Here is a 57,040-nt window from a genome sequence, read left to right on the forward strand (position 1 = left end):
TATCGGCCAGACTGAAGTGATCGCCGGCCACGTAGGCGCCGGTGTCGGCCAGGCGCTGCTCCAGCACCGCCATGAATTTCGCCCAGGCCGCGAGCGAGGCCTGGACCTGCGCAGGTTCGGCGGGGTGCGGCGCACCGCGCACCAGCGCCAGGAAGGCGTAGCGCCAGGCGCCATTGAGATCCGACGCCTGCCAGTCCAGCCATTGATCGACCCGCGCCCGCGCCTTGGCCTCGACCGGATACAACGTGCCGTCGCCGTAACGATTGGCGAGGTAACGCAGAATGCTGTTGGATTCCCACAGGACGAAATCGTCGTCCAGCAACACCGGCACCATGCCATTGGGATTGAGTGCGGCGCTCGCCGAGCCGGATCTCACTGGCGCCGACATCACGGACGGCGTGCCGACGTCCTGCTGACGGAACGGCAACGCGAGTTCGCTGCACGCCCAGTGGACCTTGCGGACGTTGATGGACGTACGGTTACCGAGGACGGTCAGCATGCGCAAGGCTCAAAAAGCAGGGCGACCTGGGGTCGACGCAGCATGGTGACGATGGCCACGCAGCGCAAGCCGGTCATCGCCTCCCACCCGGGGCCGGGCAGATCGCCAACCAGGCGCGCACGCCGGCGGCATCGAACGGCCAGTCCAGCTCGCGCCCATCGGCGTCACGCAGCACCGGCACGCGCACGCCGTAGCGCGCCTCCAGCGCCGCGTCGTCGTCGATGAACACGCTCTCCGGCTCGCCCACGCGCGCCTGCGCCAGCACCTGCAGGGCCTGGTCGCACAGATGGCAGTCGTCGCGCTGGAACAGGGTCAGGGACATGCTCGCGTCCAATGCTGCGCTGCGGACCTGTGCCGCGCGCCGGAAGCATAGAATAGACGGTCTTTCGCCCACCCCCTCGGCACGCGCATGGCTGTCAGCACCTTCGACCTGTTCAAGATCGGCATCGGGCCGAGTTCCTCGCACACCGTGGGGCCGATGCGCGCCGCCGAGCGCTTCGTGCACCGCTGGCTGTTCGACCAGGGCCGTCTGCAGGACGTGGTGCGGGTGCGGGCCGAAGTGTTCGGCTCGCTGGCCCTGACCGGGCGCGGCCATGGCACCGACAAGGCGGTGCTGCTGGGCCTGGAAGGCCAGCGCCCGAACCTGATCGATCCGGACATCATCCCCGGCGCGCTGGAGCGCATCCGCGGCAGCAAGCGCATCAACCTGCTCGGCCAGCACGAGATCGCCTTCGACGAGAAACGCGACCTGGCGATGAACAAGCGGCAGAAGCTGCCGTACCACACCAACGGCATGCGCTTCACCGCCTACGCCGCCAACGACGAAGTCATCGCCACGCGCGACTACTACTCGGTCGGCGGCGGCTTCGTGGTCAACCAGGACGATGCCGCGGACGATCGCATCGTCGCCGACGAGACGCCGCTGCCCTACCCGTTCAAGAGCGGCGACGAACTGCTGGCGCAGGCCGCGCGCAGCGGCCTGAGCATCGCCGCACTGATGTTCGAGAACGAGAAGTGCTGGCGCAGAGAGGACGAGATCCGTGCCGGCCTGCGCGAGATCTGGGGCGCGATGCAGGCCTGCGTGACGCGCGGCATCCGCGAGGAAGGCACTCTGCCCGGCGGCCTGCACGTGTCGCGGCGCGCGCCGACGCTGTACCGCGAGCTGTCGTCCAAACCGGAAGCGGCGATGCGCGATCCGCTGACCACGCTGGACTGGGTCAACCTGTACGCGCTGGCGGTCAACGAAGAGAACGCCGCCGGCGGGCGTGTGGTCACCGCGCCCACCAACGGCGCGGCCGGGATCATTCCGGCGGTGCTGCACTACTTCGACCGGTTCTGCCCCGGCGCCGACGAACAGCGCGTATTCGACTTCCTGCTCACCGCCGCGGCGATCGGCATCCTCTACAAGGAGAACGCCTCGATCTCCGGCGCCGAGGTCGGCTGCCAGGGCGAGGTCGGCGTGGCCTGCTCGATGGCCGCCGGCGGCCTGGTCGCCGCGCTCGGCGGCAAGCCGGGACAGATCGAGAACGCCGCCGAGATCGGCATGGAGCATAACCTCGGCCTGACCTGCGACCCGATCGGCGGCCTGGTGCAGATCCCCTGCATCGAGCGCAACGCGATGGGTGCGGTCAAGGCGATCAACGCCAGCCGCATGGCCATGCGCGGCGACGGCAAGCACAAGGTGTCGCTGGACAAGGTGATTCGTACCATGCGCGACACCGGCCGCGACATGCAGGACAAGTACAAGGAAACCAGTCGCGGCGGGCTGGCGGTGAACGTGATCGAGTGCTGAGCCGCCACCATGGACGCTGGCCCACGCGCTCGCCAGCGTCCCCGCCGCTGCGCGGATAAAGATCGGCGCGGCGGTGCCGCTAACGACAGAGACGTCGGCCGATCCGGCATTGGCATGCTCTTGCGTTTTCCACACGCCTCCTGGCGCCTGCTGGCGCTACAGCTGGCCATGCTCTCGACAGCGTGGAGCGCGTGTGTGCCGCAGGCGCGGGCATTGCAGCCGGACAAGCAGTTCAATCACTACGAGCGCGAAGGCTGGGGCCTGGACCAGGGCCTGCCGCAGCTGAGCGTGCAGGCGTTCGCGCAGGACCATCAAGGCTACCTGTGGATCGGCACGATGGGCGGGCTGACCCGCTTCGACGGCGTGCGCATGACCTCGTTCAACGAGGGCGCGCCGGCGCACCTGCCCGGCAACCTGATCAAGGCGCTGCACGTGGATGCCGCCGGCACGCTGTGGATCGGCACCTACCGCGGCCTGTCGCGCTACCGCGACGGACGCTTCGCCACGCTGCTGCCGCAGGATCCACAGGCGCCTCTGCTCAACATCGAGGCGATCGCCACCGACGCGCGCGGCACCGTGCTGGTCGCAGCGCAGGATGGCGTGTACGCGGTACAGGGCGATCGCCTGCACCTGCGCCACCGCATCGCCGGCGGTGCCTCAGCGCTGTTGCCGAACGCCGATGCGCTGTGGGTGGGCACACGCGGCGCGGTGCTGCGTTTCGTTGCGGGCCAGGACGCGCCGGTGGCGCTGGCACTGCCGCAGGAGGCCGGCGCGGCGCCGGTGCAGCACCTGCTGGAAGGGCAGGGCACGCTCTGGGCCGGCACCCGCGACGGCCTGCTGTCGCGTCGCGACGGACGCTGGCAATGGCTGCCCGATGCCGCCGGCCTGAGCCGGCGCGCGGTGCTGGCCTTGTTCGAGGACAGCGACCGCAACCTGTGGGTGGGACTGCCCGGTGCGCTGCTGCGCGTGCGCGATGGCGCCATCGTCGAACGCAATCCGGAAAGCAAGCCGAACATCGGCGTCAACGCGATCTTCGAGGACCGCGAGCGCAACCTGTGGCTGGGCAGCAGCTGGAACGGCGCGACCCGGCTGTGGAACGGCTGGACGCGCCGCTACAGCACCCACGAAGGGCTGGACGACGCGCTGGTGTGGACGCTGGCGCGCGACCCGGATGGATCGCTGTGGGTCGGCACCGACAGCGGCCTGTCGCAGTTGCGCGATGGCCGCTACCAGCAGCGCCTGAGTCTGGCGCAGCTGCATAACGAAGCGCCCTATACCTTGCTGGCCGAACCCGGGCAGCTGTGGATCGGCACCCGTCATGGCGCCGCCCTGTACCGCGACGGCCGGCTCAGTCAGCCGGCCTGGCTGGCACCGCTGCGCGACCTGCAGATCAGCGGCATCGCCCGCGATCGCGCGCAGCGGCTGTGGTTCGCCAGCGACGACGGCCTGTTCCGCAGCGACGGCACTGGGCTGCAGCGCTACGGTACGGCAGAAGGCCTGCGCGATCCGCGCGTGCGCCTGGTCCACGAGACCCGCGACGGGCGCCTGCTGGTCGGCACGCAGTCGGGGCTGTACGCACTGCGCGGCGAGCGCCTGGTCGCGCTGGCCCCGCCGGGCTCGGCGCTGGCCAGCGCCGACGTCACCGCGATCCACGAACTGCCCGGCGGGCAATGGCTGGTCGGCACCCTCAACGAGCAGTTGTGGTTGTTCGACGGCACGCGCTGGTCTGCGTTCGGCGAGCAGGACGGGTTGCCGGTGAACGCGGCCTTCTTCATCGCCGACGACGGCCGCGGCGCGATCTGGGTGGCCGGCCTGCGCGGGGTCTATCGTGTGCGCCTGACCGACCTGCAGCGCCACGCGGCGTCGCCGCAGGCGCCGCTGAACGCCGAACTGATGCTCACCGAGCGCGCGCAGCGCCATGGCGGCGTGCAAGGCATGTGCTGCAACGGCGCCGGCAACGGCAAGGGCTTCATCGAGCACGGTGCGCTGTGGCTGCCCAGCCGCGACGGCGTGGTCGCACTGGACACCGCCGGCATCGTCAAGAACCCCGTGGCGCCGCAGCCGGTGGTGGAGCGGGTCCGCGCGCTGGGCCAGTGGCTGACACCGCAGGCGTTGCACGCGCCGCTGCCGCAGGCCGCGCGCGATCTCGATTTCGAGTTCACCGCCGCCTCGTTCCAGGCGCCGCAGAACGTCGAACTGCGCTACCGGCTGCTCGGCTACGACCGCAACTGGCGCACCCTCGACGACATCCGCCAGCGCGCGGTCAGCTACACCAACCTGCCTGGCGGCGACTACGTGTTCGAGGTCACCGGCAGCAACAACGCCGGCGTCTGGGCGGCAGCGCCGGCGCGGCTGCCGCTGCGGATCCAGCTGCGCTTCCAGGAAACGCCGTACTACCGGCTGCTGCTGGCACTGGGCGCATTCGCCCTGCTGCTGTGCGCCGTCGGCCTGGCGCGGCTGCACAACCGGCGCCAGCGCGACATCCTGGAACGCCAGGTGCGCGAACGCACCCAGGCGCTGCAGGCGGCCAACCAGCGCCTGCAGGAGGCCAGCTTCACCGACGAGCTGACCCAGTTGCGCAACCGCCGCTACCTGTCGCTGCACATTCCCAGCGACATCGCCCTGTACCGGCGCATGGCCGCCAACGACGAGGACATGCTGTCCTCGGGCATGCTGTTCGCGCTGATCGACATCGACCATTTCAAGTCGATCAACGACAGCGGCGGGCACCATACCGGCGACGCGGTGCTGCAGCAGATGGCGCAGTTGCTGGTGCGGCTGACCCGCGAGAGCGACTACGTGGTGCGCTGGGGCGGAGAGGAGTTCCTGCTGGTGCTGCGCTCGGCGCCGCGCGAGAACCTCACCATGGCCGCCGAACGGCTGTGCCGCTCGGTCGCCGCCCACCCGTTCGTGTTCGACCACGGCCGCCAGGGCCGGGTCACCTGCTCGATCGGCCTGGCCGAATTCCCGTTCGTGCACGATCCCGACAACCTGCTTGGCTGGGAACAACTGCTGGTGCTGGCCGACCGCGCGCTGTACCAGGCCAAGGCCAAGGGCCGCAACGGCTGGGCCGCGTACCGGCCGGTGCTGGGCGCACAGGCCGAACAGGTGTTGGCGGCGCTGCAGGAACCGCTCGCGCAGATGCAGCGCCACGCCTGCCTGACCCTGGTGCACAACGGCGGCAGCCTGCCGCCGACGTGATGCGTTGACGCCTCGCAAGCGCAGCCCGGGCTAAGGTCGTGGTCCATCACGCCTGCCATCCCGTTGCCATGCGCCACTGCCTGCTGCTCGCCGCCCTCGCCCTGTCGCCGCTCGCATCCGCCGCGGGCACCGATGCACCGCCGCGCTACGGCGCGCAACTGGAAGGCTTCGCCTATCCCTACCCGGTGCACTGGTACCGCTTCGATTCGCAGCGCCAGCCGCTGCAGATGGCGTACATGGACGTGGCCCCGACCGGCACGCCGAACGGCCGCACCGTGGTGCTGCTGCACGGCAAGAACTTCTGTGCGGCGACCTGGGAATCGACGATCGCCGCGCTGGTGGCGCAAGGCTACCGCGTGCTGGCGCCGGACCAGATCGGCTTCTGCAAGTCGAGCAAGCCGCAGGCCTACCAGTTCAGCTTCGCGCAACTGGCGGCCAATACCCACGCATTGCTGCAGCAGGCCGGGGTGACCCGCGCTGCCATCGTCGGCCATTCGATGGGCGGCATGCTCGCCGCGCACTACGCGCTGCAATACCCGCAGGACGTGAGCCAGTTGCTGCTGGTGAATCCGATCGGGCTGGAGGACTGGAAAGCCGCGGGCGTGCCCTGGCGCAGCGTCGATGCCTGGTACGCCAAGGAGCGCAAGACCGACGCGGCCTCGATCAAGCAGTACCAGCAGAGCGTCTACTACGGCGGACAGTGGAAGCCCGAGTACGACCGCTGGGTGAGTATGCAGGCCGGCCTGTATGCCGGCCCCGGCGGGGACCGCGTGGCCTGGAACCAGGCGCTGACCTCGGACATGGTGTTCAACCAGCCGGTGGTGCAGCGCTTCCCGCAACTGCGCGTGCCGACCACGCTGTTCATCGGCCAGCGCGACCGTACCGCGATCGGCAAGGACTTGGCGCCGCCAACGCTGGCGGCCACGCTGGGCGACTACCCGGCCCTGGGCAAGCGCGCGGCCGCGGCGATTCCCGGCGCACGCCTGGTCGCCTTCGACGATCTGGGCCATTCGCCGCAGGTGGAAGCGCCACAACGTTTCAACGCGGCCTTGCTCGAGGCGCTGGCCACCGCGCCCTGAGCGCCGACAAGGCACCGCTTATCAGTACGCCGCCCCACCGTAGGGGCGGCTCAGCCGCGACGTGACCGATCGCCGCGACGCTCCGGCGGCGACAGCAGGCAGCGCGCGCTACGTAACGTGCTCGGCAGCGCAGCGTGTCAGGCCACCCGCGCTCCTGCGCACTGATTCGCGACCATTGCGCCGCAGCATCGGGCGCTTTCATGAAAACGTTGTCATCGCCGCAATCCTGGATCTGTCTCGCATTCGACGGAATTGTCGGTTGACAACGTTGTCTCCTGACGCGAACCCTGCGCCTGCCCGGCCTGTGCACAGCGCCAAGCGATGTCGGCGCCACGCATTCCCACGCCCCGGGTGATCGGATCCAAGGAGAACCAGACAGCGGCACCGACCGCCGCTCCTCAGTCGCGTCACCTATCGCATCGGAGGCGTCACCATGCACACGAAATCCGCTGGATCGTGGTTACTGTTCTGTTGTCTCGTCCTGGCCAGCCTCGTGCCCGGCCAGACCTGGGCCGCCGCGTGCAGCGGCGTCGCCGCCTGGAATCCGGCCACCATCTACGCCGCCGGCGACACCCTGACCTACGCCGGCCACCTGTACCGCGCCAACGGTCCGATCTGGAACACCGCGCCGACCTACTGCACCAGCTGCGGTTGGTATCAGGATCTGGGCAGCTGCGATGGCAGTTCGACCAACCAGCCACCGAGCGTGGCGCTGACTGCACCCACCGCCGGCACCCGCTTCGTGGTCGGCAACACCATCACCCTGCAGGCCTCGGCCAGCGATCCGGACGGCAGCGTGGTGCGCGTCGAATTCTTCCGAGGCGGCACCTCGCTGGGCAGCGTGAGCGGCGCGCCCTACACGCTGGCCTGGAACGGCGCGGCAGCCGGGAACTACAGCCTCACCGCCGCGGCCACCGACAACACCGGCACCCGCACCACCTCGGCCGCGGTCGCGATCAGCGTCGCGGCGCCGTCGACCGACACCACGGCACCGAGCGTGCCCACCGGCTTGACCGCCGCCACGCGCGCCAGCAACGCCATCACCCTGACCTGGAACGCCGCCTCCGACAACGCCGGCGGCAGCGGTCTGGCCGGCTACGACATCCTCCGCAACGGCAATCGCGTGGGCACCTCCAGCACCACCGGCCATACCGATTCGGCACTGACCGCCGACACCGCGTACGCCTACGCGGTCCGCGCCCGCGACAACGCCGGCAACGTCTCGGCCAGCAGCGCCACGCTGAGCGTGCGCACCCTGCCCGCCAGCGCCGGCGGCGGCAAGCGCGTGATCGGCTACTTCACCCAGTGGGGCATCTACGGACGCAACTACCAGGTGCGCGACATCCAGGCCAGCGGCGCGGCCGGCTACCTGACCCACATCAACTACGCCTTCGGCAACGTCCGCAACAACCGCTGCGAGGTCGGCGTGACCCAGCCGTCCGACAGCAGCACCGGCGCCGGCGGCGACGCCTTCGCCGACTACACCAAGGCGTTCTCCGCCGCGCAGAGCGTGGACGGCGTGGGCGACACCTGGGACCAGCCGCTGCGCGGCAACTGGAACCAGTTGAAGAAGCTCAAGGCTGCGCACCCGGGCCTGAAGGTGCTGATCTCGCTAGGCGGCTGGACCTGGTCGCGCGGCTTCTCCAGCGCCGCGCGCGCCGAGAACCGCCAGGCCTTCGTCGCCTCCTGCATCGACGCCTACATTCGCGGCAACCTGCCGATCACCGATGGCGCCGGCGGCAGCGCGGCGGCGGCCGGCGTGTTCGACGGCATCGACATCGACTGGGAGTATCCGGTTGCCTGTGGCATCGCCTGCGGCAGCGCCGAGGACCGGCAGAACTTCACCGCGCTGCTGGCCGAGTTCCGCCGCCAGCTCGACCAGGTACAGCCGGGACTGCTGCTGACCGTGGCGGTCGGCGCCGGCATCGACAAGATCCGTGTCACCGACCCGAACCTGTACGCGCCCTACCTGGACTACCTCAACGTGATGACCTACGACTTCCACGGCGCCTGGGACCCGCAGACCAACCATCACTCCGCGCTGTTCGAGTCGCCGGCCGATCCGTCCAGCGGCGACCAGCGCTACTACAACAGCAACGACGCCATCCAGGCCTTCCTCGACCGTGGCGTGCCGGCCGCCAAGCTCAATCTCGGCATCGGCTTCTACGGGCGCGGCTGGACCAACGTGCCCAACGTCAACCACGGCCTGTACCAGAGCGGCAGCGCCGCAGCGGGCACCTACGAAGCCGGCATCGAGGACTACAAGGTGCTGCGCGGCCGCGCCGGTACCGACTATGTCGACGCGCAGGCGCACGCGCACTGGAAGTACGACGGCAGCAGCTTCTGGAGCTACGACAACCCGGCGCTGGTCACCGAGAAGATGAACTACGTCAAAGCTCAGGGCCTGGGCGGCGCGTTCTTCTGGGAATTCAGTGGCGACTACCAGGGCGAGTTGCTGAAGACCATGGGCCAGGGGCTGCAATGAGCTGAAGCGCTGGCCGTCGGCATCCGCCAAGCCCAATCGCGACGCCCGCAACGGATGCGGGCGTCGCGTGCATCGCTCAACGCACCGCGATCCGCAGCACGTCGTCGAGCAAGGCCGCCGCGGTGACGTCGGCACCCGCGCCCGGCCCCTGGATCAGCAGCGGCTGCTGCAGATAGCGATCGCTGTGGATGGCGACGCGGTTGTCGGTGCCGGCACCGCTGGCCAGCGGATGCGTCAGCGGCAGCGCGCGCAGGCCCACCGAGGCGCCGTGCGCATCGAAGCGGCCGACGAAACGCAGGCAGGCACCGTCGGCCTGCGCCTGCGCCAGGCGCGCCGCCAGCGGCGCGTCCAGTTGTTCCAACGCGGCATCCAACTGCGCCAGCGGCACGGCGGCCAGCGCGGCCGGCACCAGCGACGCCACCTGCACCTGCTCGGCGCGCAAGGGCAGGCCGGCGGCGCGGGCCAGGATCAGCAGCTTGCGGCGCACGTCCTCGCCGGACAGGTCCTCGCGCGGATCGGGTTCGGTGTAGCCGGCGGCCGCGGCCTCGCGCACGCACTCGGAGAAGGCGCGGCGGCCGTCGTAACGATGCAGCAACCAGGCCAAGGAGCCGGACAGCACGCCTTCCACCGCGTGGATATGGTCGCCACCGGCGACCAGCGCGCGCAGGCTGCTCAGCAACGGCAATCCCGCGCCGACCGTGGCGCTGTCGCCGTAATGGGTGCTGGCGGCATGCCGCGCGGCATGGATCTGTTCGGCCCGCGCCAGCGCGGCGCCCTGGCCGAGCTTGTTGGCGGTGACCACGTGCACGCCTCGGCGCAGCCACTCGGCATGGCGCTGCGCGACCGCCTCGCTGGCGGTGGCATCGACCACGATGTCGCCCTGGCCCAGGTCGTCCGGCAGCGTCACCGCCTGCGTTCCGCGCGCGGCGGCATTGGCCGCGGCCAGCGCCTGCGCCGGCGTCAGCGCGCAGTCGGCGACGGTGCGCGAATTGGCCAGCCAGGCGAAGGCCGGCAGGCCCGGGCGGCGCTGCTGCAGCGCCTGGTAGCGCGCGACGAAGGCGCGGCCCACGGTGCCGGTGCCGAGCAGGCCCAGCCGTGGGGTCGCCACGGCGGGCGCCGCACGCAGCGACGCCGACGGTGCATCGGCCAGGCCGCTGCTCACGCGTCCACCCGTTTACGCGCCAGCGCCTCGCCGGCGCGCTGCGCGCGCTGCAGGCCGGCCTGCAGATCGGCGACCAGGTCCGCGCTGGACTCGATGCCCACCGACAGGCGCAGCAGACCATCGGAAATCCCGGCCTTGGCGCGCGCCTCGGCGGTCATCGCCGCATGGGTCATGGTCGCCGGGTGCGCGATCAGACTCTCCACGCCGCCCAGCGATTCGGCCAGGGTGAAGTAGCGCAGACCGTCGACGAAGGCGCGCACCTCGGCCTCGCCGCCGGCCAGTTCGAAACTGATCATCGCGCCGAAGCCGCGCTGCTGCCGCGCCGCCACCGCATGGCCCGGATGCGAGGCCAGGCCGGGGTAGTACACCTGGCGCACCGCCGCGTGCGTGGTCAGCAACTCCACCACCGCCTGCGCGTTTTCCTGGTGCGCACGCAGGCGCGCATCCAGCGTGCGCAGGCCGCGCAGGGTCAGGAACGCATCGAACGGCGAGCCGGTCAGGCCCAGCGCATTGGCCCACCACACCAGTTGCTGGTGCAGCTCGGCATCGGCGGCGATCACCGCACCGCCGACGACGTCGCTGTGGCCATTGACGTACTTGGTGGTGGAGTGGATCACCAGGTCGGCGCCGAAGGCGATCGGGGTCTGCAGCGCCGGCGACAGGAAGGTGTTGTCGACCACCGCCAGCGCGCCGGCCTTGTGCGCGGCATCGATGACGAAGCGCAGGTCGGTGATGCGCAGCAGCGGGTTGGACGGGGTCTCGATCAGCACCAGCTTCGGCGCCTGCGCCAGCGCATCGGCCAGCGAACGCGGATCGGTCAGGTCGGCGGTGATCAGCTCGAAGTGGCCCTTCTTGGCCAGCGCGTTGAACAGCCGCCAGCTGCCGCCGTACGCGTCGTGCGGCACCACCAGCTTGTCGCCGGGCTGCAGCAACGCGTTGAGCACCAGGTTGATCGCGCCCATGCCGGTGGCGGTGATCACGCCGCCGGCGCCGCCTTCCAGTTCCGCCAGCGCTTCGCCGAGCAGGTCGCGGGTCGGGTTGCCGCTGCGGGTGTAGTCGTACTGGCGCTTGTTGCCGAAGCCGTCGAAGCTGAAGTTCGACGACAGCACGATCGGCGGAGTCACCGCGCCGTAGGCGGTATCGCGGTCGATGCCGGCGCGAACCGCGGCGGTGGCGGCACTACAGGGCAGATCGGTGTCGTGGGCAGTGCTCATGCGGCAACTCCGGTGGGGCGAAGGGCGGTGGCGAGAATCGCGTCGATGCGATCGGTTTCTTTCAGGAAGGCGTCGTGGCCGTAGGGCGAACGCAGCACGCGCAGGCTGCCGCGCGGGCCCAGGCCTTCGACGAGGGTCACCAGGTCCGACAGCGGCACCAGGCGGTCGCCTTCGACCGCCACCACCACCGTGGGCACGGCGACGGCGGCCGGATCGATGCGGTGCAGGTCGATGGATTCGGACAGGCGCAGGTAGGCGTTGACCTGGGTGCGCGCCACGTACTGCGCGCCGGCGGCGTCCAGATAGTCTTCGGCGGCGACGCGGACGCGGCCGTTGATCACTTCCGGCGCCGCGTCGAAGCGCTCGCCGAACTCCTCTGGGGTGCGGTAGCTGAGCATCGCGAACTGCCGCGCCAGCGACAGCCCGTGGCTCTCGGCGCACTGCAGTTGGCCCAACGCCACGGCGCGGCGCTGCAGCGCGCGCCAGGCCGCCGCATACGGATGCGCGCGATGCGCCCCGCTGACCGCGATCAGCTTCTGCAGGCGCTGCGGATGCCGCACCGCCAGCTGCAGGCCGACCAGCGCGCCGTAGGAGTAGCCGACGAAGCCGTGCAGTTGCGCGATGTCCAGCGCGTCCAGCAGCGCGGCGATGGCATCGGCCTGGTCGGCGCTGTCGATCGGCGCGTCCAGGCTGCCGTCGGCGCCGACGAAGTCGAACGCCAGCAGCCGCCGCTGGGTCGGGTCCAGCGCCCGTCCCGGTCCGACCAGGCCTTCGGCCCAGCCCTTCTCGGAAAAGCTGGCGTTGGCGGCAAGGTGGCGGTGCGCGGAGATGCCACCGGCAACGAACACCACCGGCGCGGCGGCCGGGCCGCTCAGTTCGTAGCGCAGGCGCAGCAACTGCACGCCGGCGTGGCGCAACGGCAACGCGACCGCGATCTCGCCGCGCATCGCGTGCACGCCGTCGGCCGGCGCGGCAACGCGGTCGTGGGACGGAGTGGCGGAGGTGGGGCGATCAGGCGAGTTCACGAGGCGCATGGCGGTATCCAGGGAGGAACGGCCATCGAGCTTCGCGGAGCTCGCGTTCGCCATGCAGAGGGCATGGATCGAACCATCTTTCGGCGGACGCGGTGGTCCCCGCAGGATTTGGCACCTACACGGGCGCTTGCGCGTCCGCTGGCTGCCCCGGCATCAAAGGGCCTGTCCCTCCGCCGGTCTCGATGGTGGAGCCACGATGCCAGCGATTTTCGGCAATGTCAATCTCTTTATTCGGATGAAGCGATATGATTTTTCGATCCCTGGCCTCGGCCATACTCCGCCTCCCCCATCGAAGCTTCCGTCCGTGCGCCGACGCCGTCCCCGCCGCTGGCTTGCCGTGGTTCTATCGCTGGCCGCGGCCACCGTTGCGTCCGCGCAACCGCTGCTGCGCTGGAATGCCCCGCGGCCGGGGCCGCAACCGCCCCCGGCATGGCTGGAGGTGCAGACCCGCGACAGCGGCCTGCGCGAGGTCACGCTGGGCAATCCGCTCGGTGGCCCGGTACAGATCCGCCTGCTGGGCGACAGCGCCGGCTTCACCGCCGTGCCCGCGCTGCCGCTGATGGTGGAGCTGGCCGCCAGCGAACGCCGCGTGGTCGCGCGCCTGTATCCGCCCGGCGACCTGGCCGAGGCCAGCGGCGATGGGGCCCGATTGCGCATCGAGGCAGTCCCCGGTTCGCCGCGCGCGCATGCCGACGCGGTGCTGTACGCCCTGCCCTTCGCCGATCGCCCGGTGCGCATCGACCAGGGCTTCGGCGGTGCGTTCAGCCATCACGATCCGGCCAACGCCTATGCGCTGGATTTCGCCCTGCCCGAAGGCACGCCGGTGCTGGCCGCGCGCGAGGGCGTGGTGATGGAGGTGCGCGACGACTTCCGCGAATCCGGCACCGACCGGCGCCTGGGCCAGGCCGCCAACCTGGTGCGGGTGCTGCACGCCGACGGCAGCATGGCGATCTACGCACACCTGGTCGCCGGCGGCGTGCAGGTGCGGGTCGGCCAGGCGGTCCGGCGCGGCGAGCGTCTCGGCCTGTCCGGCAACACCGGCCTGAGCAGCGGCCCGCACCTGCATTTCGCCGTCCAGCTCAACCGCGGCCTGCGCCTGGAATCGGTGCCGTTCCGGATGGCCGGCCCGCTGGGCGAACTGCGCTTCGCCCACCCCACCCCACCCTGAGCGTGCCGCCTACCGTTCGTCGGCAAACGCCTTGACAGGCGCCAAGTGTATTGATGTATTAATACACATGGATGCAACCGACCTCCACGTCCAACCCAGCGCCCCCGAGCCGATCTACCGGCAGATCGTCGAGCAGATCCGCCGCCTGGTCGCCGCCGGGCAACTGCGCCCGGGCGACGGCCTGCCCTCGGTGCGCGAGGTTGCCGCCGCCCACGCGGTGAATCCGATGACGGTCTCGCGCGCCTACAGCCAGCTCGAGGCCGAAGGCGTGCTGGAACGCCTGCGCGGCCGTGGCATGGCCATCGCCGCGACCGCCGCCGCACCGCAGCGGCAACGGCAGCGCCTGGAGCTGATCGAACCGCGCCTGCAGGAACTGGTCCGGCATTGCCGGGAACTGGGCCTGCCGTCGCCTCCCGTGATCGAACGTCTTGAACAGTTGTTTGGAGAACCTGGCGATGAGTAGCGTGGTGATGCAGAGCGCAATCCAGACCGACCTGGACATGGACCTGCCGCTGGCGGCGCATGACCTGCACCTGGCCTTCGGCACCAGCGAGATTCTGCAGGGCGTGGACCTGCAGGTGGCGCGCGGCGAGGTGGTCGGGCTGATCGGCCGCAACGGCGCCGGCAAGAGCACCCTGCTGGCCTGCCTGCTCGGCCTGCTGCAGCCGCAACGTGGTCAGGCGCGGGTGTTCGGCGGCCCGGCGCTGCGCCTGGACGATGCGCGCAAGGCGCAGTTGGGCTTCGTGCCGCAGCAGCCGCAGGCGTTCGGCTGGATGCGCGTGGAGGAACTGCTCGCCTTCGCCGCGCAGCTCTATCCGCACTGGGACGCGCAGCGCGCGGAGACGCTGCTGCGCCGCTGGGAACTGGACCGCCGCCAGAGCATCGGCAAACTCTCGCCCGGCCAGGCCCAGCGCCTGGCCCTGGTGCGCGCACTGGCCGCACGGCCGGCGTTGCTGGTGCTGGACGAACCGGCCTCGGCGCTGGACCCGGTCGCGCGTCGCGACCTGATGCGCGAGATCGTCACCGAAACCTGCGACGCCGGCACCACCGTGCTGTTCTCCAGCCACATCGTCAGCGACCTGGAACGCGTGGCTTCGCGCGTGGCCTTCCTCAACCAGGGCCGGCTGCTGCTCGACCAGCCGCTGGACGACCTCAAGGACAGCGTGTTGCGACTCACGCTGCCGCCGGCCGCCGCCGCGCTGCTCGGCGACGCCGTGCTGCGCGGCGAACTCGCACGGCGCCGCAGCCCCGACGGCGGCACCGCCGTGCTGCTGCACGCCAGCGAACCGCCTTCCGCCCTGCTCGGCGTGCCCGGTCTGCGCATCGACCGGCTCGGCCTGGAGGACCTGTTCATCGAGGTGGCGGGATGAAGCGTCTGCTCGCCGATCTGCGCCTGCTGTACACGGCATCGGGCAGGACCCGATGGGTCTACCCCTGGGTGATCGCCGCGGCATTGGCCCTGACATGGGTCGACAATCCGCCATCGCCGCTGGTGCTGACCTGTCCCATCGTGCTGCTGCTCTGGGCACGACTCGGCGCACGCTTGCTGAGCCTGCTCGAGCAGGCGCATCGCCTGCGCCTTCCCGGGCTGCACAGGCGCTTCGCGCACCTGTTCACTCTGGCGGTGGCCGGCACCGTACTGGTGCCGGTCCTGCTGTACGTGCCGCGCGGCAGCGATCCCAGCCTGGCGACGCCGACGCTGCTGCTGTGCGCGTCCGGCGGGCTGCTGCTGGCGACAGCGCCAGCGTGGTCCAGTACCGCACTGCTGTGCCTGCCGCCCCTCGGCTTCATGCTGCACCACTGGGTCGGCGTGCCGTTGGACGCGTACCCGCGCAGCACCATGCTGGCCATCGCTGCAGCGTGCGTCGCGGGCGCGACGTGGGCGTACCGCCGCGCCAGCACGCCTCGGCCCGTCGCGCTCGCGCCCTGGCTGCGTCCGCTGTGGATGAACCTGCAGCCGCGCCTGCCCGGCGACGGCGCGATCAGGCAGGTGGTCGCATCGCAAACCGGGAGCCGTGGGTGGATGCAGGGCATTGCGCGCCCCAGCGTTCCCTCGGGCCTGCACGGCGCACCGGAACGCGCCATGCGCTTCGCACTCGGTCCAGGTTTCGCTCCCGGCAGCGCGGCCGGCACCGTGCTGGCCGTCCTCGTCATGCCGTCGCTGGTGTTGCTGTGGACGCTGCTGGTGGGCACGCAATCGCCGACGCTGCCGCTGATCCTGGCCAACGTCATGGCCAACCTGTCCAGCGCGAAGTTCCTGCAACGGCTGTGGCTGTGGCGCAAGCACGGCAACCTCGGCCTGATGGAAAGCGCCCTGCTGCCCGGCCTGGGCACACCCGGGCAGATCGGCACGCTGTTCAACCAAGTGGTGCTGAAATGCGCGATCGCGGCGATGCTTCCGTGGCTAGGCCTGTCCTGGCTGCTCGGCCTGCTCAGACACGCCCCGACCGCCTACTACCCGCTGACCGTGTCGATTACCCTGACCGGGACCCTGCTTGCCAGCACCGTCCTGCTGGCCTGCCTGCGCTGGCCGCGCAGCGTGTTGGCGCTGGTCGTGGCGCACTGCACGCTGACGCTGCTGGGCGCCATCAGCATCGGCCAGGTCGGCCTGCCTGGCGCAGTCGCGCCGCATTGGCTGGCGCCGGCCTGGAGCCTGCTGCTGCTCGGCATGGTCATCGTCTACAACCTAGTGGCGCGCCAATCCAGCAAGCGCCCGCATCCCTGGCTGCTCAACTGAACGGCCGCCGCGGGAAGCCAGCTATAATCGCGGGCTTCCTCCGTTGCCGATGACGCCCTTCGCGGGCGTGCCGCCCATGTCCGAAGTCGCCACCGAAGCTGCGCGCCGCCGCACCTTCGCCATCATTTCCCACCCCGACGCCGGCAAGACCACGCTGACCGAAAAGCTGCTGCTGTTCGGCGGGGCGATCCAGATGGCCGGCTCGGTGAAGGGCCGCAAGGCCGCGCGCCACGCCACCTCGGACTGGATGGCGCTGGAAAAGGAGCGCGGCATTTCGGTGACCTCGTCGGTGATGCAGTTCCCGTACGAAGGCAAGATCATCAACCTGCTCGACACCCCCGGCCACGCCGACTTCGGCGAGGACACCTATCGCGTGCTCACCGCGGTGGACTCGGCGCTGATGGTGATCGACGTGGCCAAGGGCGTGGAAGAACGCACCATCAAGCTGATGGAGGTGTGCCGACTGCGCGACACGCCGATCATGACCTTCATCAACAAGCTCGACCGCGAAGGCAAGGACCCGATCGACCTGCTCGACGAAGTGGAGACCGTGCTCGGCATCGAGTGCGCGCCGGTGACCTGGCCGATCGGCATGGGCCAGCGCCTGAAGGGCGTGGTGCACCTGGTGACCGGCGAAGTGCACCTGTACGAACCCGGCCGCAACTTCACCCGCCAGGACTCGACCATCTTCCCGTCGCTGGACGCACCCGGCCTGGCCGAGAAGATCGGCGCGCAGATGCTGGCCGAACTGCGCGAGGAACTGGAACTGGTGCAGGGCGCCAGCCATGCCTTCGACCTGGACGCCTACCGCGCCGGCAGGCAGACTCCGGTGTTCTTCGGCTCCGGCGTCAACAACTTCGGCGTGCAGCCGCTGCTGGACTTCTTCGCCGAGCACGCACCGCCGCCGCAACCGCGCGCCACCACCGGCCGTCAGGTGCAGGCCGGCGAGGACAAGCTGACCGGCTTCGTGTTCAAGATCCAGGCCAACATGGACCCGCAGCATCGCGACCGCGTCGCCTTCATGCGCATCTGCTCGGGCCGCTTCGCCGCCGGCATGAAGACCCTGCACGTGCGCACCGGCAAGGAAGTCAAGCTGGCCAATGCGCTGACCTTCATGGCCAGCGACCGCGAGATCGCCGCCGAGGCCTATCCCGGCGACGTCATCGGCATCCACAACCACGGCACCATCTCGATCGGCGACACCTTCACCGAGGGCGAGTCGCTGTCGTTCACCGGCATCCCCAACTTCGCCCCGGAACTGTTCCGCCGTGCGCGCCTGCGCGATCCGCTCAAGCTCAAGCAGTTGCAGAAGGGCCTGGCGCAGCTGTCCGAGGAAGGCGCCACCCAGTTCTTCCGCCCGCTGATGAGCAACGACCTGATCCTCGGCGCGGTCGGTACGCTGCAGTTCGACGTGGTCGCCTACCGGCTCAAGGACGAGTACGGCGTGGATGCCAGCTTCGAGCCGGTGGGCGTGGTCACCGCGCGCTGGGTGCATTGCGACAATCCCAAGAAGCTGGAAGAGTTCCGCGAGAAGAATGCGATGAACCTGGGCATCGACGCCGCCGGCGAACTGGTCTACCTGGCCCCGACCCGGGTCAACCTGCAACTGGCGCAGGAACGCGCGCCGGACGTGCGTTTCGCCGCCACCCGCGAACACGCGCACAGCGTGGCAATGGAATGACAACCATGTGACCGTGGGCGTGCGCCGGCTGAGCGCACGCCCAACCGGCGGCGCGGTGCTGCGCCGCAGCGGATGCGAACCGCTCGCAATTGCGCTACCGTGCGGGCCCATGGATGCAGACCGTTCGCCCGCCTACTCGAACGCCGACGCGCCGCCTTCCACGGATTGGCGCGACGAACTGGCCAGTGCGCTGACCCACGGCCTCGGCGCCATCGCCGCGCTGGCCGGCGGCTCGGTGCTGATCACCCTCGCCGCGATCTATGGCGACGGCTGGCAACTCGCCACCGCCATCGTGTTCAGCGTCACCTTGCTGCTGTTGTACGTGGCCTCGACGCTCTACCACGCCATCCCGCATCCCGGCGCCAAGGCGCGCCTGCAGATCTTCGACCACTGCGCGATCTACCTGCTGATCGCCGGTACCTACACCCCGTTCACCCTGATCGGCCTGCGCGGCCCGTGGGGCTGGGGCCTGTTCGCGGCGATCTGGACCATCGCCGTGGCCGGGGTCATTTTCAAACTGTTCTTCACCGGCCGTTTCCGCCTGCTGTCGACCATCCTGTACATCGCCATGGGCTGGCTGATCGTGGTGGCGATCGAACCGCTGCTGCGCTCCATCGACGCCTGGACCCTGGGCTGGCTGCTGGCCGGCGGCCTCTTCTATACCCTGGGCACGTACTTCTACCAGCGCGACACCGTGCGCTACTTCCACGCCATCTGGCACCTGTTCGTCCTCGCCGGCAGCGTCTGCCACTTCGTGGCGGTGACCGGCCAGGTGCTCTGAGGCGCCGCTCGCTTTCGCACCCCGTGCACGGCCGCTGCCTAGGATGGCTGCATGGCTCGCGACCCCGCTTCCGCATCCCGTTCCTGGCCCTGGCGGCGCAATGACGGCCGTCTGCGGCGCTGGCCGTTCGTGCTCGGCGCACTGGTGCTGCTCCTGCTCGTCATCATCCTGATCTTCGACTGGAACTGGTTCAAGGCGCCGGTGGAACGCGCGGTGCAGGCGCGCACCGGGCGCGCCTTCCATATCGACGGCGATCTGGACGTGGAGCTGGGCCGCATCGTCACCGTCCGTGGCGATCGCCTGAGCTTCGCCAATGCCGACTGGTCGAAGCAGCCGCAGATGGCCAGCGCCGACCGCGCCGAACTGGACATCGCGCTGTGGCCGCTGCTGCGCGGCCGCGTGCGCATCCCCGAGATCCGCCTGACCAAGCCCGATCTGCTGCTAGAGACAGGCCCGGTTGGACAGCCCGGCAACTGGGCGTTCGGCCAGTCCGACGACAGCGGCAGGCCAGTGGTCCTTGGCGCCCTGTTGGTGCAACAAGGGCATCTGCGCTTCCAGGACCCCGCCGGACGCACCGAGATCGACATCGCCGTCGACAGCCAGGTCGGACAGCGTCGCCGTGGCGATGCCGCACCGCCGATCACGGTCAGCGGCGACGGCCGCTGGCGCGGCAATCCGTTCACTCTCAAGGGCAATACCGCCTCGCCGCTGGAACTGAGCGAGAGCGATCATCCGTTCCGCGTCGACCTGCGCGGCAGCGCCGGCAGCACCCGCGCGCACATGCGCGGCACCCTCACCAACCCGTTTCAGTTGCGTGTGTTCGACCTGCAACTGCAGCTGGCGGGCACCGACATGGCCCACCTGTATCCACTGCTGGGCATCGCCATTCCTTCCACCCCGCCCTATCAGCTGGATGGGCGTCTGCAGCGCGACGGCGATCGCTGGCGCTACCAGGACTTCCGCGGCCGCGCCGGCGACAGCGATCTGGCCGGCACGGTGCAGATCGAGACAGGCGGCGCACGTCCGTTCCTGCGCGCCGACCTGCGCTCGCAACGGCTGGATTTCGACGACCTGGCCGGCTTCATCGGCGCACCGCCACGCACCGGCGCCGGCGAGACCGCCAATGCCGAGCAGAAGGCGCAGGCGGCCAAGCTCGCCGCCACCGACAAGGTACTGCCGTCCACGCCGTACGACCTCGGCAAGCTGCGCGCGATGGACGCCGACGTGCGCTGGAAGGCGCAGCGCATCAACGCACCGTCGCTGCCGCTGGACGACATGGACGCGCACCTGAAGCTCGACGACGGCGTGCTGTTGCTGCAGCCGCTGAACTTCGGCGTGGCCGGGGGCGACATCCGCTCGGACATTCGCATGGATGCGCGCAAGCCCACCCTGCTCACGCGCGCACAGCTGTCGATCCGCGGCGTACAACTGGGCAAGTTGTTCCCCGACGGCAAGCTGGCCAAGGAGGCCGCCGGCGCGATCGGCGGCGAGATCGCCCTGGCCGGCAGCGGCAACTCGATCGCGCAGATGCTCGGCAGCGCCGACGGCAGCGTCGCCGTCGGCATGGGCAAAGGCCGCATCAGCAACCTGGTGATGGAACTGGCCGGCCTGGATATCGCCGAGTCGCTGAAGTACCTGGTGACCAAGGACCGCGAAATCCCGGTGCGCTGCGCGTTCGGCGACTTCGCGGTGCAGCGCGGGGTGATGACCTCGCGCGGCCTGGCCTTCGACAGCACCGATACCCTGCTGGTCGGCAGCGGCACCATCGACCTGAGCCAGGAACGCCTGGACCTGCTGCTGAAGGCGCAACCCAAGGACCACAGCATCCTCGCCCTGCGCTCGCCGCTGCGCGTCGGCGGCACCTTCAAGGACCCGAGCTTCCGCCCCGACTTCAAGGCCCTGGGCCTGCGCGGCGCGATCGCCGTCGCCCTGGGCAGCATCGCCCCGCCCGCCGCCCTGCTGGCCACCATCGAGACCGGGCCGGGCAAGGATATTCAGTGCGGCGGCAAGTAGCCGCGGGATTGGCGATTAGGGATTGGGGATTCGCAAATGCACGCGTCCAGATCACCGCCAAATCCAGATGAATGATTCGCTAGGCACACATCGGCGCACGCGCAGCCGCCGCTCTTGCGAATCCCCAATCCCGACTCCCCAATCTCAGCTCCTGATGTACTCCTGCAACTGATCCAGCTCCTGGCGCTGCTCCTCGATCACCGCCTTGACCAGGTCGCCGATCGAGATCACGCCGATCACGCTGCCGGCGTCCACCACCGGCAGATGGCGGATGCGTTGCCCGGTCATCAGTTCCATGCACTGCTGGACGCTCTGCGACGGGTCCACGGTGTGCACCCTGCTGCTCATGATGTCGCGCACTGGCGTGGTTGCAGAGGAGCGATCCTGCAGGACCACCTTGCGTGCGTAATCGCGCTCGGACAGGATGCCGGACAGCTGTCCGCCCTGCAGCACCAGCACCGCGCCGATGCCCTTGGCGGCCATCAGCCGCAGCGCCTCGATCACCGCCGTGTCCGGCGCGACCGCGTGGATTTCATTGCCCTTTTCGCTCAAGACCTGCCGTACCGTCCGCATCGCTGCCTCCCGGTTCGCTGGATCGCACGGCCGAGCATACTCCTTCGCCCGGTGCACGCCAGGTTTCCACCAGATACAGCGGACGTTGCTTGGATTCCTCGTACAGCCGGCCCAGGTACTCGCCGATCAGGCCCAGCGCGATCAGCTGCACGCCGCCCAGGAACAGGATCACCGCCATCATCGTCGGCCAGCCCGCCACCGGGTCGCCCAAGAGCGCGGCCTTGACCACCACAAAGAGCGCGAACAGGAAGGCGCCGGCCGCCGTCGCCAGGCCGAGGTAGGTGGCCACCCGCAACGGCGCGGTGGAGAAGCCGGTGATGCCGTCCAGAGCGAAGTTCCACAGCCGCCACAGGCTGAACTTGCTGCGCCCGGCCAGCCGCGGCGCGCGCCGATACGGCACCGCCAGGCGGCGGAAGCCGATCCAGCCGAACAGTCCCTTCATGAAGCGGTGGCGCTCGCGCAACTGCCGCAGCGCGGCCAGCGCGCGCGGCGACAGCAGGCGGAAATCGCCGGTATCGGCGGGGATCGGCGTCTTCGACAGGCGCCCGATCACCCGGTAGAACAGCGCCGCGGTGCCGCGCTTGAGCCAGCCCTCGCCTTCGCGCACCAGGCGCGTGCCGTAGATGTCGTCGTAGCCGGCACGCCAGTGCGCCACGAACTGCCCGATCAGCTCCGGCGGATCCTGCCCGTCGGCGTCCAGCAGCATCGCCGCACCGCACTCGACGCAGTCCAACCCCGCGGTCAGCGCCAGCTCCTTGCCGAAATTGCGCGACAGGCGCAACGCGCCGACCCGTGGGTCGGACGCGGCCAGCGCCTGGATCGTCTCCCAGGTGGCATCGCGGCTGCCGTCGTCCACGTACAGCACCCGACCCTCCAGCCCGGGCACGGCGTCGAGCGCAGCGAGGATGCGCGGGTGCAACAGCGGCAGGGTCTGCGCCTCGTTGAACGCAGTGACGACGACGGTGAGACGTTCGGATTCCATCGGCGGATGGTACGGAGCGGCCTGCGCGTTCACCAGCGGCGGGGCACTACGTAACAAAAACGGGAGCCCCTCCCTTCTCCCACCGGGAGAAGGTGCCCCGCAGGGGCGGATGAGGGTGCGTCGACCGCCGAATCCCCCCATGCTCACATGCCGACCGTACCCTCACCCCAACCCCTCTCCCGGCGGGAGAGGGGCTTCAAGTTTCTTCTCCCACCGGGAGAAGGTGCCCCGCAGGGGCGGATGAGGGTGCGGGTGCCGCCAACCCCGCCACGCTCACGTGCCGACCGTACCCTCACCCCAACCCCTCTCCCGAGGGGAGAGGGCTAAACCTACGGCGCCTGCAGGTAGGCCGGCCCACCCAGTTGCCGGGTCTGGCGCTGGATCCAGTTGGCGCGACCCTGCACATAAGGACCGGGACGGGTGGCGTTATAGCGCTGTGGCGCCGGCAGCACCGCCGCCAGCAGCGCGCTCTGCGCTGGGGTCAGTTGCGCCGCGTCCTTGCCCCAGAAGCTGCGCGCCGCCGCCTGCGCGCCATACACGCCATCGCCGAACTCGGCGACATTGGCGTACACCTCGAGAATCCGCTGCTTCGACCACAGCGCCTCGATCAGCACCGTGTACCAGGCCTCCAATCCTTTGCGCAGCCAACTGCGGCCCTGCCACAGGAACACGTTCTTGGCGACCTGCTGGCTGATCGTGCTGGCCCCGCGCAGGCGCCCGCCACGCGCATTGTGGTCGCGCGCCTTCTCGATCGCGTCCAGGTCGAAGCCGTGATGGCTGGGGAATCGCTGGTCCTCCGCAGCGACCAGGGAGATCGGCAGGCTCGGCGCGATCCGCGCGGTGTCGCGCCAGTCGTAGGCGATGCGGTACGACCAGTCGCCGCCGGCCCAGGCGCCGAGCTGGCGCTCCAGCATCATCGCCGAGAACGGCGGATCGACGAAACGCAGCAGCAGCACCTGCGACACGCTCGCCAGCACGAAGATCAGCGGCGCCAGCAGCAACCAGCGCCGCCAACGCTTGCGCGGACGCGCCGGCGCAGCGCCACTTGCATCGCGGCGCGCCGCCCCCATTCCTATGCTCTCTTCGATCTGGTCCACCGTGACGATCCACTCTCGTGCGGTCGCCATCTTCCCATGCGCAGCGAGGCCGCAATGCATTCTTCCGACGATCGTCTGACCCGCTTCCTGCTGCCCGGCGCCGGCGTGCGCGGTGTGCACGTGCGCCTGCACGACACCTGGCGCGAAATCCTGGCGCCGGCCAGCTACCCGGCGGCGGCCACCGAATTGCTCGGCGAGGCCTGCGTCGCCGCGGCCCTGTTCACCGGCCACACCAAGGTCGACGGGCGCCTGTCGGTGCAGTTGCGCAGCCAGGGCGCCCTGCGCACCCTGTTCGCCGAGTGCACCGCGGCCGGCACGCTGCGCGGCATCGTCCAGTTGGGCGACGGCCAGGACGCGCCGCGCGACCTGCGCGCGCTGGGCGACGACGCCCTGCTGGCGATCACCATCGAGAATCCCGGCCTGGATCCGCGCGAGCCGCAGCGCTACCAGAGCCTGGTGGCGATGTCCTCGGCCGAGCTGGACGAAGCCTTCGAGGACTACTTCCGCCAGTCCGAGCAGTTGCCGACGCGGCTGATCCTGGCCGCCGACGGCACCCATGCCGCCGGCCTGTTGCTGCAGAAGCTGCCTGGCGATGCGGGCGATGAGGACGGCTGGAACCGCGCCGGCGCACTGTTCGAGACCGTCGGCGAGGCGGAACTGCTGGCCACGCCGGCCGAGACCCTGCTGCACCGGCTGTTCCACGAAGAGACCCCGGAACTGCTGGGCGACCGCCCGCTGCGCTTCGGCTGCTCGTGCTCGCGCGAGCGGGTCGCGGCGATGCTGCGCTCGCTGGGCGAGGAAGAAGCGCGGGCCGCGGCCGAGGCCACCGGCCAAGTTGAGATCCGCTGCGAATTCTGCGGCCGACACTATGACTTCCCCTTGACGGAATTCGGAGTATTGTTTGCCGTAACGCAGGCTGAACCGAGCTCCTCGGAGCGCTTGCACTAGCTGAAATGCGCGTCGCGACCGGGGAGTCCGACTTGTTAAAGAAACATAAATCCACTAGCATCGATCACCCTGTCCGGCGGGAACTTTCGTGCCCGCCCCAAGTCTCAGACTGCTGATGCGACCCTTCCTGCGCCTACCGCTCGCCCTGCTGATCGCCCTTGCGGCGAGCACGGGCGTGCACGCGCAGAGCAAGCCGGCCAATGGCCAGGACCGCACGGTGCTGCCGGTCTGGAACAAGGGCAGCGGCAAGGTCGAGGCGTTGCTGTACCTGGAGCCCACCGGCGAACAGGCGGTGGGCGCGCGCTGGCATTTCGGCCGCAACTCCCTGGATGCCGCGTTCGGCCTGTCCTCCGGCGACTCGCTGGGCCTGCTGTGCAACAGCGCCAGCGGCAGCAGCATCAGCGGACTGGCCAGCCATTGCATGCTGGCCAGCCTGGGCGACGACGACGGCACCACCGGCCACCATGTCGCCGCCACCACCACCTTCAACCGCCCCGGCGGGCGCCTGTCGCTGTCGGCCGGCACCGGCCGCGAGAACCTCCCCGCCTGGCTGGCCGGCGCCAACAAGACGCCGTCGATGCGGATGGAGCAGAACGACCTGACCGTCTTCGCGCAGCAGAACATCGGCCGCGAGGGCTTCGTTTCGATTGGCGGCACCTACGCCAAGGCGCGCCTGGTGCCGATCGCCGATGCCTCCCCGGCCATGCTCGACCGCTGGGACAGCAAGAGCCTGAGCATCGGCGGCGGCTACGGCTCGTTCAGCGCCAACGTCATCGGCCGTGTCGTCGATGCCCCCGGCCAGCCCGGCAAGTGGACCGGCCTGGGCGTGGGCCTGACCTGGCGCACCCCGTGGAGCGGCCAGCTGACCGTCGGCGCCGAGAACGTCATCACCCGCGGCAAGAACCCGTTCTCGCCGAACAACATCAGCACCGAAGAGGGGACCATCCCCTACGTGCGCTACGAGCAGGACCTGTAGCGACCGCCAGCAACGTATTGTTCCGCAAAGAAAAGCCTCCTCGCGGGGGCTTTTTTATTGCCTGAACAGACGTGATATACATCACTAAAATTGCCCCCTCATTAACGACTCTTTAATTTCTCTGAAGACAAAGTTAACATCGGCTCACCCCGCGGTTTTTGGCATCGCATTTCGGCGCCTCCGCAGGAGAACTCAGCTGACATACACCTTTCGGAGAGAGAGCCAATGAATTGCAAGACCCATCGCTTGCGCGACGCGATCGCGTTCGCACTCGCCGCCGGCACCACCGCGCTGCTCAGCACCGGCGCGGCCGCGGCGCAGGACAGCTCCTCCAACGATGCGTCCAAGACCCTGGACACCATCCAGGTCACCGGCTCGCGCGTTGCCCGCGTTGAAACCGAGACCGCCAGCCCGGTGGTCGTGATCGATCGCGCCGCGATCGAGCAGACCGGCAAGCTGACCCTCGGCGACCTGGTGCAGGAACTGCCGGCGATGTCCGGCGCGCCGGCCAGCCCGGCGGTCAACAACGGCGGCGGCGACGGCAAGTCCTCGGTCGACCTGCGCGGCCTCGGCGACGAGCGCACCCTGCTGCTGGTCAACGGCCGTCGCGTCGTCAACAACGACGTCAACTCGATCCCCGCCAGCGCCGTGGAGCGCATCGAAGTGCTGACCAGCGGCGCCTCGGCCGTGTACGGTTCCGATGCCGTGGCCGGCGTGGTCAACTTCATCCTGCGCAAGGACTTCGAAGGCCTGGCGGTCACCCTCGACTACGGTCAGGCGACGCACCTGAGCGATGGCGCGCGCAGCGGCGGCTCGCTGACCTTCGGTCAGGTCGGCGATCGCGGCAACATCATGGTCGGCCTGAACTACAACAAGTTCGACGGCATCTCCTCCGCCGACCGCAAGTACTCCAAGGACGCGACCTACCTGTACAGCGGTGCGGTCACCGTGCTGGGCTCCAGCCGCAATCCGCGCGGCCGCATCACCGTGCCGGCCGCGCTCCAGGCCCAGTACGGCGGCTGCTCCACCGTCACCCTGAAGCCCGGCGCGTCCGGCGCCTCGCAGGGGGATTACCGCTGCTATTCCGGCGCGACCGACTCCTTCAACTACCAGGCCACCAACCTGATCATGACGCCGCAGGAGCGCACCAATGCGTTCTTCCTGGCCAACTATCAGATCACCGACAGCATCAACGCCTTCGCGCAGGTCTACCACAACAAGACCAGCTCCAACTTCGCGATCGCGCCGCTGCCGTTCGACGCCCGTGGCGACAAGGTGGTGATCTCCGCCAACAACTTCTACAACCCGTTCGGCACCAACTTCGGCGCGGACAACGGCGGCAACCAGTACAACCAGCTGCTGACCCGCTTCACCTCGCTGGGCCAGCGCCGCTCCTACTACAGCACCGTGACCGACCAGGTCGTGGCCGGCCTCGAAGGCTTCGTCGGCGACAGCACCTGGAAGTGGGACGCGGCCATGAACTACGGCCACTACACCCGCGAGAACACCAGCTACGGCTACGTGTACTACGCCGGCCTGCGCGACGCGCTGGGCCCGTCGTTCCGCGACACCGATGGCGTGGTCAAGTGCGGCAGCGCAGGCGCGGTGATCGCCGGCTGCACCCCGCTGAACATCTTCAACATCAACGACCCGCAGACGATCGCGACGCTCGGCAAGTACGAGGCGCGTCCGACCTACTCCAACACCTACCAGATGCGCAGCTTCGAAGCCAACGCCAACGGCGAGCTGTTCTCGCTGCCGGCCGGCGCCACGCAGCTGGCAGTGGGCGTGTCCTGGCGCGAGGAGTACCAGAAGAACGCGGTCGACTACATCGCCATCGCCAACGCGAACGGCAACTGCTTCATCTCGCAGGAAGCGTGCGGCACTCCGCTGAGCGGCAAGTACAACGTGAAGGAGCTGTACGCCGAACTGTACGTCCCGCTGCTGTCCGAGGTCCCGTTCGCGCACCTGCTGGCGCTGACCCTGGGCTCGCGCTATTCGGACTACAACACCTTCGGCAACACCACCAACAGCAAGGTCCAGCTGGAGTGGCGTCCGATCCAGAACCTGCTGCTGCGCGGCACGGTCGCCGAGGTGTTCCGCGCTCCGACGATCGAGAACCTGTACGCCGGCGCCAGCGGCGATGCGCCGAACTTCGCCGACCCCTGCCTCGGCTACGGCCGCACCGGCACCGCGCGCAACCACGAAGCGGCGTGCGGCGCGGGCGCGGGTGCGACCGCCATCCCGGGCGCCACCGGCATCACCCCGAGCGGCATGTCGCAGACCACCGGCGTGTGGTCGGGCTCGGTCGCTGCCGGCTTCACCCTGAAGCCGGAACAGGGCAAGTCGTTCGACTGGGGCGTGGTCTATGACCCGGAATGGCTGCCGGGCTTCTCGGCCAGCCTGGACTACTGGCGCCTGTACCTGAACGACACGATCAACCGCGCCGATGCGCAGACCGTGGCCGACATCTGCTACAGCGACAACAACAGCCCGTTCTGCGGCTTCATCAACCGTTACTCCGACGGCCAGGTGAACTTCATCCGCGAGCCGATCGTCAACCTGGGCCGCCTGGATACCAAGGGCTGGGATCTGGCGCTGCGCTACCGTCTGCCTGACACGGCCTGGGGTAGCTACACCTTCGGCCTGGACGGCACCTACATCGCGCGCTACGACAACAAGACCAACCCGGACGATCCGGCAGGCGTGGTGACCCACGTGGCCGGCACGTACAACAAGAGCTACGGCCTGTACTCGCGTGTCCGCGGCCGCCTGTTCGTGAACTGGCAGAAGGGCGACTTCGGCGCGAGCTGGCGCGTGCGCTACATCGGTCCGTTCGACGTCGGCAGCGCCGATCCGGCGCAGAACCGCAGCGCCGATGCCGGCTACCCGTACGTGGTGGTCCCGTACGGCTCCTACTTCCTGCACAGCGTCAGCGTGAACTACGCGCTGCCGTGGTTCAATTCGAAGGTGGAAGTGGGCCTGGACAACGTGTTCGACAAGCAGCCGCCCATGCTGTATCAGAACAACGTGCTGAACGCCAACACGGACGTGAACAGCTTCGACACCGTTGGCCGCTACCTGTGGGCTCGCTACAGCATGAGCTTCTGAGTTCGCTCAGTCCGCTCCTGACGTAACGACGAGGGCCGCGCGACGCATTCGCGCGGCCCTCTTTTTTGGCAGACCCGAATGAACGCTCCACACCTGCAACACGCGATCGATCTCATCGAACAAGGCCGGGCCGACGCGGCAAGCGACCTCTGCCGGCAGGCGCTGGCCGCAGCGCCGCACGATCCCGCCTGGCACACGCTGCTGGCGATGGCGCTGCAGCAGAGCGGCGACGTGGCCGCCGCTGCCGCGCACTACCGCACCCTGACCCGCCTGCAGCCGCGGGAGTCGGCGCACTGGGCCAACCTGGGCATGGCGCTGCGCACTCTTGGCGAGCATGCCGACGCCGATCAGGCCTACCGCCAAGCGCTCGCCCTGGCACCGCAGACCTATCACTATCTCGTCGACCATGGCCTGCTGCTGCTGGACATGGGCGACCTCGCGCGTGCGCGACACCGCCTGCTGGATGCGGTCGACCTGGATCCGGCGCAACCGGAAGCGCGCATCCACGCCGCCATCGCCTGCTTCGAATGCGGTGATGCGCAACGCGCCGCCGCCCTGCTCCCGCCGCCCGCACTGTGGCCGCACTTGCCCGACGACCTGCGCGAGGACCTGGCCGGTGCGCTGATCCAGGTCGGCAGAACCGACGAAGCCGAGGCGTTGCTGTCGCAAGCGCCGCATGGCCAGGCGCCGTCGCTCTCCAACCTGATCCGCCTGGCGCAACTGCACGAACGCACCAACCGCATCGGCCAGGCCGAGGCGCTGTGGCAGCAGGCGAGCGCCATGGCCGTGCAGGAGGACAGGCAGACCCGCATCGACCTGCTGCAACTGCAGTCGGCGCTGGCGCTGCGCCGCAAGGACTACGCCGCCGCGCGCGACGCCACTGTCGAATTGCTTGCGCTGCGGCCGCAGGTGCAGATCGAAGCCAATGCCTATTTTGCGCTGGCCGGCATCGACGACAAGCAGGGCGAGCCTGCCGCGGCGATGGCCATGCTGGAGAAGGCACATGCGCTCCAGTTCAAGCTCGCCGCCGAGACCATGCCGGACATCGCCCACTCCGGCGAAGAACCGCTGCAGATCTCCAGCCTGTGGCTGGAGACGCCATTCGCAGCGGACACACGCGGCACGGCACCGGACAGCGACGCATCGCCGGTGTTCATCGTCGGCTTTCCCCGCTCGGGCACCACGATGCTGGAACAGATGCTCGATGCGCATCCGCGCTACGCGTCGATGGACGAGCGCGCGATCCTGCAGCGCTGCATCGAATGGATGGAAGCGCAGGGCAAGCGCTACCCCTACGACCTGGATACGCTGGACCAGGACCAGGTCGCGGCGATGCGCCAGGTGTACTGGGCGGAAGTCGCCAAGGTCGCGAGCGTGGCCCCAGGCCAGCAACTGGTCGACAAGAACCCGCTGAACATGTTGCGCCTGCCGGTGATCATGCGCATGTTCCCCGACGCCAAGATCATTCTCGCCCTGCGCCACCCCTGCGACGTGCTGTTGAGCTGCTACATGCAGAACTTCCGCTCGCCCGCCTTCATGGTGCTGTGCTCCACGCTCGAGCGCCTGGCCAGGAGCTACGTGAACGCGATGCGCTTCTGGATCCACCACCAGGCGCTGCTGCAACCGCAGTTGCTGATCCTCAAGTACGAGGAAACGGTGGCCGATTTTCCTGCGCAAGTGCAACGCATCGGCGACTTCCTGGGCATCGACCAGGCCGAGTTCCTGGCCGATTTCGCGCAGCACGCCGCACGCAAGGGCTACATCAGCACCCCCAGTTACGCACAAGTGGTGGAACCGGTGAACCAGCGCGCGGTGGGGCGCTGGCATCCCTACGCGCCCTGGCTGGCCGGCGCGCTGCCGATCCTGCAGCCGGTGGCCACGCACTGGGGCTACGACCTGGAAGCACCTGCCCCATGAAAGCGCTGAGCGACTACATCCGCAGCTACGACGACGCGCTGCCCGTCGCGTTCTGCCAACAGTTGATCGACGGGTTCGAAGCGTCCCGCGCGCACCACCTGCGCAACGGCAGCACGCTCCACGCCGCGCTCAGCGAGAGCAACTGGACCGAGCTGGATATCGGCAAGCTGGCCGACCCGGCCTTTCTTGGCTTCTTCCTGGACCGGATCGAACGCTACCTGGCCCGTTACAACCAGGAACTGGGCCTGACCCTGCCCATTCCGTACCGGCCGACCATCGACCGACTGATCCTGAAGAAGTACCAGGTGGGCGGCACCGATCGCTTCCAGCCGCACTTCGACGCGCTCGACGCGGTCTCGGAACGCTATCTGGTGTTCCTGTGGTACCTCAACGACGTCGACGAAGGCGGAACCACACGCTTCTGCGACCTCGACGTGGAAACCGCTCCCCGCGCCGGCAGGCTGCTGATGTTCCCGCCCTACTGGATGTACCAGCACGTCGGCGAGCCGCCGGTGTCCAACGACAAGTACATCCTGTCGACCTATCTCATGTTCAAGCGCTGAGCGTCGCTGCGAACTCCGACACACGCGCCGCGGCGGGTGCCGCTCAGACGCCGGCGCGCAGATTGAACGCGCCGATCGTCTCGACCAGATGCCGCAGCGCCAGCGTCTCGGCCTCGTCCAGATCCGGGTGCCAGGTGTCCAGGATCGTCACCACCCGCACCCGATCGCTGTGGTTCCAGGCCTGGTGCAGGCAGGTGTCGTTGAAGGTGACCAGGCGCCCGACCTCCCAGGCATGCACGATGCCGCCCACCTCGAGTGCGCAGTCCGGCGGCACGATCAACGGCAGGTGGGTCACGACGCGCGCGTTGGTCACGCCGTAATGCGGCTTGATCGTGGTGCCGGGCGCCAGGATCGAGAACAACACCTCCGGCGCATGCCCGTCGATCCGCGTCAACGGCACCTGCGCCAACGCGGCCGCCGTGCGCGGGCAGCGCCGCAGGTTCTCCGGATGGGCCTGCCCGTGTCGGTAGAAGAAATACGCGTCCCAGGCGCCGTCGCCACGCTGGCCGACGAGGTAGTCCTGCGGCGACGCACCGTTGCTGAAATCCAGGAACGGCTGCACCGACTGCCGCGACGCGAGGACCTGCTGCGCCTCCTCGACGATGCCGGCGGTAGCGTCCTGCAGGCGGTCGTACCAGGGGAACCGTGCTGCCTCCAGATAGGGCGACGGATCCAGTTCCGGGATGTACAGGAAGGTCGGATGCTGGCCATCGTCCGCTGGCCGTGGCTGCAGCCCGAGATAGATGCGCAAGGCCGCCATCACCCGGCGCAGCGCTGGCTCGCCGAAACGATCCAGCAACGGCTGGATCGCGGCGACAAACAGCGCGTGCCGCCCCTGATCGATCCGCTGCATCGCGGCGACCACGCGCGTCTGCAACTCCGGAGCGGTGCTGCTCTGATCGAGCCAGCGCCCCTTTGCCTGCGCCGTGCGCACCGCCGCGAAATACATCGGCAAGGCATCGTCGTGCCGCCCCAGCGCATCCAGGCTTTCGGCGTACCACAACCGCACCAGGAACGCGTCGGCGGCCAGTTGCAAGGCGTGCTCGAACGCGGGCACGGCCTGCGCATGCGCACCGAGCCGGGCCAGGCAGATCGCACTTCGACTCCATGCCTCCGCACTGGGCTCGGCCGCGGCCACCAACGCCCAGGCCTGGGCGGCACGCGCGAACGCGCCGCTGTCCATCAGCAGCAGCGCATGCGCACGGCGCAGCGCCAGATCGGCGGGCGCAGCGTCCAAGGCGCGCTCGCACAGCGCATCGGCGGCCCGGTAGTCGCCCTCGGCCACGTGCCGATGCACGGCCTCCAGCGCGTCGGCAGCGGCCGGCACCTGCGCCATCAGCCGGGAATCAAGGTCACGATGACGTGTTCGACGTAGGCCTCGAAGTCCTCGCGCGCCTGCTTGGGCTGGTGCAGTTGCAGCGACAGCTGCAGGAAGCCGACGTAGGCTGCATAGGCCAGGCGTGCGCGATGCTGCGCGTCGGTGCGGCTGAGCCCGGCCTGGCGGAACGAGGCGATCAGGTACTCCATGCGCCGCTGCGAAACCCGGTCGATCACCGGCCGCACCGCGGGATGATCGAGCGCCTTCAGCAACTCGCTGTAGATGATGTGCGGCTTGACCTCGTGCGCGACCAGCTGGAACAGCGCGCGCAGCCGCGTACGCGGATCCGGCACCTCTTCCAGGCTGCCGAACACCTGTTGCTGCTCGACCAGTTCCCAGCGCTCCAGCGCGGCCTGCAGCAGCGCATCGCGCGAGGGGAAATGCCAGTAGAAGCTGCCCTTGGTCACGCCCAGGCGCCGCGCCAGCGGTTCCACCGCCACCGCGCTCACGCCCTGTTCGGCGATCAGGTCCAGGGCGGCCTGCGCCCAGTCTTCGGCACTGAGCCGGTTGTTGCGGCCACCGCCGGAAGCGGCGCCGTCGTCGGAGGAAGGAGCGGGCGCGGTATTCATCCGTGGATTTAACCATACGGGGACGTCGGTTGCAGTATGTGGCCTCCGCGCGGCGGGCGCAAACGCCCGGCAGCATTGGCTTTTCGCACCCATACTGCATCGTATTGACATGTTACGCGGGGCAACCATACTATCTCGTATGGTTTCAGCTTCCACCACCGTCCCGCATGCCGTCTCGTCCACCCTCACGGGCGCGGGCGAGTTGGCGCTGGCCGCGACCCTCACCGGTCCTGGCGAGGCGGGATCGGTGCTGTTCGCGCATGGTTTCGGTCAGACCCGGCACGCCTGGTCGGCAACGGCGGCGGCGCTGCAGGCGCACGGCTACCGCAGCGTCGCCTACGACGCGCGCGGCCATGGCGATTCCGCACGCAACCCGGCGGACCTGCCCTATCGCGGCGAGCAGTTCACCGACGATTTGATCGTGGTCGCAGGCGAGATGTCGCCGCCACCGGTCCTGGTCGCCGCCTCGATGGGCGGACTGTTCGGGCTGATCGCCGAATCGCGCTGGCCGGGCCTGTTCCGGGCGATGGTGCTGGTGGACATCACCCCGCGCTGGCAGCCGGCCGGGGTCGAGCGCATCCTCGCTTTCATGACCGCGCACCCGCAGGGCTTTGCCAGCCTGGATGACGCCGGCGATGCCATCGCCGCGTATCTGCCGCAGCGCGCGCGCAAATCGCCCGAAGCGTTGCGCAGCGTGCTGCGCCAGCACGACGACGGCCGCTGGTACTGGCACTGGGATCCGCGTCTGGTCGAAGAGCTGGCGCGCGACAGCGACCAGCACCAGGGCGCGATCGCGCAGGCCGCGGCGCAGGTGCAGTGTCCACTGCTGTTGATCAGCGGCGGCCGCAGCGACCTGGTCACGCCACAGACCATCGAAGAGTTCCTGTCGCTGGTGCCGCATGCGCAACACGCGCATCTGCCCGAGGCCACGCATATGCTGGCCGGCGACGACAACGCCGCATTTACCGCCACTGTGTTGCACTATCTGGACGCCCTGCCACCGGCCTGCGCCGGCGCATCGTCCGCCGTCACCGAGTACCTCCCCGGAGCACGCCCATGAGCATCATCGCCCCCTTCCTCGTGTTGTTGCTGGCCGGCGCATTCGCCGCCTATCACCGCATGCGGCTCGCCGTCTGGGCCGCGTTGAGCGCCACGCTGCTGGTCGCGTGCTGGCTGCTCGGCGCCAGCCATGTCGCCACCATCGTCGCGGCCGTGGTGCTGGTGGTGGTCGCGGTGCCGCTGCTGCTGCCGTTCGTGCGCAAGCCGCTACTCACCGCGCCGATGCTGAAGGTGTTCCGCAAGGTGCTGCCGCCGCTGTCGCAGACCGAGCGCATCGCGCTGGAAACCGGCTCGGTCGGCTTCGAAGGCGAGCTGTTCACCGGCGACCCGGACTGGCAGAAGCTGCTGAACTATCCCAAGCCGCAGCTGACCGCCGAAGAGCAGGCGTTCCTCGATGGCCCGGTCGAGGACCTGTGCCGGATGACCAACGACTGGGAAATCACCCACGTCCACGCCGACCTGCCGCCGGAACTCTGGAGCTTCATCAAGAAGAACAAGTTCTTCGGCATGATCATCCCGAAGGAATACGGCGGCCTCGGCTTCTCCGCGCTGGCCCACCACAAGGTGATCCAGAAGATCGCCTCGGTCTCCAGCGTGGTCAGCTCCACCGTCGGCGTGCCCAACTCGCTGGGCCCGGGTGAACTGCTGCTGCACTACGGCTCCAAGGAGCAGAAGGACTACTACCTGCCGCGTCTGGCGGTGGGCCAGGAAGTGCCCTGCTTCGGCCTGACCGGTCCGTTCGCCGGCTCCGACGCCACCTCGATCCCCGACTACGGCATCGTCTGCAAGGGCGAGTGGAACGGCGCCAACGTGCTCGGCGTCAAGCTGACCTTCGACAAGCGCTACATCACCCTGGCCCCGGTGGCGACCCTGGTCGGTCTGGCGTTCCGCATGTACGACCCGGAAGGCCTGATCGGCGACACCAAGGACATCGGCATCACCCTGGCGCTGCTGCCGCGCGAAACCCCCGGGGTCGAGATCGGCCGCCGCCACTTCCCGCTGAACTCGCCGTTCCAGAACGGCCCGATCCACGGCCGCGAGGTGTTCATCCCGCTGAGCCAGCTGATCGGCGGCGTGGAGATGGTCGGCAAGGGCTGGAACATGCTCAACGAGTGCCTGGCCGTGGGCCGCTCGATCACCCTGCCCTCCACCGCCAGCGGCGGTGCCAAGTTCGGCGCCGTGGTCACCGGCGCGTATGCGCGCATCCGCAAGCAGTTCGGCCTGTCGGTCGGCCGCTTCGAAGGCGTGGAAGAGGCGCTGGCGCGCATCGGCGGCAAGGCCTATGCGATCAGCGCGCTGTCGCAGGCCACCGCCGCAGCGGTGGACCGCGGCGACGTGCCGTCGGTGCCGTCGGCGATCGCCAAGTACCACTGCACCACGATGAGCCGTGAGGTCATCAGCGACGTGATGGACGTGGTCGGCGGCAAGGGCATCATCCTGGGGCCGCGCAACTTCGCCGGCCGCAGCTGGCAGGCCGCGCCGATCGCGATCACCGTGGAAGGCGCCAACATCATGACCCGCAGCCTGCTGATCTTCGGCCAGGGCGCGATCCTGTGCCATCCGTGGGTGATGAAGGAGATGAAGGCCGCCGGCAACCCGGACCACAAGGCCGGCGTCGACGAGTTCGACCGCAACCTGTTCGGCCACATCGGCTTCGCCATCTCCAACGCGGTGCGTTCGCTGTGGTTCGGCCTGACCGCGGCGCGCATCGGCGCCGCCCCGGGCGACGCCTACACCCGCCGCTACTTCCGCAAGCTGGACCGCTACTCGGCGAACCTGGCGCTGATGGCCGACGTGTCGATGCTGATGCTCGGCGGCAAGCTGAAGTTCAAGGAGTCGCTGTCCGGGCGCCTGGGCGACGTGCTGAGCCACATCTACATGACCAGCGCCATGCTCAAGCGCTACCACGACGACGGCGCGCCGGCCACCGACCAGCCGCTGCTGGCCTGGGCCTTCCACGACAGCGTGCACAAGATCGAGCTGGCGCTGTCGGCGGCGCTGCGCAACTTCCCGATCCGTCCGGTCGGCTGGCTGATGTGGGCGCTGATCTTCCCGTGGGGCCGCCGCGCCGAGGCGCCGGGCGACCGCCTGGGCCACCGCGTCGCCGCGCTGTTGATGACCCCCAACGAGGCCCGTGACCGTCTGGGCCAGGGCGTGTTCCTGACCCCGTGCGAGAACAACCCCGGCGGCCGCATCGCCAGCTACCTGACCAAGGCGGTGCTGGCCGAGCCGGTGGAGCGCAAGTTCCTGAAGGCGCTCAAGAGCAAGGGCATCGAAGCGCTGGACTTCGCCTCGCAGCTGGACGAGGCGGTGCGCGAAGGCGTGCTGTCGGCCGACGAGCGCCGCCAGTTGGAGGAACTGCGCGAGATCACCATGGACACGATCAGCGTCGACGACTTCGACACCGACGAACTGCGCTCGGCGAGCTACTACCAGCGTGCCGCCGCGGCCGACGACGGGCATTCGCGCGAAGCGGCCTGATCGTTCTGATCACGCGACACCCACGACGGCGGACTTCGGTCCGCCGTCTGCTTTTGAGGGGTCGGTCATGAGCCGATTACCGGGCGCTTCCAACAACGCGCTCTGGCCACACGTCAGCCGCCGCACCGTCACCTGCAGGAGCGGCTTCAGCCGCGACGGGCATTCCCGGTAACGCCCGTCGCGGCTGAAGCGGCTCCTGCGTTGCTCTTGGCGTCGCTATTTGAGGCTCCCAGCCGTGCGAGGTGCGTATCGCGCATCGGCGGCGGATCAGCAATCACATCGGCACGTTGCACATGATCGCCCTGTGCAAGCTCGCGGAATTGGCCGACGGGGTCATGATCGACACCAGACTGCCGCCGTCGATGCGCTGAATGCCCAAGGGCATGCGGGTCGAATACCGCAGCAAGGCGCTGGGTCCGATGCATGCGCTGGCCACGCCGGACGTGGCGATCGTCGCCGCCGAGCGCGGCGACGGCCTGCCGGTCAGTGCGGATCCGCGACGTGCGCGAGCAGGTCGTTTGCTTCACGCGCATCGCCATGTGGGTGTCGCCATGGACGCCGGCCTCGGCCTGATCGCCATCGCGTCAGTGGGCAGTGTGCGGCTCAGTACGCCAGCAGCACCGCCGCGATCGCCAGCGCCGCCGGCAGCGCCTGCACGAATACGATGCGGCGGCTGACGCTCCAGCCGCCGTACAAACCGGCCACGACCACGCAGCCGAGGAAGAACAGCATCACGTCGACCCGCTGCGCGACCAGGCCCCAGGCCAGGCCGGCAGCGAGGAAGCCGTTGTAGAGCCCCTGGTTGGCCGCCAGCACGCGCGTGGCCTGCGCCTTCGCGGGCGAATTGCGGAACACCTTCATGCCCAGCGGACGCGTCCACAGGACCATCTCCAGCACCAGGATGTACAGGTGCAGCAGCGCGACCGCGCCCACCAGGATCGAAGCCAACAGGATCATCGTGCTATCCGGCACAGGAGACAGGACGCCAGCATAGCCACGGTGCCGATGGGCGGCCAGTCCCCCGCCGCGCGGCGCACGCTCAGCGCGTCGGCGGCGTGCGTTCCGGCGGCAGCTTGGCCGCCTCGCGCAGCAGCCGCCACGCGCCCAGGGTCATGCCGGAGGCGGCCAGCAGACCGGCGACGAACACCACCTGCGAGCCGAATCCCGACAGCAGTTTGTACAGCCACGCGAAGCTGAGGTCGCTGCCGCGGTAGATCACCGTATCGATCGCGGCGCCGGCCTTGTAGCGCCATTCGCGGCCGACCCGGGTGTACAGGGTCTCGCGCGCCGGTTTGGCCAGGGAGAACTCGCCGGCGCGGGTCACCACCTGCACCACCGCCACCAGCATCGGCAGCGGCGACACCGCCAGTACCGAGTAGCCGAGCAGGATCGCGCAGCCAGGGATGAGCAGCGCCGGTCCGATGCCGAAGCGCGACAGCAGCGCACGGGTGACCAGCAGCTGCAGCACCAGGGTCACCGCGTTCACCGCCAGGTCGATGCTGGCGTAGAAGGCGGTACTGGCCGCAGCATCCGTATACAGGCGGCGCACGATTGCCGCCTGTTCGTTGTACAGCAGGGTGCCCACGCCCACGCCGAACACCGACATCAGGGCGAGCCAGCGCAGCAGCGGTTCGCGCGCGATCAGCTTCAGCCCGGCCAGCACGTCGCCGCCCATCGGCGCCTCGCCGCCGACCACGCCGCGTTCGCGCTCGCGGGCGACCGCCCACAGCCGCAGGCGCAGCAGGCACACCACGCTGACCACCAGGAAGCCGGCCGACACCAGCATCAGGTTGGCGATGCCGATGCGTTCGACCAGGCTGCTGGCGATTACCGGCCCCAGGAACGCGCCGAGCGTGCCGGCGGCGCCGATGTAGCCGTAGCAGGCGCGCGCTTCGGCGTTGCTGAAGACATCGGCCATGAAGCTCCAGAACACCGCCACCGCGAACAGGTTGAACACGGAGATCCACAGGAAGAAGGCCATGCCGCGCCCGGGCACGCCGCTGTCGAACAGCACGTAGAACAGCAGCAGGGTGGCGATGAAGAAGCCGTACACCACCGGCAGGAACACCCGTCGCGGATAACGGCTGACCAGCGCGCCGTAGACCGGCTGCAGCAACAGCATGATCAGGAAGGTGCAGGTGAACAGCACCTGCAGCGCGAACTCCTTCAACGGCATGCCGTGCGCGGCGAAGAACGCGATCATCGCCGGCGGGAACACCGCGGCCACGTCGGCGGAGGCGCCCATCGCCTCGCGCACCGGCCGCAGCACGTAGTAGCCGCTGAGCAGCGAGAAGAAGTACAGGAACGCCCACGCCAGCGGCGGCGAATCGCGCAGCGCACCGCGCAACCGCGCCAGTGCGCCGGGGGCGTGCGGAGCGGCGCTCATCGGCGGCAGACCCTGGCGCAGGAACGGGACATCGGCGATCTTCGCGGGCGTAAAGCGCGCACGGTAGCTGATGCACCGCAACACCGCCAGCGCGCGCGCCAGTCGCCCCGCCACGCTGCATGTGCATCGCGTCCGGCGGCGGGCCGCGCCGAGCATATGCTCTATCCTCGGCGACTAGCGTCGGCGCCAGGAATTCAGGGGACAGTGCGGGTGTACGACTACATCATCATCGGCGCAGGCTCGGCCGGCTGCGTGCTCGCCAACCGCCTGAGCGAGGACCGCGACTGCAAGGTGCTGCTGATCGAGGCCGGGCCGCGCGACCGCAATCCCTTCATCCACATGCCCGCCGGCCTGGCGCGCCTGGCCAACAACCGCCGCATCAACTGGAACTACCTCACCGAGGCAGAGCCGGCCTTGAACGACCGCCGGCTGTGGTGGCCGCGCGGCAAGGTATTGGGCGGATCCAGTTCGATCAACGCGATGTGCTACGTGCGCGGCGTACCCGCCGACTACGACGACTGGTCGGCCGACGGCGCCGATGGCTGGGACTGGCGCGGCGTGCTGCCCTACTTCCGCCGCAGCGAACGCAACAGTCGGGGCGGCGATGCGCTGCATGGCGGCGATGGCCCGCTGCACGTCTCCGACCTGCGCTACCACAACCCGCTCTCGGACGTGTTCGTGGCCGCCGCGCAGGAGGCGGGCTTCCCGCACAACCCCGATTTCAACGGCCCGCAGCAACAGGGCGTCGGCCTGTACCAGGTCACCCAGAAGGACGGCGCGCGTTGCTCGGCCGCAGTCGCCTACCTGGCGCCGGCGCGCATGCGGGACAACCTGCAGGTGGTCACCGATGCGCTGGTGCTGCGCCTGCTGATCGAGGGCAGGCGCGTGGTCGGCGTCGCCTATGCGCAGGACGGCCGCGAGGTGCAGGCGCGCGCGACGCGCGAGGTGCTGCTCAGCGCTGGCGCGGTGAACTCGCCGCAGTTGCTGATGCTCTCGGGCATCGGCCCGGCCGAGGCGCTGCGCCGCCACGGCGTCGCGGTGCAGTTGGACCAGCCGCAGGTCGGCGCCAACCTGCAGGATCACCTGGATGTGTGCACGCTGTATCGCACCCGCCCGGGCATCAGCTACGACCGCCGCAACCAGGCCAAGATCGCCTTCGACTACTTCCTGCGCGGGCATCGTGGCGCCGGCAGCAGCAACATCGCCGAGGCCGGCGCCTTCATCCGCTCGCCGCTGGCGCCGGACGCGCGCGCCGACATCCAGATGCACTTCGTGCCGGCCATGCTCGACGACCACGGACGCAACCGCCTGCCCGGCGACGGCTTCACCCTGCATGCCTGCCACCTGCAGCCGCGCAGCCGCGGCCGCATCGCGCTCAACGACGCCGATCCGCGCACGCCGGCGCGGATCCAGGCCAACTACCTGAGCGACCCCGACGGCTTCGACCTGCGCATGCTGGTGGAATGCGCGCGCCTGGCGCGGCACATCCTGCGGCAACCGGCGTTCGATGCATGGCGCGGCACGCCGCTGCTGCCGGCGCGCGATGACCTGGACGAGGCCGGGCTGATCGCCTTCATCCGCGCCAAGGCCGAAACCATCTATCACCCGATCGGCACCTGCCGGATGGGCAGCGACGCGCAGGCGGTGGTCGATCCGCAGCTGCGCCTGCGCGGCCTCGACGGCCTGCGCGTGGTCGACGCCTCGGTGATGCCGCGCCTGGTCAGCGGCAACACCAACGGCCCGACGATGATGATCGCCGAACGCGCCGCCGACCTGATCCGTGGGCGGGCCGTCATGCGGGAGGGGTGAGGCGGCCGCTGCGGGAGATACGCACGGCGCCTCGTGGTGGCGGCGAGCGCCCGACTATCTCGCCGGGCTGCCCACTGCTGCGGCTCGACCTACCCTTACCCCAACCCCTCTCCCGGGGGGGAGAGGGGCTAAAGCGGGGCGCGCGCGGCACGGCGATTGCATGTCCATGGCATCCGCCGCAGTTCCCGCCACCGCTCCGTCGGCAGGCCTGCACGTCCCCGTCCGAAGCGGGAAATCCCCAGCAGGATCAAGGCGATGCCTATTCATCTTCTCCCAGTTTGTGCATTCGAGAAATCCGGCGCTAGAATCGTGGCCGGCAGCACCTCACAGGCCTCAGGCGCAATGACACAGAACAGCAGGCACCGGCTCCTTCGACCGGTGGCAACCGGGTTGCTCGGGGCATTGCTGCCCTTTGCGATGTCCTCCACCGCACAGACGCCGGCGCCCGCACAACCGCTGCCGCCACCGCTGCACACCGAAGCCACGCGCTACACCTCGCCGACCCAGCCGCTGCCCTACCGCGCTTCGCTGACCCAGAGCCAGGTGCTGCCGCTGGCCAGGGACTTCGACGTGGCCGCGCTGGAGTCGGCCGCCGAACAACTGACCTATGGCGAGCGCGTGCCCGGCCTGGCGATGGCCATCGTGCACAACGGCCAGGTGCTCAGCGCGCGCGGCTACGGAGTCACCGACGTCAACCGCCCCGAGCAGGTCGATGCGCACACCGTGTTCCGGCTGGCCTCGCTGTCCAAGGCGTTCGCCGGCACCATGGCCGGCCTGCTGGTCAACGACGGCACCCTGCGCTGGGACAGCAAGGTGGTCGACTACGTGCCGGGCTTCCAGCTCAGCGATCCGGTGGCCACGCGCCAGTTGAACGTCGCCGACCTGCTCAGCCACCGCGTCGGTCTCACCTACAACGCCTACGACCGCGACGTCGAATCCAACCTCGACTACTACACGCTCAGCCACAAGCTGGCCTATGCGCCGCTGAAGTGCGCGCCGGGCGAGTGCTACGCCTACCAGAACGTCGCCTTCAGCCTGATCGGCGACGTGGTGTTCGCCGCGTCCGGCAGCTTCTACGAGCAGTCGGTGGAGCGCCGCATCTTCAAGCCGCTGGGCATGAACGACGCCAGCATGGGCCTGGCCGGCATCCAGGCCAGCCCGCGCTGGGCGCGCCCGCACGTGCGCAGCCGCAACGGCTGGGTCTCGCTGACGCCCAAGCCGACCTACTATCGCCTGGCGCCCGCCGCCGGCGTCAACGCCAGCATCAGCGACATGGCGCAGTGGCTGATCGCGCAGACCGGGCATCGCCCCGACGTGCTGCCGGAGCCGTTGCTGGCGACCCTGCACGCGCCGCTGATCCTCACCCCGGGCGAGATGCGCTCGGGCTGGCGCCGCGCCCGGGTCAACTCGGCCAGTTACGCGCTGGGCTGGCGCGTGTTCGACTACTCCGGCCACCAGGTGATCTTCCATGCCGGCGCGGTGCAGGGCTACCGCGGCCTGATCGCGCTGGTGCCGGAACGCGACTTCGCCGTGGCGATCCTGTGGAACGGCGAAAGCGGCCTGCCCTCGGGCCTGCTGCCGACCGTGCTCGATCGCGCGATCGGCCTGCCGGCGCAGCGCTGGCTGGACGTGGACACCGACTTCGGCAGCGACAACCTGATGGCCGAACGTCCGGATCCGAAGGACAAGAAGGGCGCGTCCTCGTCCAAGTCGGTGGCCTCGCCGCACTGAGCGCGGCCTCCGGGCAGCATCCTCGCAGAAGGCGGCGCAAGCCGCCTTTCTGCTGTCTGCGGCGTTACCTGGGCTGCGTGTGCATTCCCGCTGCCCCGTCGCTGCGACGCAGCCCTGTCCAAGTTGCGACCACGTGGCAATGCGGCGGCGCGATCGCCTCGCCCAGGTACCACCGCAACGGCCGAGCCGACGCCACAGCGAACGTCAGCGGCCGCTCGGAGCGCCCGCGTGCGGCCGCGGCGACGACGGCACACCGCTGCTTCCATGATCGCGCGCAAGGCACGCAGTGCGCGCTCTCGCCGCCGTCCTCCATCTCAAGGCGGGTGAACATGGCGCTCCACGTCGCCGCACGCCGGGGCCGGCGTGCTGGCAACTCGACGCACTGTCGCACAAGAGCGCTGGGTAGCGCGCAGGCCCGCCTGCTGGGCGAGACACATCCTGTAGGAGCGGATTCAGCCGCGACGGGCTTTACCGGGCCTGCCCGTCGCGGCTGAAGCCGCTCCTACGGCGCATGCTGCATTCGGCTCGAGTGGGACCAAGCAGGTGCCTGCGGTCCACGCAATGCGTGGAAACAGCGATGCGGTGTCGATCGTCGGGCAAGGCACACTGACATGCTGCGCGCCTGGCGCACGGCGGCTGGGCTGGATCCGAGGATGCCAGAAGCGTCTCGATTGCTGCAGCAGGTCCCGCTCCCGCGACCGGCCGATCCACGTTCGGTCGGTGCATTCAATCCGATACCCCAACCCTGGCACTGCAGCCCACCACCGTGTGGGTGGCTTGCCTGTTGCTTTCGCGCAGGTCCCTCGCCGAACCCGCTTGCTCACGCGTGGTGCGCGCGTGATCGGCATGGCGACAAGCGCAGTCGGGAAGACCTGATGGTTGCGCCGTTATCGCCGTAGGTACCCGATCGCGAAGCGGCGGTCCCGACATGCAGGCTTGTCCCACTGCGAGACACACGGGCAGATCCCTAGCTACCGACCTGGCGATCAGCGCAAAGAGGACAGGCGAAGTGGATCGGAAACAGGCGGACGCGGTAGGCGGCCACTAGTCAGTCGTGCGAGACACACCGGCAGGATGTGCGCGTCGCGACCTGGCAAGCTGGGCGCAGAGAGCAGTCTTCGAGGGTGGAGAAGACGAACGCCACCGGCATCGTCAGGCAGAAAGACGTGCTGCGATCGTGCACGGCCGGATGCCGCAATAAAAAACTCCCTCCCCGCTGGGCACCGGGGAGGGAGTCTAGGAACAGCGATCGGGATGGATCAGATCAGCGGCGCGGGCGTGGCCGGCAGCGCGACCGGAGCGGCCTTCTTCTTGCGAGCGGCCGGCTTCTTCTTCGCCACGGTCTTCTTGGCGGTGGCCTTCTTCGCAGTTGCCTTCTTCGCGGCCGGCTTCTTGGCAGCCGACTTCTTCACCGTCTTCTTGGCAGCGGTCTTCTTGGTCGCAGCCTTCTTCGCGGTCTTCTTCACCGCCTTCTTGGCGACGGCCTTCTTCGCGGTCTTCTTGGTGGCGGCCTTCTTTGCCGTCTTCTTCACTGCCTTCTTGGCAACGGCCTTCTTGACCGCCTTCTTCACCTTGGCGACCTTCTTGGCCACCTTCTTGGCGACCTTCTTGACCGCCTTCTTTACCGAAACCTTCTTCGCTGCCGGCTTCTTGGCGGCAGTCTTCTTGACCGCCTTCTTAGCGGCCGGCTTTTTCGCAGCTTTTTTCGTCGCCATGGGATGGCTCCTCGTCAGTGAACTATGGATTGAAAATGCCCAGTTAAAGCAACCTCGCGGCGATGCTCCGCCTGCGGGAACCGCCGGCGCGCGCTGCGGGCCGGATCGGATACAGAAACACCCGTACCGGAAGTCGATACGGGTGCGATGCCAGGGGAGACGTTGCGTTTCTCGGAGGGAAGCGACTCCAACTCCACCATCTTCGGGTTCCTGGCGGATGTCCAAGTTGTGCTTCGCGTTTTGATGTCGATCCGATTCACTCGCTTGCGCAGCAACGTCTGCTGGGCGAAACCTAATCACGGTTTTTTTTACTGTCAACACTTCCGCGCAATTTTTTTTCCGCCGGCAAGCGCGCCACGACCGCCGCATGCCGCGCCGGCCGCCTTGCCGACGCCGCCGATCGCCGCTGCCGACATCGCAAGGAAAACCGCGCACGCGAAAAAAGCAGGGAAATTTCCGTGTTTTCTGCAACAGCGTAGTGCCGGCATCGCATTGCAGACAGGCATCGACGACGCGTCGACGGCAACTGCGGCGGCGCGCGCCAGCCTGTCCGCTAGCTGAAAAAAAATTTCGCGACTGCGTGCGGTTCCGGCATCGCACAAGTGCAAATGCGCAAAAGTGCGCAAACTTTTTTGCGTCGTGCGGCGGCCACGACGCGCGCGATGCATCGCGTGGCGCGTCGCCGAGACGCGTCGCATCGCGCCACCGCGATACGACCTGCATGCACGTCGCCGACACATCGCGCCACACGCGACTGCCCTCGCCCAGCTCCCACCATGTCGCCAACGCCTCCTCGCGATGCCGTTGCACGGTCGCGTCGACCGGCACAGCTCGCAGAGGGAGTCGACTGGTGCCGGTACGCACCGCGCCGTCACGCATCAGCGAAGTGCGAAGCGCACGCCCCGTTGCTACTGCCCGCGCGTCGCCGACCCGCGTCGCGCCGCCAGGCTGCGCTGCATCTGCGCCGCGTCGGAAAACCGGCGCCGACCGACGCTCGGGTCGTATGCATTGGTCACCGCCAGACGCGACGAACACAATGCGCTCGCGGCGCGCCCGGCGGCGACCTCACATGGCCTTCGCAGCGACGCCGGCGACGCGAGTTCCGGGATAGCCATGCAGAGAATGGCGCTGCCGACGCGCAAACGGTGGCGACCGCGCCGAGCCGCGCCCAAAAAGAAACCGGCCGCACTGGGCGGCCGGTTCGGGTGTCGCGACGGGCAGTCGGCTCAGTGGCCGTCTTCCTCGAGCAGTTCGGCATACTCGTCCGGCGACAGCAGTTCGTTCAACTGCTCGGCATCGTCCGCTTCCAGCACCAGGATCCAGCCTTCGCCGTAGGCGTCCTCGTTGATCGTTTCCGGCTTGTCGCTCAGCGCGGTGTTGACCTCGACGACCTTGCCGCTGAGCGGGCTGTACACGTCCGAGGCGGCCTTGACCGACTCGACCACGGCCACGCCGTTGCCGGCTTCGACGTGATCGCCGACGTTCGGCAGTTCGACGTAGACCAGGTCGCCAAGCAGGCCCTGGGCGTGGTCGGAGATGCCGATGGTCACGCGACCATTACCTTCGACGCGGGCCCACTCGTGGGACTTGAGGAATTTGAGGTCGCCAGGGATCTCGCTCATGGGGCTGCTCCGGAAGAAGACGGTATCGAGGATGGGAGGCTAGTGTAGCGAACCGCGCGCGTGAGGAAGAAGTCGCGCGCGGCGGATAGGACTCAGCCGAGCACGCCGGGCTGGACCTGGCCTTCGCGCACGAACGGGAACTTGACCACGCGCACCGGCACGTCCTTGCCGCGAATGTCGACGCGCACCGCGCCCGGCTCGCCGGCCGGCACCCGCGCGAAGGCGATCGCCTTGCCCAGCGTCGGCGAGAAGGTGCCGGACAGGATCTCGCCGTCGCCGTTGGCGGTCAGCACCTTCTGCCCGTGACGCAGCACGCCCTTCTCGTCCATCACCAGGCCGATCATCTGCCGCGGTGCGCCACCGGCCTTCTGCGCTTCCAGCACGGCGCGGCCAATGAAGTCGCGGCCCTCGTCAAGGGTGACGGTCCAGGCCAGCGCGGCCTCGTAGGGCGAGACGGTCTCGTCCATGTCCTGGCCGTACAGGTTCATGCCCGCTTCCAGACGCAGCGTATCGCGTGCGCCCAGCCCGGCCGGCTTGACCCCGGCACCGATCAACGCCTCCCAGAACGCCGGCGCCTGCTGCTGCGGCAGCACGATCTCGAAGCCGTCCTCGCCGGTGTAGCCGGTGCGCGCGACGAACAGCGGCACGCCGTCGACCGAGGTCGCCTCGATCGCGGCGAAGCGACCGAGCTTCTGCGCGGCGGCACGATTCTGCTCGCGCAGCAGGCCGATCGCCTTGGCGCGCGCGTTCGGACCCTGCACCGCGATCATCGCGAAGTCGTCGCGCTCGCGCACCTGCACGCCGAATGCCTGCGCCTGCTCGCCGATCCAGGCCAGATCCTTGGCGCGGGTCGCGGCGTTGACCACCAGGCGGAAGAACGCATCGGACATGTAATAGACGATCAGATCGTCGATCACCCCGCCCTGCGGGTTGAGCATGCAGGTATACAGCGCCTTGCCCGGCACCTTCAGCTTGTCCACCGAATTGGCCAGCAGATGGCGCAGGAAGGCGCGGACCTGCTCGCCGTGCAGATCGACCACGGTCATGTGGCTGACGTCGAACATGCCGGCGTCGTGACGCACCTGATGGTGCTCGTCGATCTGCGACCCGTAGTGGATCGGCATGTCCCAGCCGCCGAAGTCAACCATCTTGGCGCCGAGGGCGCGGTGGCTGTCGTTGAGGATGGTCTTCTGGGTCATGGCGCGGGTCCGTGAGAAAAGTCCCCCATTATCGCTGGCAGTGAGCCGGGATTGGGGAATCGGGAATGGGGATTCGTAAGAGCGGCTGTCCTGGATCCGAAGGACTGGTGCCCGATCGCGCAGTGCCGCAGGAGCGGCTTCAGCGGAGGCCGGGATTGGGGATTGGGGATTGGAAGTCGGGAATCGCGAGAGCGACTCTCCTGGATCGGAAGGGCTGGCGCTCGATCGCGCAGCGCCGTAGGAGCGGCTTCAGCCGCGACCCGTCACCGGTCCAAGGGCGCGGCTGAAGCCGCTTCTACGAATCCCCAATCCCGACTCCCCAATCCCGGCTTTCAAGCAGCCTGGACCAGCAGCGTCATGCCATCCACGCCGACGATGCGCACCGCGCTGCCGGCCGGCAGGTCGGGGCCGCCGACGACCCAGAAGGCGTCGTCGACCTTGGCGCGGCCGCGGCCGCCGTGGATCGGCTGATCCAGGGTTACCACGCGGCCGATCAACTGCTCGGCGCGGCGGTTGAGCAACGGCTGGTCGCTGGTCCGGCCGCGGTTGCGGAACCAGGTGCGATACACCTGGATCGAGACGAAGCTCAGCACCACGAACGCGCCGACCTGCAGCAGCAGGGAGGTGTCCGGGAACACCAGGACCGCGAGGAACACCGCCGCGGCGGCGAAGCCCATCCACAGCATGAAGGCGCCCGGCGCCAGCGATTCGGCCGCGAACAGCAACAAGGTCAGGGCACCCCAGGCCACTACCTCAATGCGCATGGCTCAGACTCCGTTGCGCGGCGGCACGCGCGGCACCGCCGGCGGCGTGCCCTGCTTGTTCAGCGCCTCGCGCGCCAGTTCGGCGATGCCGGCGATCGAGCCGATGATGCCGCTGGACTCCATCGGCATCAGCACGAACTTCTGGTTCGGTGCGGTGGCCAGTTCCTTGAACGCCTCCACGTACTTCTGCGCGATGAAGTAGTTGATCGCCTGCACGTCGCCTTCGGCGATGGCCTTGGACACCATCGCCGTCGCCCGCGCCTCGGCCTCGGCCAGGCGCTCGCGCGCCTCGGCGTCGCGGAACGCGGCTTCCTTGCGGCCTTCGGCCTCCAGCACCGCCGCCTGCTTCTCGCCGTCGGCGCGCAGGATCTCCGACTGCCGCGAGCCCTCCGCCTCGAGGATCTGCGCGCGCTTCTCGCGCTCGGCCTTCATCTGCCGGGCCATCGCATCGACCAGGTCGCGCGGCGGCTGGATATCGCGGATCTCGATGCGGGTGACCTTGATGCCCCACGGATTGGTGGCATGATCGACCACGTTCAACAGCTGCGCGTTGATGGTCTCGCGCTGGCTCAGCGACTCGTCCAGGTCCATCGAGCCGATCACGGTGCGGATGTTGGTCTGCACCAGAGCGATGGTGGCGATCTCCAGATTCGACACTTCATAGGCCGCCTTGGCCGCGTCCAGCACCTGGAAGAACACCACGCCATCCACGCGCACCACCGCGTTGTCCTTGGTGATGACGTCCTGGCTGGGCACGTCCAGCACCTGCTCCATCATGTTGACCTTGCGACCCACGCCATACATCCACGGAATCAGGAAATGCAGGCCGGGCGAGAGCGTGTGGGTGTAGCGGCCGAAACGCTCCACCGTCCACTGGAATCCCTGCGGCACCATGCGCACGGTCTTGAACAGCACCACCACGCCGAAGAACAGGATCACCAACGTGAGGAAAAAGGTAGACGGCATCAGGTTGCTCCATTAACCAGAAAGAAATCGAATCCGCAGTATAGCGAGCGCCGGCGCGGGCGCCGGTCACCAGCGGATGCGGCCCAGCAGCATGTCCTTGAACATCACCCAGTCGCCGGCAAGCGAGTACAGCGGGTGCTTGAAGGTGGCCGGACGGTTCTTTTCGAACACGAAATGGCCGATCCAGGCGCAGCCGTAGCCGCAGACCGGTGCGCCCCATAGCCAACGCGGGTGGCCGGTGCACAGCGCCAGCAGCAGGCTCGCCAGTACGCCGAGGCTGCCGACGAAATGCAGACGCCGCGACAGCGGATGGCGGTGCTCGCTCAGATAGAACGGATAGAACTCACGGAAGCTGGCGAAGCGGCGCATGCGATGGCCCTCCCGAGGCGACGCAGGCGTCCAGCATACGCCGGGAGCACGGGTGTCGCTCGCAGCGCACAGACACGACCGGCAGGCGCAGGCGCCGGATGTCCTCGTGCAGGAGACGGCAGCGCCGCAGCAGGCATGTCCACGATGCGGCAACCGCGTGGAGGCCGCGTACTTGAAGGGCGCCTGCGGCGGGGCGCAATGCCTCGGGAGCGGGACGCGTCGTCGGGTTGCAGGCAAGGCTTCAGGGCATCTCGACCAGCGCGCTGCGCTGCAGCGCAGTGGAAGTGCCGTGAGTTTCGCGGGAGCCAACTGTCATGCAACCGCCACGCGCGAAGTGCCGTGCTTTCCGGTGGCGCAATGCGTCGGGACTGAAGTCCCTCCCACAGTGCACCCGGCAAGATCGCCGCAAGACCCTGTGGAAGTGGCTTCAGCGGCGGCAGGCATTCCGATGACGCGTATCGCGCCTACAGGGCACCGTCCATCACGCCGGGGTGTGTCCTGCGGGAGTCAACTGGCATGCGACCACGACGGGCGAAGTGGCGTGCTTTCCGATGAGGCAATGCGTCGGGACTGAAGTCCCTCCCACAGTGTACCCGGCAAGATCGCTGCAAGACCCTGTGGAAGTGGCTTCAGCGGCGGCAGGCATTCCCGATGACGCATCTCGCGGCTGCGAGGCACCGCGCATCACGCCGGACGTGTCCTGTGGGAATCACCTGCCATGCGACCACCACGTGCGAAGTGACGTGCTTTCCGATGGCGCAATGCGTCGGGACTGAAGTCCCTCCCACCGTGCACCCGGCACGTTCGCCGCAAGCTCCTTTAGATACCGTCTTCCCCTAACAGGCAAGCGCCTTTGTCGGGTCGAACGCGGTGTTGGAGCGGCCTCAGCCCTGCCGCGGCGCGAACATGATCACCGCCATGCCGGCTAGGCACAGCCCGGCGCCGAGCAGGTCCCAGCGCGTGGGGCGCATCCCCTGCACCGTCCACAGCCACAGCAAAGCGACGGCGACATAGACGCCGCCGTAGGCCGCATAGACGCGGCCGCTGGCGGCGGGATGCAGGGTCAGCAGCCAGACGAAGGCCGCCAGGCTGCCTGCGGCCGGCAACAGCAGCCAGGCACTGCGCTGTTCGCGCAGCCACAGATAAGGAAGGTAGCAGCCGACGATCTCGGCGACGGCGGTCAAAACGAACAGCAACAGGGTCTTCATCCGGCCGCGGCGCGCTCTTCGTCCTTGGCGCGCTGCCAGTATGCCTCCTGCTGCGCCAGGGCCAGACCGTCGAGCGCGCCGCCGTCCTGCTGCGCCAGCCGTTCCATCGCGCGGAAGCGGCGCTCGAACTTGAGGTTGGCATGGCGCAGCGCCGCGCCGACATCGACCTTGGCATGCCGCGCCAGGTTGGCGCAGACGAACAGCAGGTCGCCGATCTCGTCCTGCAGCCGTGCCGGATCGGCAGCGGCGCCATGCGCCAGTTCCGCGCGCACTTCCTCCAGCTCTTCCTGCACCTTGTCCAGCACCGGCGCGGGGCCGGGCCAGTCGAAGCCGACCCGCGCCGCACGCGACTGCAATTTCAGCGCGCGCTGCCATTCCGGCAGGCCGCGCGCGATGCCGGCCAGCGCCGAGCCGTCGCGCTCGCCGGCGGCGGCGCGCTCGGCGCGCTTGATCTCTTCCCACTTCAGCGTCTGCTGTGCGGCATCGGCCACCTGACTGTCGCCGAACACGTGCGGGTGACGGCGCACCATCTTGTCGCAGATCGCCGCGACCACGTCGTCGAAGCCGAACGCCCCCTGCTCGCGCGCCATCTGCGCATGGAACACCACCTGCAGCAGCAGGTCGCCGAGTTCGTCCTTCAGCCCGGCCAGATCCTGGCGGTCGATCGCGTCGGCCACTTCGTAGGCCTCTTCGATCGTGTACGCGGCGATGCTGGCGAAATCCTGTTCCAGGTCCCAGGGGCAGCCCTGCGCGGGATCGCGCAGGCGCGCCATGATGTCGAGCAGGGCGGGAAGGTCGTAGCGGGTGGGGGTCACGGGCGGGTTCCGGTGCGACGGCACCGCTGCCGCCTGCCGCCTAGTGTGGCAGAGCGCGCGCCATGCGGCGCGCGCTCGCGGCGCGGCTCAGCCCAGCCAGTCGCGCCAGGGCAGCGCGGGATCGCCCAGCGCGACGAAGTCGCCGTTGAGCAGCGATTCGCGGCGGTTGTAGCGGAACGGCTTGCCGGTCGCGGCGGCCAACAGCGCACCGCCGGCGGCCTGCAGTACGCACTGCCCGGCGGCGGTGTCCCACTCCGAGGTCGGGCCGAAGCGCGGGTACACGTCCAGGTCGCCATCGGCGATCCGGCAGAACTTCAGCGAGGAACCCTGCGCGACCAGTTCGATCTCGCCCATGCGCTGCAGCAGCGCGTCGGTGCGCGCGTCGCGGTGCGAGCGGCTCGCCGCCACCCGCAGCGGCGCGGTGGCCGGGCGTCGCGTGTTCAGCGCGGTATCGCGGAAGCCCTCGCGGCGGTACGCCTGCTCGCCGCGCACCGCGTGCCAGACGCGGCCGTCCACCGGCGCCTGGACCACGCCGAACACCGGCGCGCCCTGGTGGATCAGCGCGATGTTGACGCTGAACTCGCCGTTGCGCTTGACGAACTCGCGGGTGCCGTCGAGCGGGTCGACCAGCCAATAGGTGGTCCAGTGCTGGCGCACTTCCCAGGGGATCTGCGCCGATTCCTCGGACAGCACCGGCAGGTCCGGGGTCAGCCGTTCCAGGCCTTCGACGATGATCTGGTGTGCGGCTAGGTCGGCCTGGGTCAACGGGCTGGCATCGGCCTTGTGCTCCACCTCGAAGCCGGTGGCGTAGACGGACATGATCGCCGCGGCGGCATCGATGGCGATGGCGATCACGGTTTCGCGCAAATCACTGGTCAGACGGATCATTCGGCGCGACCCAGCCACTCGCGGGCGATGAACAGCGCCGCCAGCGAACGCCCCTCGGAAAAATCTTCACGCAACATCAGTTGATCCAGTTCAGCCAGTTTCCAGGGCACCACTTCCAATTCCTCCGGCTCGTCGCCGGCTAGTCGTTCGGGATAGAGATCTTGTGCCAGCACCAGCCACGACTGGTGGCTCATGTAGGTCGGCGCCAGGGTCATCGCGCGCAGCACGCGCAGCTGTCGCGCGCCGTAGCCGGCTTCTTCCTTGAGTTCGCGGTCGGCCGCCTGCAGCGGGGTCTCGCCGGCGTCGATGCGGCCCTTGACCAGGCCCAGCTCGTAGCGGTGCACGCCGGCGGCGTACTCGCGCACCAGCAGCACGGTCTGCGCATCCAGCATCGGCACCACCACCACCGCGCCGTGGCCCGGCGCCTTGAGCCGGTGGAACACGCGACGTTCGCCGTTGCTGAATTCCAGGTCCAGCTCCTCGACCCGGCGCTCGGCGGGCGATTCGCTGCGCTCGCGCACGGCGTGGATGACCGGCAAGCGACGGGTCACGCCGGCACCCTGCGGCGCCGGGCGGCGTCGGTCGATAGAATGCGCGGAGCGAAGAACCTGTTCATGAGCGCGAAATGCTATCAGACCTGACCGCAGCACAGATGGCCGACGCGTGGCGCCAGCGCGACCTCGCCGTGCTCTGGCACCCGTGCACGCAGATGCGCGAACACCCCGACACCCTGCCCTTGGTCCCGATCGCGCGCGGCGAAGGCGCCTGGCTGATCGACCACGGCGGCCGCCGCTACCTGGACGCGGTGAGCAGTTGGTGGACCAACCTGTTCGGCCACGGCGAACCACGCATCGCCGCCGCCATCGCTGCTCAGGCCACCCAACTGGAGCAGGTGATGCTTGCCGGCTTCAGCCACGAACCGGCGGTGCTGCTGGCCGAACAGTTGCTGGCGCTGGCGCCACGCCAGGAGGGTCGCGCGCCGCTGGCCAAGGTGTTCTATGCCGACAACGGCTCGGCCGGCGTGGAAGTGGCACTGAAGATGGCCTTCCACTATTTCCAGAATCGCGGCGAGCCGGGTCGCACCCGCTTCGTCGCGCTGGAGAACGGCTACCACGGCGAGACCATCGGAGCGCTGGCGGTCGGCGACATCCCCCTGTACCGGCGGGTGTACGCACCGCTGCTGGCCGAGGCGCTGTTCGCGCCCTCGCCCGACGCCTACCAGGCAGCACCGGGACAGAGCGCGCGCGAACGCGCCGATGCCGCCGCCGATGCGCTGGCCGATCTGTTCGACCGCCATCCCGGCGAGATCTGCGCGGTGATCCTGGAACCGCGCCTGCAGTGCGCCGGCGGCATGCGCATGCACGATCCGGCCTATCTGCGGCGCGCGCGCGAACTGTGCGACGCCAACGGCGCGTTCCTGATCGCCGACGAGATCGCCACCGGCTTCGGCCGCACCGGCACCCTGTTCGCCTGCGAGCAGGCCGGCGTGATGCCCGACCTGCTGTGCCTGTCCAAGGGCCTGACCGGCGGCTTCCTGCCGCTGTCGGCGGTGCTGGCCACCCAGCATCTGTACGACGCCTTCCTCGACGACAGCCGCGAGCGCGCCTTCCTGCATTCGCACAGCTACACCGGCAACCCGCTGGCCTGCGCCGCGGCGCTGGCGTCGCTGCGGATCCTGCAGGAGGACGACGTGATCGCGCGCAACCGCAGCACCGCCGAGACCATGCGCGCGCTGTCGGCGCCGTTCGCCGAGCATGCGCACGTGGCCGACGTGCGCCAGGCCGGCATGGTGGTGGCGTTCGAACTCACCCGCAACGGCGACAAGCGCACGCCCTTCCCTGCGTCGGCACGCGTCGGCCTGCATGCCTACCGCGCCGCGCTGGAGCGCGGGGTGGTGCTGCGCCCGTTGGGCGACGTGCTGTACTGGATGCCGCCCTACTGCGTGGACGCCGCGCAGCTCGCGCTGCTGGCCGAGACCACGCTGGCGGCGATCGACGAGGCAGTGGCATGCGCCTGACCCGCTGCCATGTGGACCTGCCGCTGCACGCCGGCGCCGAGTTGAGCCTGCCGGAGGACGTCGCCAACCACCTGCTGCGCGTGTTGCGGCTGCGCGAAGGCGACCCCTGCGTGCTGTTCAACGGCGACGGCTGCGATTACCACGCCGAACTGCTGCAGGCCGGCAAGCGCAACGCCAGCGTGCGCATCGGCGCGGCACGGCCGGCCGACAACGAGTCGCCGCTGGCGATCACCCTGCTGCAGGGCGTGGCGCGCGGCGAGAAGATGGACCTGATCCTGCAGAAGGCCACCGAACTCGGCGTCGCCGCAATCGTGCCGGTGTGGGCCGAGCGCACCGAAGTGAAGCTGGATGCGGCGCGGGTGGACAAACGCATGGCGCACTGGCGCAGCGTGGTGATCGCGGCCTGCGAACAGTCCGGTCGCGCGCGCGTGCCGCAGCTGAGCGCGCCGCTGGCACTGGCCGATGCGGCGCGCGCCGCGGCGGACAGCCCATGCCGACTGATCCTGGACCCGCAGGGCGAACAGCGCCTGCGCGCGCTGGACATCGGTGGCGATGCGGCGACGATCGCGATCGGCCCGGAAGGCGGCTGGTCGCCGCGCGACCGCGCCACGCTGGAAGCCGCCGGCTTCGTCGGCCTGCGCCTGGGGCCGCGCATCCTGCGCACCGAAACCGCCGGCCTGGCTGCGATCGCGGCGCTGCAGGCGCACCACGGCGACTTGTGAGTGCGCGCACGCCGCAACATAGGCGGCGCCGGACGCGCCGGCGTGCCATGGGACGCGACGCGATGCCACTGGACACCCGTCGGCGCCCTTCCTTCTTATATGTAGCGAGACGAGCGCAGCCACCCACTCGGACTGCCCCTAGCCCGTAGGGCACGGCCGATCACCTGCTTCCGCCACCATCACGCCGAAGACGGCCTGCCGTGCGGGAGCGACGTCAGGGAACTTCTCATCTCGACGGCAAGCACACGCGTAGGAGCGGCTTCAGCCGCGACGGACTTCCCGGGAAAGCCTGGTCGCGGCTGAAGCCGCTCCTACAGGACACTTCCCTTGCTGTCAGCCGCGCCCTGTAGGCACGCTGGCGCGGCATGCGCTCTAGATAAAAGCCTGCGCCATGCACTAAGCACGCACGCCGCAGGACGCGGCCTGTGTCGGCGAGGCCGCCCAGCGGCTCAGTAGCGCTGCTGCAGGAACCAGTTCGCCGCGCCGATCACGCCGAGCTGGCCGTGTTCGACCAGTTTCACCGGGATCTGCTCCAGCGCCGGACGCATCGCGCCCTTGTTCAAGTAGCGCTCGACGAAGCTGCTGGCGGACAGGAACGCGCCGATCTGCGGCAGGAAGCCGCCAGCCAGGTAGATGCCGCCCTGCACGCCGTACAGCAGGGCCATGTCGCCGACCACGCTGCCGAGCAGGCCGCAGAACGCGGACAGCGCTTCGTGCGCCAGCGGATCGCCACCGGCCAATGCAGCCGCGGTGACGTCACCCGGCGCGGCATGCGCGGGCGTGGCGCCACGCAGTTCGCACAGCGCGCGATACAGATTGAGCAGGCCCGGACCGGACAGGAAGTGTTCGGCCGGCACGTAAGGACGGTCGCGCAACAGGCGCTGCGCAAGCATCAGTTCCAGGTCGTCGCCGACCGGCAGCGCGGCATGGCCGGCTTCGGTGGCCAGCACCACGGCGCCGCCATGGGTCGGAATCCACACCGCGGCGCCGAGACCGGTGCCCGGACCGATCACCAACGCCGGCCCGCGCTGCGCTTTGCGCGGCCCGGTCAGATGCAGCACTTCGCTGGCGTCCATCGACGCCGCCGCATACGCCACCGCCTCGAAATCGTTGACCAGATGCAGCGCCTTCAAGCCCAGACGTTCGCGAATCTCCGGCGGCGACAGCGTCCACGGCAGATTGGTGGTGATGACGCGTCCATCTTCGAGCGCGTAACCGGCGCTGGCGATCACCCCGCGGGTCGGCTTCGGCCCCTGCACCTGGCCCAGGAACTCGCCGATGATCTCGGCCAGGCCGGGATAGTCGGCGCAGCGGTACTTGCGATAGTCGAGTACATCGACGGACGGTGCCGGGCCGGCACCGGCAGCAGGCGCGACCAGGCCGATCCGGACATGGGTTCCGCCGACATCGGCAGCAATGAAGGGCTCGGCGCGCGGCACGGCCGCTGCCACGGATGAACTGCTTGCGGACACGTCTTCTCCCGTTGCGCCAGAGCAGGCGCACGCCGATTCGGCAGATTGATCGATCGAGTGTCCGACCACCTTGACAACGTTGTCAAGGTGAATTTCACCAGCGTGTCGTTTTGTCTTCATCGCGTCGACTTGATGGGGTGGATCGCCTCGGCGTGTTGAAGATCGGCCGCCGCCGCGCGTTGCATGGGTGAACATCCGTCGCAAAATTTCGCCGCATCGCACAAATTTTTGCCATGCAGCCTGCAAGCCGGCAGGCCTTGCTGCAGCTGGGGCGACTGGTCGATTCAGCCCGGTCGCCACCATCGTCGGCCATGTTTTCTTTTGTAGACAAGGACCTAGGCCGGGCTGCATACGCCTTGCCAAAGCCGCAGGAAAGATGCCGCGGCGAGCCTTGCTTGCAATCGTAAAAGCCGCGTGAAACGGGTGTTGACAACGCTGTCAGCGCTACGACAGACTCGGCTCACACAAGTTTTACAACTTCAAGACATGCCACGTTCAGGGGATTCAGAAACAGCGACGCATCGCCGCTCCTCCCGCGCCAAGTGGCAGGACCCGCGCTGACGCTGCGACCGGCATCCCCCGAACCGACGAAACCACGCCCGATGCCGGGCACGGACGCAGCGCGCCCGGACCAGGCAGCAGGTGCACTGCTTTATTGCTGGACTTGGTTGTTACCTGCAGGAACACAGGAAGAACCGGCGCCCTCGATGCCGCCGGTTGGCTACTTCCGCGTCAGCGACCGGACGACGCGCATCGAGATGCGATCCGCGCAGCGCCACCAGGCGCGGCGCCATCCACAAGGCCGGGCAGCGGCCAGCACGCCGGAACATCGGTTGGCACCTCATGCCCAAGTACTC

Annotated in this window: 47 protein-coding genes, 1 pseudogene and 1 riboswitch (1 of these 49 cut by a window edge); of the genes and pseudogenes, 24 read left to right on the forward strand and 24 right to left on the reverse strand. The window is 68.9% G+C overall.

The genetic code is table 11. From position 1 onward, the window contains the following. Nucleotides 1-499, reverse strand: the 5' portion of a protein-coding gene (locus GGR71_RS02265; protein ID WP_160959929.1) for a glutathione S-transferase family protein. 134 nt of this gene lie to the left of the window's left edge; the window shows 499 of its 633 coding nt (coding positions 1-499); its start codon is at nt 497-499; its stop codon lies off the left edge, out of view. A gap of 73 nt (nt 500-572) precedes the next feature. Beyond that, nucleotides 573-821: a glutaredoxin family protein gene (locus GGR71_RS02270; protein ID WP_160959926.1), complete on the reverse strand. Its 249-nt coding sequence runs from the start codon at nt 819-821 to the stop codon at nt 573-575. Between the two features lie 87 nt (nt 822-908). On the opposite strand from GGR71_RS02270, the gene GGR71_RS02275 reads away from it, so the two are divergent. From GGR71_RS02275 to GGR71_RS20950, 5 genes and pseudogenes are all read left to right on the forward strand, one after another. Beyond that, nucleotides 909-2,291 (forward strand): L-serine ammonia-lyase, encoded by a 1,383-nt coding sequence (locus tag GGR71_RS02275; protein WP_160959924.1) that lies wholly within the window; start codon nt 909-911, stop codon nt 2,289-2,291. A 114-nt stretch (nt 2,292-2,405) separates the two neighbouring features. Further along, nucleotides 2,406-5,492 carry a ligand-binding sensor domain-containing diguanylate cyclase gene (locus GGR71_RS02280; protein ID WP_237474362.1) on the forward strand — a complete coding sequence of 1,029 codons (3,087 nt, stop codon included), beginning with the start codon at nt 2,406-2,408 and terminating at the stop codon, nt 5,490-5,492. A 68-nt stretch (nt 5,493-5,560) separates the two neighbouring features. Further along, nucleotides 5,561-6,571, forward strand: a complete 1,011-nt coding sequence (locus GGR71_RS02285; protein ID WP_160959921.1) for an alpha/beta fold hydrolase — start codon at nt 5,561-5,563, stop codon at nt 6,569-6,571. A 433-nt stretch (nt 6,572-7,004) separates the two neighbouring features. After that, nucleotides 7,005-7,466 (forward strand): annotated as a pseudogene (locus tag GGR71_RS20945) (Ig-like domain-containing protein); the annotation flags it as partial. Nucleotides 7,467-7,811: 345 nt separating this feature from the next. Then, entirely contained in the window at nt 7,812-9,056 is a 1,245-nt protein-coding gene (locus GGR71_RS20950; protein WP_237474367.1) for a glycoside hydrolase family 18 protein, read from the forward strand. Between the two features lie 76 nt (nt 9,057-9,132). On the opposite strand, the gene GGR71_RS02295 is transcribed toward GGR71_RS20950, so the two are convergent. From GGR71_RS02295 to metX, 3 genes are read right to left on the reverse strand one after another with little or no spacing between them, the layout of a single operon-like run. Further along, nucleotides 9,133-10,182 (reverse strand): homoserine dehydrogenase, encoded by a 1,050-nt coding sequence (locus GGR71_RS02295; protein ID WP_160960028.1) that lies wholly within the window; start codon nt 10,180-10,182, stop codon nt 9,133-9,135. Between the two features lie 32 nt (nt 10,183-10,214). Continuing rightward, the gene (locus GGR71_RS02300) at nt 10,215-11,432 is read right to left on the reverse strand and encodes an O-succinylhomoserine (thiol)-lyase (protein WP_048490429.1); all 1,218 of its coding nucleotides are present in this window, start codon (nt 11,430-11,432) and stop codon (nt 10,215-10,217) included. Then, the gene (metX, locus tag GGR71_RS02305) at nt 11,429-12,466 is read right to left on the reverse strand and encodes a homoserine O-succinyltransferase MetX (protein WP_048490462.1); all 1,038 of its coding nucleotides are present in this window, start codon (nt 12,464-12,466) and stop codon (nt 11,429-11,431) included. Before metX ends, GGR71_RS02300 begins: the two co-directional genes overlap by 4 nt. A 70-nt stretch (nt 12,467-12,536) precedes the next feature. Then, nucleotides 12,537-12,655: riboswitch (SAM riboswitch) on the reverse strand. A 148-nt stretch (nt 12,656-12,803) separates the two neighbouring features. On the opposite strand from metX, the gene GGR71_RS02310 reads away from it, so the two are divergent. The 7 genes from GGR71_RS02310 (at nt 12,804) to GGR71_RS02340 (ending at nt 20,846) form a co-directional block, all read left to right on the forward strand. After that, on the forward strand, nt 12,804-13,634 hold the full coding sequence (locus GGR71_RS02310) for a peptidoglycan DD-metalloendopeptidase family protein (protein WP_160959916.1): 831 nt from the start codon (nt 12,804-12,806) through the stop codon (nt 13,632-13,634). Between the two features lie 67 nt (nt 13,635-13,701). After that, the gene (locus GGR71_RS02315; protein WP_160959913.1) at nt 13,702-14,097 is read left to right on the forward strand and encodes a GntR family transcriptional regulator; all 396 of its coding nucleotides are present in this window, start codon (nt 13,702-13,704) and stop codon (nt 14,095-14,097) included. Nucleotides 14,098-14,104: 7 nt separating this feature from the next. After that, the gene (locus GGR71_RS02320; RefSeq protein WP_160960025.1) at nt 14,105-15,004 is read left to right on the forward strand and encodes an ABC transporter ATP-binding protein; all 900 of its coding nucleotides are present in this window, start codon (nt 14,105-14,107) and stop codon (nt 15,002-15,004) included. Further along, nucleotides 15,001-16,371, forward strand: a complete 1,371-nt coding sequence (locus tag GGR71_RS02325) for a hypothetical protein (RefSeq protein WP_160959910.1) — start codon at nt 15,001-15,003, stop codon at nt 16,369-16,371. Before GGR71_RS02320 ends, GGR71_RS02325 begins: the two co-directional genes overlap by 4 nt. 76 nt (nt 16,372-16,447) lie before the next feature. Beyond that, entirely contained in the window at nt 16,448-18,052 is a 1,605-nt protein-coding gene (locus tag GGR71_RS02330; RefSeq protein ID WP_160959907.1) for a peptide chain release factor 3, read from the forward strand. Nucleotides 18,053-18,161: 109 nt separating this feature from the next. Next, entirely contained in the window at nt 18,162-18,833 is a 672-nt protein-coding gene (gene trhA, locus GGR71_RS02335) for a PAQR family membrane homeostasis protein TrhA (protein ID WP_160959903.1), read from the forward strand. Between the two features lie 51 nt (nt 18,834-18,884). Then, nucleotides 18,885-20,846 (forward strand): AsmA family protein, encoded by a 1,962-nt coding sequence (locus GGR71_RS02340; RefSeq protein ID WP_184451607.1) that lies wholly within the window; start codon nt 18,885-18,887, stop codon nt 20,844-20,846. A 144-nt stretch (nt 20,847-20,990) separates the two neighbouring features. On the opposite strand, the gene GGR71_RS02345 is transcribed toward GGR71_RS02340, so the two are convergent. From GGR71_RS02345 to mtgA, 3 genes are all read right to left on the reverse strand, one after another. Then, on the reverse strand, nt 20,991-21,419 hold the full coding sequence (locus tag GGR71_RS02345) for a CBS domain-containing protein (RefSeq protein ID WP_160959898.1): 429 nt from the start codon (nt 21,417-21,419) through the stop codon (nt 20,991-20,993). Next, complete coding sequence (locus GGR71_RS02350) at nt 21,379-22,401, reverse strand: glycosyltransferase family 2 protein (protein WP_160959895.1); 1,023 nt, start codon at nt 22,399-22,401, stop codon at nt 21,379-21,381. Before GGR71_RS02350 ends, GGR71_RS02345 begins: the two co-directional genes overlap by 41 nt. 329 nt (nt 22,402-22,730) lie before the next feature. Further along, nucleotides 22,731-23,471: a monofunctional biosynthetic peptidoglycan transglycosylase gene (gene mtgA / locus GGR71_RS02355; RefSeq protein WP_160960022.1), complete on the reverse strand. Its 741-nt coding sequence runs from the start codon at nt 23,469-23,471 to the stop codon at nt 22,731-22,733. 81 nt (nt 23,472-23,552) lie between these two features. On the opposite strand from mtgA, the gene hslO reads away from it, so the two are divergent. The 5 genes from hslO (at nt 23,553) to GGR71_RS02380 (ending at nt 31,013) form a co-directional block, all read left to right on the forward strand. Beyond that, on the forward strand, nt 23,553-24,446 hold the full coding sequence (gene hslO, locus GGR71_RS02360) for an Hsp33 family molecular chaperone HslO (RefSeq protein WP_048490467.1): 894 nt from the start codon (nt 23,553-23,555) through the stop codon (nt 24,444-24,446). Between the two features lie 115 nt (nt 24,447-24,561). Continuing rightward, the gene (locus tag GGR71_RS02365; protein WP_160959893.1) at nt 24,562-25,422 is read left to right on the forward strand and encodes an XOO1806 family protein; all 861 of its coding nucleotides are present in this window, start codon (nt 24,562-24,564) and stop codon (nt 25,420-25,422) included. 225 nt (nt 25,423-25,647) lie between these two features. Then, nucleotides 25,648-28,533, forward strand: a complete 2,886-nt coding sequence (locus GGR71_RS02370; protein ID WP_160959890.1) for a TonB-dependent receptor plug domain-containing protein — start codon at nt 25,648-25,650, stop codon at nt 28,531-28,533. Between the two features lie 78 nt (nt 28,534-28,611). Then, the gene (locus GGR71_RS02375) at nt 28,612-30,450 is read left to right on the forward strand and encodes a tetratricopeptide repeat-containing sulfotransferase family protein (RefSeq protein ID WP_160959887.1); all 1,839 of its coding nucleotides are present in this window, start codon (nt 28,612-28,614) and stop codon (nt 30,448-30,450) included. Next, a complete protein-coding gene (locus GGR71_RS02380; RefSeq protein WP_160959884.1) occupies nt 30,447-31,013 on the forward strand; it encodes a 2OG-Fe(II) oxygenase family protein in 567 nt (188 codons plus the stop codon). Before GGR71_RS02375 ends, GGR71_RS02380 begins: the two co-directional genes overlap by 4 nt. 43 nt (nt 31,014-31,056) lie before the next feature. On the opposite strand, the gene GGR71_RS02385 is transcribed toward GGR71_RS02380, so the two are convergent. Both GGR71_RS02385 and GGR71_RS02390 read right to left on the reverse strand, forming a co-directional pair. Next, on the reverse strand, nt 31,057-32,349 hold the full coding sequence (locus GGR71_RS02385) for an aspartyl/asparaginyl beta-hydroxylase domain-containing protein (protein ID WP_160959882.1): 1,293 nt from the start codon (nt 32,347-32,349) through the stop codon (nt 31,057-31,059). Then, nucleotides 32,349-32,960 (reverse strand): TetR/AcrR family transcriptional regulator, encoded by a 612-nt coding sequence (locus GGR71_RS02390; RefSeq protein WP_017910473.1) that lies wholly within the window; start codon nt 32,958-32,960, stop codon nt 32,349-32,351. Before GGR71_RS02390 ends, GGR71_RS02385 begins: the two co-directional genes overlap by 1 nt. A gap of 139 nt (nt 32,961-33,099) precedes the next feature. Between GGR71_RS02390 and GGR71_RS02395 the strand changes: the two genes are divergently transcribed. Together GGR71_RS02395 and GGR71_RS02400 are read left to right on the forward strand one after the other, a co-directional pair. Continuing rightward, complete coding sequence (locus GGR71_RS02395; RefSeq protein ID WP_160959879.1) at nt 33,100-34,020, forward strand: alpha/beta fold hydrolase; 921 nt, start codon at nt 33,100-33,102, stop codon at nt 34,018-34,020. After that, nucleotides 34,017-36,500 (forward strand): acyl-CoA dehydrogenase, encoded by a 2,484-nt coding sequence (locus GGR71_RS02400; protein ID WP_160959877.1) that lies wholly within the window; start codon nt 34,017-34,019, stop codon nt 36,498-36,500. The genes GGR71_RS02395 and GGR71_RS02400 overlap by 4 nt, the downstream gene beginning before the upstream one ends. A gap of 146 nt (nt 36,501-36,646) precedes the next feature. Here GGR71_RS02400 and GGR71_RS20955 read toward each other — a convergent pair whose 3' ends face one another. The 3 genes from GGR71_RS20955 to GGR71_RS02415 form a co-directional block, all read right to left on the reverse strand. Then, entirely contained in the window at nt 36,647-37,039 is a 393-nt protein-coding gene (locus tag GGR71_RS20955; protein ID WP_456362568.1) for a hypothetical protein, read from the reverse strand. Between the two features lie 64 nt (nt 37,040-37,103). After that, nucleotides 37,104-37,457, reverse strand: coding sequence for a DUF1304 domain-containing protein (locus GGR71_RS02410; protein WP_160959874.1), 354 nt, complete (start codon nt 37,455-37,457; stop codon nt 37,104-37,106). 82 nt (nt 37,458-37,539) lie between these two features. Next, nucleotides 37,540-38,886: an NTP/NDP exchange transporter gene (locus GGR71_RS02415; RefSeq protein WP_160959871.1), complete on the reverse strand. Its 1,347-nt coding sequence runs from the start codon at nt 38,884-38,886 to the stop codon at nt 37,540-37,542. A gap of 210 nt (nt 38,887-39,096) precedes the next feature. On the opposite strand from GGR71_RS02415, the gene GGR71_RS02420 reads away from it, so the two are divergent. Both GGR71_RS02420 and GGR71_RS02425 read left to right on the forward strand, forming a co-directional pair. Continuing rightward, the gene (locus tag GGR71_RS02420) at nt 39,097-40,695 is read left to right on the forward strand and encodes a choline dehydrogenase (protein ID WP_160959868.1); all 1,599 of its coding nucleotides are present in this window, start codon (nt 39,097-39,099) and stop codon (nt 40,693-40,695) included. Nucleotides 40,696-41,037: 342 nt separating this feature from the next. Next, nucleotides 41,038-42,426 carry a serine hydrolase domain-containing protein gene (locus tag GGR71_RS02425; RefSeq protein WP_160959859.1) on the forward strand — a complete coding sequence of 463 codons (1,389 nt, stop codon included), beginning with the start codon at nt 41,038-41,040 and terminating at the stop codon, nt 42,424-42,426. A 1,259-nt stretch (nt 42,427-43,685) separates the two neighbouring features. Here GGR71_RS02425 and GGR71_RS02430 read toward each other — a convergent pair. Beyond that, a complete protein-coding gene (locus tag GGR71_RS02430) occupies nt 43,686-44,141 on the reverse strand; it encodes a hypothetical protein (protein WP_010344200.1) in 456 nt (151 codons plus the stop codon). 243 nt (nt 44,142-44,384) lie between these two features. On the opposite strand from GGR71_RS02430, the gene GGR71_RS02435 reads away from it, so the two are divergent. Then, nucleotides 44,385-44,702, forward strand: coding sequence for a hypothetical protein (locus GGR71_RS02435; RefSeq protein ID WP_160959857.1), 318 nt, complete (start codon nt 44,385-44,387; stop codon nt 44,700-44,702). 665 nt (nt 44,703-45,367) lie between these two features. On the opposite strand, the gene gcvH is transcribed toward GGR71_RS02435, so the two are convergent. The 9 genes from gcvH to nudE form a co-directional block, all read right to left on the reverse strand. Then, the gene (gcvH, locus tag GGR71_RS02440) at nt 45,368-45,763 is read right to left on the reverse strand and encodes a glycine cleavage system protein GcvH (protein WP_010344201.1); all 396 of its coding nucleotides are present in this window, start codon (nt 45,761-45,763) and stop codon (nt 45,368-45,370) included. A 92-nt stretch (nt 45,764-45,855) separates the two neighbouring features. Beyond that, nucleotides 45,856-46,962 (reverse strand): glycine cleavage system aminomethyltransferase GcvT, encoded by a 1,107-nt coding sequence (gene gcvT / locus GGR71_RS02445; RefSeq protein WP_160959854.1) that lies wholly within the window; start codon nt 46,960-46,962, stop codon nt 45,856-45,858. A 332-nt stretch (nt 46,963-47,294) separates the two neighbouring features. Next, nucleotides 47,295-47,726, reverse strand: a complete 432-nt coding sequence (locus tag GGR71_RS02450; protein ID WP_160959852.1) for an NfeD family protein — start codon at nt 47,724-47,726, stop codon at nt 47,295-47,297. A 3-nt stretch (nt 47,727-47,729) separates the two neighbouring features. Further along, nucleotides 47,730-48,692 (reverse strand): SPFH domain-containing protein, encoded by a 963-nt coding sequence (locus GGR71_RS02455; protein WP_048490449.1) that lies wholly within the window; start codon nt 48,690-48,692, stop codon nt 47,730-47,732. A 66-nt stretch (nt 48,693-48,758) separates the two neighbouring features. Further along, nucleotides 48,759-49,061, reverse strand: coding sequence for a DUF962 domain-containing protein (locus GGR71_RS02460; RefSeq protein ID WP_160959849.1), 303 nt, complete (start codon nt 49,059-49,061; stop codon nt 48,759-48,761). 884 nt (nt 49,062-49,945) lie between these two features. After that, nucleotides 49,946-50,269, reverse strand: coding sequence for a YnfA family protein (locus GGR71_RS02465; RefSeq protein WP_017916569.1), 324 nt, complete (start codon nt 50,267-50,269; stop codon nt 49,946-49,948). Next, nucleotides 50,266-51,042, reverse strand: a complete 777-nt coding sequence (gene mazG, locus GGR71_RS02470) for a nucleoside triphosphate pyrophosphohydrolase (RefSeq protein WP_160960020.1) — start codon at nt 51,040-51,042, stop codon at nt 50,266-50,268. The genes GGR71_RS02465 and mazG overlap by 4 nt, the downstream gene beginning before the upstream one ends. A gap of 129 nt (nt 51,043-51,171) precedes the next feature. Then, nucleotides 51,172-51,972, reverse strand: coding sequence for a 3'(2'),5'-bisphosphate nucleotidase CysQ (gene cysQ / locus GGR71_RS02475; RefSeq protein WP_160959846.1), 801 nt, complete (start codon nt 51,970-51,972; stop codon nt 51,172-51,174). Then, nucleotides 51,969-52,523 (reverse strand): ADP compounds hydrolase NudE, encoded by a 555-nt coding sequence (gene nudE, locus GGR71_RS02480; protein ID WP_160959844.1) that lies wholly within the window; start codon nt 52,521-52,523, stop codon nt 51,969-51,971. The genes cysQ and nudE overlap by 4 nt, the downstream gene beginning before the upstream one ends. 74 nt (nt 52,524-52,597) lie before the next feature. Here nudE and bioA point away from each other — a divergent pair, with 74 nt between their 5' ends. Continuing rightward, nucleotides 52,598-53,989, forward strand: a complete 1,392-nt coding sequence (gene bioA, locus GGR71_RS02485) for an adenosylmethionine--8-amino-7-oxononanoate transaminase (protein ID WP_160959841.1) — start codon at nt 52,598-52,600, stop codon at nt 53,987-53,989. Continuing rightward, nucleotides 53,980-54,711, forward strand: a complete 732-nt coding sequence (locus GGR71_RS02490; RefSeq protein ID WP_160959838.1) for a 16S rRNA (uracil(1498)-N(3))-methyltransferase — start codon at nt 53,980-53,982, stop codon at nt 54,709-54,711. Before bioA ends, GGR71_RS02490 begins: the two co-directional genes overlap by 10 nt. Before the next feature lie 449 nt (nt 54,712-55,160). On the opposite strand, the gene GGR71_RS02495 is transcribed toward GGR71_RS02490, so the two are convergent. Continuing rightward, on the reverse strand, nt 55,161-56,183 hold the full coding sequence (locus tag GGR71_RS02495) for a glucokinase (RefSeq protein WP_160959836.1): 1,023 nt from the start codon (nt 56,181-56,183) through the stop codon (nt 55,161-55,163). Between the last annotated feature and the right edge of the window lie 857 nt (nt 56,184-57,040).

It is taken from the genome of Xanthomonas sp. F1 (assembly GCF_014199855.1).

What these genes read in the sequence shown, in the direction of transcription:
- GGR71_RS02270 (WP_160959926.1), bottom strand. Translation starts at nt 821, where the DNA reads ATGTCCCTGACCCTGTTCCAGCGCGACGACTGCCATCTGTGCGACCAG.
- GGR71_RS02275 (WP_160959924.1), top strand. Translation starts at nt 909, where the DNA reads ATGGCTGTCAGCACCTTCGACCTGTTCAAGATCGGCATCGGGCCGAGT.
- GGR71_RS02280 (WP_237474362.1), top strand. Translation starts at nt 2,406, where the DNA reads ATGCTCTTGCGTTTTCCACACGCCTCCTGGCGCCTGCTGGCGCTACAG.
- GGR71_RS02285 (WP_160959921.1), top strand. Translation starts at nt 5,561, where the DNA reads ATGCGCCACTGCCTGCTGCTCGCCGCCCTCGCCCTGTCGCCGCTCGCA.
- GGR71_RS02300 (WP_048490429.1), bottom strand. Translation starts at nt 11,432, where the DNA reads ATGAGCACTGCCCACGACACCGATCTGCCCTGTAGTGCCGCCACCGCC.
- metX (WP_048490462.1), bottom strand. Translation starts at nt 12,466, where the DNA reads ATGCGCCTCGTGAACTCGCCTGATCGCCCCACCTCCGCCACTCCGTCC.
- GGR71_RS02315 (WP_160959913.1), top strand. Translation starts at nt 13,702, where the DNA reads ATGGATGCAACCGACCTCCACGTCCAACCCAGCGCCCCCGAGCCGATC.
- GGR71_RS02320 (WP_160960025.1), top strand. Translation starts at nt 14,105, where the DNA reads ATGCAGAGCGCAATCCAGACCGACCTGGACATGGACCTGCCGCTGGCG.
- GGR71_RS02325 (WP_160959910.1), top strand. Translation starts at nt 15,001, where the DNA reads ATGAAGCGTCTGCTCGCCGATCTGCGCCTGCTGTACACGGCATCGGGC.
- GGR71_RS02330 (WP_160959907.1), top strand. Translation starts at nt 16,448, where the DNA reads ATGTCCGAAGTCGCCACCGAAGCTGCGCGCCGCCGCACCTTCGCCATC.
- trhA (WP_160959903.1), top strand. Translation starts at nt 18,162, where the DNA reads ATGGATGCAGACCGTTCGCCCGCCTACTCGAACGCCGACGCGCCGCCT.
- GGR71_RS02340 (WP_184451607.1), top strand. Translation starts at nt 18,885, where the DNA reads ATGGCTCGCGACCCCGCTTCCGCATCCCGTTCCTGGCCCTGGCGGCGC.
- GGR71_RS02345 (WP_160959898.1), bottom strand. Translation starts at nt 21,419, where the DNA reads ATGCGGACGGTACGGCAGGTCTTGAGCGAAAAGGGCAATGAAATCCAC.
- GGR71_RS02350 (WP_160959895.1), bottom strand. Translation starts at nt 22,401, where the DNA reads ATGGAATCCGAACGTCTCACCGTCGTCGTCACTGCGTTCAACGAGGCG.
- mtgA (WP_160960022.1), bottom strand. Translation starts at nt 23,471, where the DNA reads ATGGGGGCGGCGCGCCGCGATGCAAGTGGCGCTGCGCCGGCGCGTCCG.
- hslO (WP_048490467.1), top strand. Translation starts at nt 23,553, where the DNA reads ATGCATTCTTCCGACGATCGTCTGACCCGCTTCCTGCTGCCCGGCGCC.
- GGR71_RS02365 (WP_160959893.1), top strand. Translation starts at nt 24,562, where the DNA reads ATGCGACCCTTCCTGCGCCTACCGCTCGCCCTGCTGATCGCCCTTGCG.
- GGR71_RS02370 (WP_160959890.1), top strand. Translation starts at nt 25,648, where the DNA reads ATGAATTGCAAGACCCATCGCTTGCGCGACGCGATCGCGTTCGCACTC.
- GGR71_RS02375 (WP_160959887.1), top strand. Translation starts at nt 28,612, where the DNA reads ATGAACGCTCCACACCTGCAACACGCGATCGATCTCATCGAACAAGGC.
- GGR71_RS02380 (WP_160959884.1), top strand. Translation starts at nt 30,447, where the DNA reads ATGAAAGCGCTGAGCGACTACATCCGCAGCTACGACGACGCGCTGCCC.
- GGR71_RS02385 (WP_160959882.1), bottom strand. Translation starts at nt 32,349, where the DNA reads ATGGCGCAGGTGCCGGCCGCTGCCGACGCGCTGGAGGCCGTGCATCGG.
- GGR71_RS02390 (WP_017910473.1), bottom strand. Translation starts at nt 32,960, where the DNA reads ATGAATACCGCGCCCGCTCCTTCCTCCGACGACGGCGCCGCTTCCGGC.
- GGR71_RS02395 (WP_160959879.1), top strand. Translation starts at nt 33,100, where the DNA reads ATGGTTTCAGCTTCCACCACCGTCCCGCATGCCGTCTCGTCCACCCTC.
- GGR71_RS02400 (WP_160959877.1), top strand. Translation starts at nt 34,017, where the DNA reads ATGAGCATCATCGCCCCCTTCCTCGTGTTGTTGCTGGCCGGCGCATTC.
- GGR71_RS20955 (WP_456362568.1), bottom strand. Translation starts at nt 37,039, where the DNA reads ATGGCGATGCGCGTGAAGCAAACGACCTGCTCGCGCACGTCGCGGATC.
- GGR71_RS02410 (WP_160959874.1), bottom strand. Translation starts at nt 37,457, where the DNA reads ATGATCCTGTTGGCTTCGATCCTGGTGGGCGCGGTCGCGCTGCTGCAC.
- GGR71_RS02415 (WP_160959871.1), bottom strand. Translation starts at nt 38,886, where the DNA reads ATGAGCGCCGCTCCGCACGCCCCCGGCGCACTGGCGCGGTTGCGCGGT.
- GGR71_RS02425 (WP_160959859.1), top strand. Translation starts at nt 41,038, where the DNA reads ATGACACAGAACAGCAGGCACCGGCTCCTTCGACCGGTGGCAACCGGG.
- GGR71_RS02430 (WP_010344200.1), bottom strand. Translation starts at nt 44,141, where the DNA reads ATGGCGACGAAAAAAGCTGCGAAAAAGCCGGCCGCTAAGAAGGCGGTC.
- GGR71_RS02435 (WP_160959857.1), top strand. Translation starts at nt 44,385, where the DNA reads ATGTCGATCCGATTCACTCGCTTGCGCAGCAACGTCTGCTGGGCGAAA.
- gcvH (WP_010344201.1), bottom strand. Translation starts at nt 45,763, where the DNA reads ATGAGCGAGATCCCTGGCGACCTCAAATTCCTCAAGTCCCACGAGTGG.
- gcvT (WP_160959854.1), bottom strand. Translation starts at nt 46,962, where the DNA reads ATGACCCAGAAGACCATCCTCAACGACAGCCACCGCGCCCTCGGCGCC.
- GGR71_RS02450 (WP_160959852.1), bottom strand. Translation starts at nt 47,726, where the DNA reads ATGCGCATTGAGGTAGTGGCCTGGGGTGCCCTGACCTTGTTGCTGTTC.
- GGR71_RS02455 (WP_048490449.1), bottom strand. Translation starts at nt 48,692, where the DNA reads ATGCCGTCTACCTTTTTCCTCACGTTGGTGATCCTGTTCTTCGGCGTG.
- GGR71_RS02460 (WP_160959849.1), bottom strand. Translation starts at nt 49,061, where the DNA reads ATGCGCCGCTTCGCCAGCTTCCGTGAGTTCTATCCGTTCTATCTGAGC.
- GGR71_RS02465 (WP_017916569.1), bottom strand. Translation starts at nt 50,269, where the DNA reads ATGAAGACCCTGTTGCTGTTCGTTTTGACCGCCGTCGCCGAGATCGTC.
- mazG (WP_160960020.1), bottom strand. Translation starts at nt 51,042, where the DNA reads ATGGCGCGCCTGCGCGATCCCGCGCAGGGCTGCCCCTGGGACCTGGAA.
- cysQ (WP_160959846.1), bottom strand. Translation starts at nt 51,972, where the DNA reads ATGATCCGTCTGACCAGTGATTTGCGCGAAACCGTGATCGCCATCGCC.
- bioA (WP_160959841.1), top strand. Translation starts at nt 52,598, where the DNA reads ATGCTATCAGACCTGACCGCAGCACAGATGGCCGACGCGTGGCGCCAG.
- GGR71_RS02490 (WP_160959838.1), top strand. Translation starts at nt 53,980, where the DNA reads ATGCGCCTGACCCGCTGCCATGTGGACCTGCCGCTGCACGCCGGCGCC.